The organism is Eubacterium sp. AM05-23 (assembly GCF_003477535.1).
In the GTDB taxonomy this organism is placed as follows: domain Bacteria; phylum Bacillota; class Clostridia; order Eubacteriales; family Eubacteriaceae; genus Eubacterium; species Eubacterium maltosivorans.
This window is the reverse complement of sequence record NZ_QUDF01000002.1, coordinates 230,322-287,214: the sequence shown is the minus strand read 5'-3', so window position 1 is coordinate 287,214 and position 56,893 is coordinate 230,322. Positions and strand designations below refer to the sequence as shown.

Sequence of the window (56,893 nt, the reverse complement as noted above, 5' to 3'; positions counted from 1 at the left end):
GCTACCACTTCGTCGGGCAGCCTGCGCATGAGCAGTTCCAGATCGCCACTCACAATCATTGGCACAAGGACACTGTCGTCCGCCATTTTACAAAACCGAAAAAGCAGATCTGTCAATGCGTCTGGAGTCATATCGCCCTTCAATGCTCCAGCCGCTTTTAGAACCTCTGCCTTTACAGTATCGTGAAAGTCCATTATAACCTCAAAGAAAAGCATTTCCTTAGAAGGATAAAACAAATAAAAGGTACCTTTGGGAATGTTGACCCGTTGCACTAGCTCATCGACTGATGTCTTGCGCATTCCATACTGCTTAATGCATAAAACAGCTTCTTCATGAAGCCTTTTGCGGATATAAGCCCGCTCCTGATCTGAATAAGCCCTTGGCATTTTTAACCCTCTTTTTCTATTTGACTATTTTTATTTTATTAGTCAAATAATATCACTTATACTCGCCTGTGTCAAGAGAATAAAAAAGACCTGCCGCTTTTACCTGGGGCAGATCGTATAATATTTACAGCTCTTTATGCATCATCAGCCACTCATCTACATCAGAATAGCCAAGGCTTTTATAAAACTCGTGGGTTTCTGGTGCTCTCAGGGTCATTAGAATAATTTCCTCCACACCGTTCTTTTTTACATGCTCGGTCATTTCATCCAGAAGGCGGGTACCAATGCCCTTTCCCTTATGCTTGACATCTACACAGAACTCCTTAATTTGGAAGGCCATTTTAGTATCCTCGTACTCATAGTCACCCAAAATCATTCCGACGATGTACTCATGGTCATCGAGAGCTACCATGGCACTGGCACTGTTGTTGGAAAGCATAAGCTCCAGGCGTTTTTCCGCGCGCTCAGGCGTCCAGCAGTCCTTCCAGGGTGGTGTATTAAAGGCCTGGGAAAAAAGCTTTGAGGCTTCCTTCAAGTGTTTTTCTGTCATTTCAATAAAAATCATATTTATCACTTCCATTTTTATTTGTTTTATACCCTATCATTGAAAAAAGCTTCATACTGCGCCATCTTTTTTCCCATGATATTTTCTGTGCGCTCGTTGTAGGTCTTAACGTCTTTTACAGTAAAAATACGGTCAAAACGATCGGTCTCCGGTACATAAAGCTTACCGGAAGAACCCGCTCCAATACCGATAATGGACTGCTTTTCGGCCATCATGAGGATATTGTAAATGCCTTCTTTTCCCTCCAGACAGTAGCCAATATTTTCACCATTTCCCTGTGTGTATTTCTGACGGTACAGATAATAAGGCCGATACCCTTTGCGTCCCAGTTCCTTTTGAATATCGGCACAGAAAACCTTTGAATAAGGATTTTCTACCTGTCGGCCAGTGGCTGTTTTTATGGCGGAGCCTTTTTTGACAGCCAGACAATGTATTGTGATATTTTCAGGTCGCAAAGCGATGACCTGATCCAATGAGCTCATAAAGGCCTCTTCACTTTCGCGGTTCAGGCCTAAAATCAAATCCATATTTACACTCTCAAAACCCACATGGCGGATAGTGTCATATGCCTCTAAAATAGCCTGAGGCGGATAATTTCGGTTTACCGCCGTCAATGTATCTGCATTCATGGTCTGAGGATTAAGACAGACTCGATCTACACCGTGTGCTTTGAGTATTTCCAGTTTCCGGCGGTTTGTGGTTTCGGGCCGTCCGGCTTCAAAGGTGTATTCTCTGAGACAGTGCAGATCTAACGCCTCATCAAGAGCTGTCAACAATGTTTCCAGCTGTGTCTCATCCAAAATAGAGGGCGTTCCGCCGCCGATATACAGGGTATCGGCCACAATGCCTTTTTCTTTAAGATAATGCCCGGTCAGACGCACCTCATACAGCAGATTTTCCAGGTACTCTGCCACAATAGTCCGTTTTTTATCCGCAACGGTTGAGATAAAGGAGCAGTAGGCACATTTGGCAATGCACAGAGGAATTCCTACATATACGCTCACCTTCTTACGGCTCAGAGGATAAATAATCCCCATCTCTCTCTGAGCGATGCCAGTTATCAGCTCAATTTTACCTTCTGAAGCCTGGTATTTTTCCATCAGGTTCTGTTTTACCTGTATGGGTGACAACCCTTCTTTTAACAAGTTATGGGCCATTTTGACCGGCTTGATGCCAGTCATTGTTCCCCAGTCCAGAGTATGCCCGAATAATTCACACAGAAATAGATAAAGAAACCCTTTGAAGGATTGTTTATCCAGGGGTTTCTTTTGATAGTCATATTCTTTTTGCAGAACCACTTCGCCTTTTTCCACCGCTGTGAGCACCAGTGCCTCTCCGCTAAAATCTACGTCGATACGGTTCTCGAGCACCTTGTTAAAAACAACAGGAATCTCGGGCCTGAACTGCTGGTACAGCTCAAAGCAGGGATATTCATAAAGGCGGTCTGCCAGTGTAAAACTTAGTTTCTCCAAGGGTTAACCTCTGGCGATAAAAGGATTCCGCGCTCTCTCGTAGGCGATATCTGTATTTTCTCCATGACCTGGCAGTACGGTCATATCGTCATCGTAGGTCATGAGGCGGGTTAATGACTTCATCATATCTTCATAGCTTCCGCCTGGAAAATCGGTTCTTCCAATAGAGCCTTCAAACAGAGTATCTCCTGAAAAGATCACATCCTCGCCCACAAAGCAACAGCTCCCTACAGTGTGCCCCGGTGTATGAATAGTGGTCAGCTTAATATTCGGGCCGATTTCCACTTCATCCCCGTCATGAAGCAATACATCTGCCGGCCCGGGATTCATAGGCTGCCCTACCATAGTAGACAAATTTTTACCTGCCGACGTCAACGCATCTGCATCATCCGCATAAATATAGACCTTTGCTCCAGTCTGAGCTTTGGTTTTTTCCAGGCCGCCTATATGGTCAAAATGACCGTGAGTCAACAGAATTTTATCAACCGTTAAACCATGTTTTTCCACGGTTTCCATAATGCGGTCATCCTCAAAGCCCGGATCGATAATAACCGCGTCCTTTGTGTCCTCATCCCAGGCGATATAGCAGTTGGAGGCCATTGGACCTACCACTAATTTTACTATTTTCATCATAATTAATTCTCCTAAAACTGTTTTTCGCTGTCCAGCAAAAGGGTTACCGGACCGTCGTTGACAATGGATACCTCCATTTCTGCCTGAAACTCTCCAGTCTCTATTTTGGCGACTGGTTCCTTCCTCAGCTTTTCCAGAAAGAGCTCATACTTGGCCTTTGCCGCGTCCACAGGACCGCTTTTGGAAAAGCTCGGCCTGCGCCCTTTGCGGCAGTCGCCATAAAGGGTAAACTGCGAGACAACCAGCAGCTCGCCCCCCACGTCCATAAGTGAGAGGTTCATCTTTCCCTCATCATCCTCAAATACGCGCAGGTTTACGGTCTTCTGGATAATATAGTCCATATCCTTTTCTGTGTCGTCTTCCTTTATACCCAACAAGAGGTTAAAGCCACGGCCAATGGAGCCGATCACCTGGTCACCCACCTTGACTTCAGATGCTTTTACACGTTGAATAACTGCTCTCATATTCGCTCCTATACACGGTGAATACTGATAATTTCCGGTATTTTATTTAGATTTTTAATGAGGAGATTAAGTTCTCTCCTTGTCTTTACCTCAAAGGTCGCGGAGAAATAGTCGAACTCGCCCTTCTCATTTCTGGCGGTTAAGGCTGTCAGCGGGATATTCATCTCAAGGAAAATCTTAGAGATTTCAATAAGCAGACCCTGTTTTTCGCGGGCCTTAATCTGAATTTCAGCCGTAAAGCTGCCGCCAATGCCAAACTTGTTCCATTCAACATCGACAATACGGCTGGGATCTGTCATTCCCAGCACGTTAGGGCAATCGGTCCGGTGCACTGAGATCCCTCTGCCAACTGTTATATACCCCACAATTTTGTCTCCTGGCACAGGGTTACAGCATTTGGAAAAACGCACGTCGATTTCGTTGTGTCCTGCCACGATAACGCTGCTGTTAGATTTCTTGAGCTTAGCAGTCTTTTTAATAACCACTTCTTCCTCGGGCTCTGGGAACTCCTTGGGGAAAAGCATCCGCATTTTCTGCAAAACGGTGCCTATTTTCACACCGCTGTAGCCAATGGCAGCATAAAAATCGCTGAGGGTCTTATAACCCATTTTATCGCTGACCACTTCCAGCTCACTTGTGTTCAAAAGCTTTGTGTCCTGAAGGCCTTCGCGCTTGATTTCACGCTCCAGCATGGTCTTACCCTTGGCAATATTTTCTTCTTTTTCTTCTTTTTTAAAATACTGCCGTATTTTATTGCGGGCATGGGCACTCTTGGTAAAGTTGAGCCAGTCACGGCTTGGACCGTTTGAATTTTTGGAGGTCATAATCTCCACAATGTCCCCATTGTTCAGTGTATAATTAAGGGGGACAATTTTACCGTTAACCTTGGCGCCGACGCAGGAATTCCCCACGTCGCTGTGGATGCGATAGGCGAAATCCAGCGGACAGGAGCCCATTGGCAGCTCAACCACCTTGCCCTGCGGCGTAAATACATAGACCTCCTCATTGAGCAGATCTACCTTGATGGTTTCCACCAGATCGTTGGCGTTATCCAGCTCCTTCTGCCACTCAAGAATCTGGCGGAGCCAAGACATCTTATTTTCATACCGAAGCTCCTTGTTGCTGCTGTCGGTGATACCTTCTTTGTATTTCCAGTGCGCAGCAATCCCATACTCTGCTGTTTCATGCATTTCCTTGGTCCGGATCTGGATCTCGAAAGGATCGCCGTTTGGCCCGATAACCGTTGTATGAATCGACTGGTACATATTGGGTTTTGGCATTGCAATATAGTCCTTGAAGCGTCCGGGAATAGGCTTCCACTGAGTATGGACGATACCCAAAACACCGTAGCAGTCCTTTACGCTATCCACAATTACACGCACGGCGATAAGGTCATAGATCTCGTCAAAGTTACGGTTCTGAGCCTTCATTTTCCTGTAGATGGAGTAAAAATGCTTAGAGCGGCCATAAATTTTTGCTTCGATGCCTACTTCATCAATTTTTTTCTCCAAAATCTTAATGACCTTATTGATATATTCCTCGCGCGACTGCTTTTTCATCTTGACCTTTTTTACAAGGTCGTAGTAGCCGTCAGGGTCCAGATATTTCAGGGCAAGGTCTTCAAGCTCTGCCTTGATGGTCTGTATCCCCAGACGGTTAGCAATGGGTGCATATATATCCAGCGTTTCTCTGGATTTTTCAATCTGCTTGGACTCTTTCATATACTCCAGAGTCCGCATGTTGTGCAGACGGTCCACAAGCTTGATCAGAATAACGCGTATGTCCTTGGACATTGCGAGAACCATTTTGCGGAGGTTCTCAGCCTGGCTTTCTTCCTTTGACTGATACTCAATCTTACCGATTTTTGTAACGCCCTCAACCAAGTCAGCTACCTGCTCGTTGAACATCTCCTTAATATCATCGTAAGTATACGAGGTGTCCTCGATCACATCGTGCAAAATGGCAGCAACTATGGTTTCCGTATCCATCTTATACTCTGCTAAAATATACGCAACCGAAACAGGATGGATGATATAGGCCTCACCTGACAGACGCTTCTGGTCCTTATGGGCCCCGTCCGCCAAGTGGTACGCCTTTAAAATCATTTCAGTCTCTGCATCCGGATTGTTCTTTTTCACAAGTTCGATTAAGCTATCAATTTTATGTTCTATTGCTTCGTTCGCCATAGTTCTGTCCACCTTTATTTCTATAAGTGCCTACACTGGATAAAGAATGACCGAAGCTAAAAAGCCCCGGTCATTCTCAGCGTTTTATACCGGATACTGTACTAAGCTGGATACAAAATAATCTTTGAGATTTTCCCGACCCTTCAGCTCAGTCAGTTCTATTAAAAACAATGCGCCGCAGACTTCGCCGCCGAGCTTTTCTACCAGGTCGATCGCTGCCTTCATGGTTCCGCCTGTTGCCAGCAGGTCGTCAATAATAACCACACGGTCCCCTGGCTTGATGGCGTTTTTCTGAATTTCAACAGTGTTGGTGCCGTATTCAAGGTCATATTCCTCTGCCACAACCTCGCCTGGCAGCTTTCCGGGCTTGCGCACCGGAACCAGTCCCACGTTCAGGAGATAGGCCAGCGGCGTGCCGAAAATGTAGCCTCTTGCCTCTGGAATACAAACCAGATTAACGTCCAGCGCCTTGGCAATTTTATAAAATTCGTCAATAACAAATCTAAATGCCTCCGGATCGCGGATCAGGCTGTTAATATCCTTAAAACTGATTCCTTCCTTTGGAAAACCCTCAAAAATATCGATTTTGCTTTTAATATCCATTTCGTATCCTTCTCTTTTCTTATTAATCATTCATGATCAAGATATGTTCTTAATTTTACCATTAACGGCGCCTTTTGAATATCTTTTTTTCCATTTGACGCAAGAATTTCACAAAAAACCACACCCTTTTTCAGGCGGAAGCGGATAAGCTCTGACTCCTGAAGAATATTCAGGCCTGCCAACAGCTTAAAGACATTGAGTGTCTCAAATTTCCGAACGATCTGATCAACTGCTGCTCCTTTTAATTGCACCTGGCGCATCAGGGTATAGATCAGCTTCATATCCTCCCGTGTGAGGTTCATAGCTTCACGGTCAAGGGCTGTCAATCCAAGCTCCGGCAGTTCTGCCGCCGGCGCTTTTTTAATCTGCTCAACCAGATCGTAAGCAGACTGATTGTGGTAAAAAGGCGACCGTTTAATATCTTTTAATAATAATTGTACGCTTTTTTTGTCTCGAAAGCAATTAATTTCTGGTTTACATAGGATAGAAAATTGACCATCCGTTCCATCGTCGAGAGCTGAGCCCATTCCAAAGCCCACGCAGCGGTAGGGCGGTACCGAAAACATGAGATGTGTTTTATCACTTCCCATTTTCCTGGCGTCCTGCGGCTTCAACCCCTCCATTAAAAATACCGGTCCAGGATTTCCCACGCCGTAGGGTTCAAACTGATCCAGCTCCTCGACCAGGGCCTCACTCACATCGCCTATTCCCATAACACTGTCATAATACATTGTCTTGGTCAAAAGACGGTCGATTCCTTTCTCTGCCGCATAGACATTGACCTTTTCAGCAAATGCGGAAATGTCTTCTTCCAGAATACTCAGTCCTGCCGCCTGTTCATGTCCCCCAAAAGTTGTAAAAAACTCTGAGCAGCTCTGAAGTGCCTCAAAAATATTAAAGCCCTCCACACTCCGGCAAGAGCCCTTGCCCATTCCCTTTTCATCAATACCGATAACAACAACAGGGTGGTACCAGATTTCCTGAAGCTTGCTGGCTACAATACCGATAACACCGGGATGCCAGCCGTCCCCAGCCACTACCATAATGCCCTGCTCGTCAAGACGCTGCTGTTCTACCTGCGCTTTGGCCAGCTCTAGAATTTCCTGCTCAATGTCCTGTCGTTTTCGGTTTTCCATGCTCAGGTATGCCGCGATTTCTGAAGCCTGGGCTTCCTCCTCTGTCAGATAGAGCTCGACCACCTTACCAGCCTCACCCAGACGGCCTGCTGCATTGATCTTCGGCGCTATGACAAATCCAATATTCCCGGCATTTACCCGCTTAAGCTCACTGACCTCTATCAAGGCCTGAATCCCTAAATTGGCTGGACTGGTGTTCAGATAATCAATGCCTAGAGAGGCGATGATACGGTTCTCGCTTTTCAAAGGAACAATATCGGCCACAGTGGCAATAGCGGCACATTCGATATATTCCTGCAAGTCCGTGTCCAGTTCCAATACGCAGTCCAAAGCCATCACCATCTTCAGAGCAATACCTGCGCCGCAGAGCTCTGAAAAGGGATAATCTGAGTCATCCCGCTTCGCGTCCACAACCGCCAGTGCCCTGGGGACTTCTCCCTGACACTCGTGGTGGTCCGTGACAATCACATCAATCCCCTGTTCATTACAGAAGTCCACTTGCTCATGGGCGGCAATGCCATTGTCCACACTTACGATCAGGCTGGCGCCTGCCTCGATGACTGCCTCAAGCGCAGGGATATTCATGCCATATCCCTCCTCCAGACGGTTCGGTATCCGGTAAAAGGCTTCGATTCCAATGGTTTTAAAATAGCGCATCAGAATAGCGACAGCCGTGGTACCGTCCGCATCATAATCACCGTAAATGCAGACTTTTTCCCCATGCTCTCTGGCCGCAAGCAGCCGGTGCACAGCCTTCTGCATGTCTGGCAGTCCAAAGGGATCATAAAAATCCGAGAAGTCCGGGTCCAGATAGGCCATGGCCTTATCCGCAGTGTCATATCCCCGCTTAACCAGCAGTCTGGCTGACAGAGGCGTCAGGCCACATTCCTCCATCAGCTCCCCGACTGCCTCAGGATTGGCTTCTGTTTTACTTTTTCGTTCTTTCCAAATTGTGTTTACCATTTGCTTCCTCTATATAAAGAAACCGGCTGCTCAACCGTGCAGCCGGCTTCTGGTTTCTTACGCTTATACCTGCGGCTGTTTATTTCTACCCTTATTGGTATTTGAAACCGCTCTTTTCTTATTCTTTTTATTGCTTTTGGAGTTGGGGAATCGTTTCTGAAACTGTACCCACAATGGACTGGCTACAAATATTGATGAGTAGCAGCCGCTGACGATCCCGACGATCAACGGCAGGGCAAAGCTTCTGATGGCCTCAACACCAAAGATATACAGGGCCAGAATAGCCAGAAGTGTTGTCACAACAGTGTTGATGCTTCGCTTCAGGGTCTGTGAGACACTCACGTTAACCAGCTCGTTAATGTCGCGCATGCCAATACGCGTTTCATTTTCACGGATACGGTCAAACACAACGATGGTATCATTGATGGAGTATCCCAAAATGGTCAGAATGGCCGCAATAAAGGGCGCGTTAACCTGAATCTGGAACAGAGCGTAAACCCCGATAACAATGGTAATATCGTAAAGCAGCGCAATGATGGCTGAGAGTCCGAAATAAAACTCGAACCGGAAGGTAATATAGATCAGCATAAGCAGAACCGCTACAGCCGATGCGATGACTGCATTGCGCGCTGTCTCAGAGCCAACTGTGGCTGTGACCGTATCAACTGAGATCAGGTCACTATCCTGAAGGCTGTATTTATCTTTAAACTGATTAAACAGCTCCTTGCGCTGATCAGTGTCAAGGCTTTCCTTGGTACTGATAACAATACGGTCCTGTTCGTCACCTGCGTATGTTATTTCGGCACTCTTGTCATACTGGTCTGTAATCTGACGTGCGTCATCGGTATTGAACTGTGTATGCAGATCAATGGTGACAATGGTACCGCCTACAAAATCGATCCCAAAATTCAAACCTCTTACAAGCAGGGAACCTACGCTGATAAGAACCAGAACGATTGCGATGCTGAACCAGATTTTACTTTTTTCAACTAGTTTTAATGTCTTCATCCTTCTGCTCCCTCCTAGATCCCGTAGAACTTGCCGCTACCGAACAGATGTGTACCAATGACCAGCTTGGTCAGATGCTTGGTAATAATAACGGCTGTCAGTAAGCTCACAATAATACCGAGAATCAGCGTTACAGCAAAGCCCTGAACGCTGCCGCTGCCCATAAAGAACAGTACAAATCCCGCAATCAGTGTCGTAACGTTGGAGTCGATAATCGTGCCCATGGCCCGTTTAAAGCCAGCGTCAATGGCGGCATTGATGGATTTTCCTGAGCGTGACTCGTCTTTAATACGTTCAAAAATAATGACATTGGCATCGACAGCCATCCCCACGGAAAGAATAATACCGGCAATCCCCGGCAGAGTCAGTGTAACATTGGCAAAAACCATCAAAATCAAATCAAGCATAATATAGATAATCAGAGCCAGGTCTGCAATAAAGCCAAGCCCCCTGTACATAACAAGCATAAACAGGAGAACTGCCGCAATACCGATGGCGCCGGCGATCAGACTCTGATTCAGGGAATCCTGGCCAAGGGTCGGCCCGATGGTTGTTACTTCGATTGGGCTCAGCTTAACTGGCAGCGCGCCGCCGCGGATGAGCTCAGCCAGATTTCCGGCCTCTTCCATATCTGCCATCCCCTCGATAACGGCCTCGCCATTGGTAATCGCCACGTTAACCTTTGGACTGCTGATAACTTCCTCATCAAGCTTGATAGATATCTGCTGGTTCAGGTATTTTTGTGTCGCGTCGGCAAAAAGCTGAGTGCCTTCGTCGTTAAATTTCAGGGTAACAACAGCTTCTTCCAAGCCGCTGCTCGATTTCTGCTGAACTGCTTTAGAATCCACAACGTCCTTACCGGTCAGAATGACCTCGCCGTCCGGGCCCACAAATTCCAGCTGGGCAGTTTTACCGATCATATCCAGAGCCTGCTGCTGGTCCTGTACCGACGGGATGGACACACGTATACGGTCTTCACCCTGTTTCGAAACCTGGGCTTCGCTGACGCCCATAGAGTCCACACGTTTTTTTATGGCAGCTACGGTACTGTCCATTTTTTCAGACGTAATACCGCTGTCGTCTGTCGCTTCAGCCTGAAGTACAACATTTACCCCACCGGTCAGGTCCAGCCCATAGTGCACATGGTCCCCGATTTTTCCAATATCATAAATTCCCACGCTGAGGCCATGAAACAGAGTGTAGCCACAAAACGCAAGAATCGCAATAAAAATAACCAGTGTGATGGTCTTTTTTGTATTAACCTTTTCTTTCACACACTTTCCTCCTCTACTTAACCATTAGACACTTCTAATGGATCATGCTGCGCATTCTGTCAAGACGCAGTAACAGCTCTTCCTTGCCAAGTACATCCATAATCAGTGTTAGATCCGGTCCGTGCATCTCACCGGTCAACATGATGCGGGTAGGCATGTAAAGCATTTTTCCTTTAATTTTTTCTGCTTTGTGTTCCTTCTGTATTTCTTTCAGGATCGCCTTGGCGCGTTCGGTATCCACCACGTCGCTCTCAGTAATCTTTTCGACTAATGCATTAAAGAGCACCGGAACCGTTTCTTCCTTTAGAATGTCGAGGCTTTCCGAATCTGTAATCTCAAAATTACGGTCGAAAAGCATTTTGGTTTCTTCTGGAACCTGCGCAAAGTAGTTGAGACGCTCACGCATAAGCTCACCAACCTTTTCAAGCCACGGCATGCGTTTTTCCACATCCGACTCTGTGATATAGCCCGCATTCAGCAGATATGGGATCATACGCGCTGTCAGCTCCTCGATGGGCAGCTCCTTGATGTAGTGAGCATTCATCCAATCCAGCTTTGCCCGGTCAAACACTGCGCCGGATTTATTGATTCTGGACAGGTCAAAGGCTTCAATCAGCTCGTCCATTGAAAAGATTTCCTGCTCGTTTTCAGGACTCCAGCCTAAAAGAGCCAGAAAGTTGATCAGAGCTTCCGGAAGATAACCCTTTTTCAGAAAATCACCGACGGACACATCGCCCTGGCGTTTGCTGAGTTTTTTATGGTCGTCATTCAGGATATTAGATAAGTGAACGTACTGAGGCTGTTCCCAGCCAAAGCATTCATACAGATACACATGCTTGGGTGTGGAGGGCAGCCATTCCTCGCCTCGGATAACATGGGTAATACCCATAAGGTGGTCGTCGATGACAACGGCAAAATGGTAGGTTGGAAAACCGTCGGTTTTAATTAGCACCTGATCATCCAGATCGTTGGTGTTGATCTCAATCCTGCCGCGGACTGCATCGTCAAAGGCGACGACGTGGTCTTCCGGCAGCTTCAGGCGGATAACATAGGGTTCGCCCGCTGCGACACGTGCCTCCACTTCCTCTTTTGGCAGATTGCGGCAATGTCCGTCATAGCGCGGTGTTTCACCAGCTGCCTTCTGCTTCTCACGCACCTCGTCCAGACGCTCCTTTGTACAGAAGCAGTAATAGGCCTGCCCGTTTTCCAGAAGCTGATCGATGTACTTTTTATAAATATCCAGACGCTCAGACTGGATATAAGGGCCGCAGTCGCCTCTCTGGACAATTTTACCATCTTCCTCAAAAAGGCCTTCATCCGGTACCACCCCGGTTACCATCAGGGCATTAAGCAGATTCTCCACCGCGCCTTCTTCGTAGCGGGTGCGGTCCGTATCTTCAAGGCGCAGCAAAAACTGTCCGTTATTCTTTTTGGCAAACAAATAATTGTATAAGGCGGTTCGCAAGCTGCCCACATGCACGTTGCCAGTGGGGCTTGGAGCAAAACGATCTCTAATCATTCAATTCTCCTTCTAACTGATATCGATAATCATGGTTCTATAATTATTACACGCTAACTATTATAGCATTAATTCTTGTCTTTAGCATGATTTTTTAGGTTATTTTTAATAATTCTTGCGTTTCGGGAAAGGACGTCTTTCCCGCGCCAGGCGGCAGCTGTTTTTCCAAACTTTTTTTCAAAATCCGGTTCGCTGATCGCTTCGGTTTCATCCAGCCCTGGATAAACGCTTTCCGGTTCTACACCCGGCCAGTCCACCCTGCACTCTAAGCTCCTTTTATTCCAGGGACAGGCCCGCTGGCAGTCGTCACAGCCGTATAGATAAACGTCGCCCAGGAGCCTTTCTTCCTCTGCTGTCAGCTTCTTCTTCTGGGTCAGATAGGAAACACATTTTTCCGGCTCCAGCGTATATCCCTCTCCCAGGGCCTGGTTTGGGCAGGCCATAAGACAGCGTTGGCAGGCGCCACAGCGGCTTTTAAGCGGCTTGACAGGGTCGAAATTAATGGAACGATTTATCAGTATCTGGCCGATAAAAAAGAAACTGCCATATTCTGGATGGATGAGGGTATTGTTTTTGCCGAAAAAGCCCAAACCAGCCCGCCAGGCTGTGGCCCTGTCCAGAAGGCGGCTGTTATCCACATAGGTCCGGCATGCGAGGGACGGCTCCGCTTCTTTCAACAGCGCCATAAGGCTGTCCATTTTTTCTGTAACCACCTCATGATAGTCCTGTCCCCAGGCTACCGACGCGATTTTTCCTCGGTCGGCGTCATCCTCTGGCTCTGGCAGCTCCGCAGAGTAAGGCACACCGATAACGATGATCCCCTTTACTTCTGGAAAAGCCTGAGCGTAGTCAATACGCCTGGCCGGCGGCGTGCGCTCAAAGCTCGTGACTCTGCCCTGCTTCCTGCGTTTTTCCAGTGGCTCCAGCCACTCTGTCAAAGGGTGTGGCTCTGCAAAGCCAATCATCTTTATTCCAGCCGCTCTGGCGGCTTCTCTGATGTTTTTTTCCTTGAGCATTTTTTTCCTCTGGCTGCTAAAATAAAAAGCAGGCTTATTATCTGCAAGCCTGCTTTATTTGAAAATTTACAGCCGTTCTTCAATTACTTCCCAGGCTTCGTCTTTTCCCATCTTAGTGGCTGCTGAAAACAGAATAACGTCACTCCGCTTTCTTGGCCGCAGCGTATTGAAAATGTTGTCGACCGCCTTTTTCTGCCGTACCTTTGAAATCTTATCGGCCTTTGTCGCAATGATCACCGGATCGAGGCCGTAATAGGTCAGCCAGTCGTACATAAGCCGGTCATCCTCAGTGGGTTCGTGTCGGCTGTCTACCAGCAGAAAAACCAGCACCATGTTCTCACGCTTCTGAAGATATTCCTCAATCATAACGCCCCATTTTTCACGTTCCTTTTTAGAAACTTTGGCATAGCCATAGCCTGGCATGTCCACAAAATAGAAAGCATCATTGATCTTGTAAAAGTTCATGGTCTGTGTTTTTCCAGGCTGGGAGCTGGTACGGGCCAGCCCCTTTCTCTGGATCAGTGTGTTGATAAAAGAGGATTTACCGACATTGGAGCGCCCCAGCAGGACGATTTCCGGCAGTTTATCCTCAGGATATTGGGATTGCTGGACCGCGCTGATGACGATCTCGGCTTGGGTTACCTTCATTTGAGCTCCTCAAATACAATTTTTGTAACTTCTTCCATTTTGCTGACTGGATGGATATTGAGGGCTTCCAGTACCATATCCGGTACTTCCTCGAGATCCTTCTGGTTTTCCTTTGGCAGGATAATCTCCTTAATGCCTGCACGGTGAGCGGCGGTCAGCTTTTCGCGCAGTCCACCGATAGGCAGCACGCGGCCTCTTAGCGTGATTTCACCTGTCATAGCCAGATTCTGAGGCACTGGCCTACCTGTAAGAGCGGATATGAGTGCCGTGGTCATCGTAATACCCGCTGACGGGCCGTCTTTCGGCACTGCGCCCTCAGGCACATGCAGATGGATATCGTTCTTTTCATAGAAATCCTCGGCAATACCCAGCTCAGATATCTTGGAACGGATATAGCTGATGGCGGCCTTTGCGGATTCCTGCATAACGTCGCCAAGCTGGCCGGTAATGACGATCTTGCCGGTTCCCTTGACAACAACCACTTCAATCTGAAGGGTTTCGCCGCCCACAGAGGTCCAGGCGAGTCCGTTGACCAGGCCTACCTCTTTGACATTGTTCATAGTGTCAAAGGAGTAACGTTCCATGCCCAGAAATTTATCCAGATTCTTCTGGGTAACGGAAACGCTCTGCTTGCCGTTTTCCACAATTTCTTTGGCTGCCACACGGCACACACGGGCAATCTGGCGTTCCAGCTCACGGACACCGGACTCGCGGGTATAGTAGCTGATAATATTCTGCAGCGCCTTCTGGCTGATCTTACAGCTGCTGGCCCTTAATCCATGGATTTCCAGCTGCTTTGGAATCAGATAGCGTTTGGCAATTTCCAGTTTTTCTGTTTCCACATAACCGTTGACCTCGATGATCTCCATGCGGTCAAGCAGCGGTCTCGGAATAGTGGAAAGAGAGTTGGCTGTGGTCAGGAACATAACATGGGACAGATCAAAGGGAAGCTCCAGATAATTATCTGTAAAGGTACTATTCTGTTCCGGGTCCAACACCTCCAGGAGGGCGGACGCCGGGTCCCCCCGAAAATCCTGGCTGAGCTTGTCAATTTCATCCAGCAGGAACAGTGGATTCATGGCTTCTGCCTGTTTCAGATGGTAGATAATGCGGCCTGGAATCGCGCCCACATAAGTTCTTCGGTGTCCCCGAATCTCTGCCTCGTCGCGCATCCCGCCTAAGGACATCCGCACATAAGGGCGGTTCAATGCCCGCGCAATGGACTTGGCAATGGAGGTTTTACCAACCCCCGGCGGTCCCACAAGGCATAAAATCGGTGATTTCAGAGATTTTGACAGCTGGAGTACAGAAATGTATTCCAAAATACGTTCCTTGACCTTTTCCAATGCGTAATGATCATGATCAAGGATCTTTCTCGCTTCCACAACGTTGAGGGTTTCCTCTGTCATAATGTTCCAGGGCAGGTCGAGAACCCACTCGATATAGCTTTCAATCACGCCGGCCTCTGAAGACCCTGCCGGGATTTTGTTCAGGCGGTTAATCTCATTGGTAACTTTCTCCCGGACCTCATCACTGACTTCAAGGGCTTCCAGGCGCTCACGGTAATCCTCAATCTCGTCGATGACGTCGCCCTCGCCAAGCTCTTCCTGAATAACCTTGATCTGCTCTCTGAGAACATATTCACGCTGGTTTTTATCCAGCTCTGATTTCACCTTAGCGTCAATATTCTGTTCAATGCGCAGCATTTCCAGCTCGCTGACCAGCACCTCATAGGTAATCATCAGGCGTTTTTCCACATCAGTCTCCTGAAGAATGCGCTGGGCATCCTTGCTTTCCAGCACCAGGTTGGCGCAGATCAGGTCAATAAGATTATCCGGATTGTCCACAAGGTCCAATGAGGCCAGCAGGTCTGTCGCCATTTTACGGGTCATGGTCATATAGGTCGCAAAGGCCGAACGGATCATGCGGATAAGCGCCTGATTTTCCTTGGTATCGTAATAAATACTCTGGACTGGCTCATAGAGCACTTCAAAAAAAGGCTCGTATTGAAGGTACTCGATAATTTTCGCCCGCTCCTGAACCTCTACGAGAATTCTGGTCAGGTTATCTGGCATTTTTAGCATCTGCTTAACCTTAGCTACACAGCCAACACTGTAGATGTCTTCCGGTTCCGGGTCTTCGATTTTTATATCCTTCTGTTCGGTCAGAAATACAATCTGATCCCTTGTCATGGCCGTTTCAAGAGCCTGAATGGATTTATCCCTGCCGATGTCAAAATGAACCACCATTCCCGGAAACACGCTCATACCGCGCATGGGAATCATGGGCAGGCCCTTCTGCTCATCCTTGATCTCTTCGGACATGCCTACAGGGTTCTGGATATGATTATTTAAAGTCATTTCATCATTCTCAATGTTCATTTTATTGCTCCTTTCTAAGAAATAAAAGGGGATGTCTTTCAGTTATAAAAAAAGCAATCCCATAAGATTGCTTTTTTACAGGTATTCTAAGATACACTGGTTGTCTTTTCTTCGCTGGCTTTCGGCTGTGTTTCCACAACGGGCGCTTCCAGCTGTTCGACAACATCTTTAGTGATAATAACCTTTGATACGCCTTCCTCTGAAGGAATATCAAACATAATGTCTGTCATGATATTTTCAATAATACCGCGGAGTCCTCTCGCGCCAGTACCATTCTGTAACGCCTTCTCGGCAATGGCCTTTAACGCGTCTTTTTCAAATTCCAGCGCTACACCCTCGATTTCGAACATTTTTTTATACTGTTTAACCAGGGCGTTTTTGGGCTCGGTCAGAATATTAATCAATGCTTCTTCATCTAAATTCTGAAGGGTTGCAATGACCGGAATACGACCGATAAACTCAGGAATAAGACCGTATTTCAGCAGATCCTGAGGCTCGATGTTATCGAGAAGCTCTTCCTTGGCCTTTTCGTCAGAAGTTTTGATTGTTGCGCTGAAGCCCATAGAGCCCTTTTCCATTCTCCGCTCAATTACGCCATCCATGCCGTCAAAGGCACCGCCGCAGATGAAGAGAATATTGGAGGTATCGAGCTGAATAAATTCCTGATGCGGGTGCTTTCTGCCGCCCTGCGGCGGAACATTGGCAACGGTTCCTTCGAGAATTTTCAGCAGGGCCTGCTGTACGCCCTCACCGCTGACGTCGCGGGTAATAGACGGATTGTCGCTTTTTCTGGAGATCTTATCAATTTCATCGATATAAATAATCCCCTTCTGGGCGCGCTCAACGTCCATATCCGCTGCCTGAAGCAGCTTCAGCAGGATATTTTCAACATCTTCGCCTACATAACCGGCTTCTGTCAAAGAGGTGGCGTCCGCAATGGCAAAGGGTACGTCCAGTACCCGCGCCAGCGTCTGGGCCAGAAGGGTCTTACCAGAGCCTGTAGGTCCGATTAAAATAATATTGCTTTTCTGTAATTCAACGTCATCATCGGTATCCAGCATTGCGTTAATACGCTTGTAGTGATTATATACCGCTACTGCCAGCGCTCGTTTTGCGCGGTGCTGGGAGATAACATATTCGTCAAGTTTTGCTTTAATCTCACGGGGCGTTGGCACATTTTCAAAATCAATTTCCTTTGGCACATAGTCGTTGGCAATGATTTCTTCACACAGGGCCACACATTCATCACAAATGTAGACACCTGGTCCTGCAACCATCCGCTTTACCTGAGACTGGCTCTTTCCGCAGAAAGAACAGCAAACCTGTTTGATTCCATCTTTTTCGTTTGACATATTAATTCCTCTTATCTGGAACTGACGATTTGATCAATCAGACCATATTCTAACGCTTCCTCAGCAGACATAAAATTGTCGCGGTCCGTATCCCTTGCGATAACGTCAATGGGCTGTCCTGTTTTTTCACTGAGGATTTCATTGAGCTTTTCACGCGTTTTAATCAAACGTTTGGCGTATATTTCCACATCGACACTCTGGCCCTGGGCACCGCCCAGAGGCTGGTGAATCATAATCTCACTGTTCGGAAGCGCCTTGCGCTTACCCTTGGCACCGGCTGTCAGCAAAAAGGCACCCATGGATGCCGCCATGCCGACACACATGGTGGAGACATCACATTTGATAAAATTCATGGTATCGTAAATGGCAAACCCGGAGGTAATTGAACCACCCGGACTGTTAATATACATTTCAATGTCTTTGTCTGGATTATCCGCTTCTAAAAAGATTAACTGTGCTACGATCAGACTGGATGTTGTATCATTTATTTCCCCGTCAAGGAAAATAATCCGCTCTTTCAGCAAACGTGAATAAATGTCAAAAGAACGTTCCCCCCGTCCCGTCTGTTCAATAACCATAGGGACAAGATTCATATTCATTGTTATACCCCTATTATTTAACCTGAGCGGCGTCGACTAAGAAATCGATGGCTTTTCTGCGTTTGATATCAGTCTTCATATAGCTTTCCATCGTTTCGTTCACTGTCTTTTTAAATTCTTCAAAATCCTGCTGCATGGATGCAGCATATCTTTTGATTTCTTCTTCCAGTTCTTCTTCTGTTGGTTCCAGCTTTTCAGTTTCGGCAATTTCGGTTAAAACAAAATCTGCTTTAATATTGCGCTCAACATCTGCTTTCATTCCTTCTCTGAACTGTTCGACATTTGAACCCATGTAGCCCAAATAGTCATTCAGGCTCAGGCCTTGGCTGCTTAACTGGCGGTCATAGGTATCCAGGGTACGATCCAGCTCTTCTTCTACCATCAGATAAGGAATTTCGATTTCTGCATTCTGAACCGCAAAGTCAATGACCTTGTTTTCCGCGCTTCTGCGCAGTTCAGTTGTTTTCTGTTCTTTTAATTTTTCAGCAACGCTTACTTTCAGCTCGTCAAGGGTATCAAATTCACTGACGTCTTTCGCAAATTCGTCGTCGATTTCCGGCAGTTCCTTAACCTGTACTTCTTTAATGGTTGTCTTGAAGACAGCATCCTTACCGGCAACATCTTCCTGATGGTAATCTTCCGGGAAAGTGACCTTTACATCAATTTCTTCGCCGGCTTTTGCACCTACAAGCTGGTCCTCAAAGCCCGGGACAAAGACGTTGCTGCCAAGCTCCAGTGTATAGTCTCTGCCTGCGCCGCCGTCAAAAGGCACACCGTCAATGCTTCCCACGAAATCAATGATTACTGTATCGCCTTTTTTGGCTTCAGCGTTTTCGTCAGTGATAATACGCGCGTTCATACCCGCCATACGGGTGATTTCCGCGTCGATGTCTTCATCGGTAATAACCGCTTCAAGGGACTCAATTTCTGCACCCTTGTATTCGCCGAGAGTCGCAGCTGGTTTCAGGCCAATATTTACAATAAATACCGCACCGTCTTCGCTGGCTTCTTTTACTTCCTGTAATTCCGGACGGGTTACAGGCTCAATTTTCAATTCTTCCAAAGCATCTTTGTAAGCGCCCGGGAACGCGAAATCAATGGCGTCTTCATAGAACACACCTTTACCATAATGCGCTTCAATGAGTTTTCTGGGCGCTTTGCCCTTTCTGAAGCCCTGAATTGTAAAATGTTTTTTATTTTTGTTGTAAGACTGTTTAATTGCTTTTTGAAAGTCTTCAGCTGATACTGTAATCTCAACTGATACTATATTTTTTTCATTACTTAATTCTTTTGCGCTCATATTATCCTCCACATAGCTCTAATTATAAACATTCTCAATTTCCTAAGTATAACATAGGAATTATGCCATATCAAGCGTAGAAACACTTTGTTTTAAAAATTTTCGGCTTTGCAGCTCATTTTTAAGGTAAACTTCAAAAATTTAGGGCCGAATTGCAAAAAATCAGGTCCAAGTTACCGGTTTTGCCTGTCATATAAAAACCCGGGATCAGGAAATCCCGGGGTTCTATGGTGAATTACTATTTTATTCAGGCTGTGTCAGCCTCCCAGATAAGCTGTACGCACCTCATCATTGGTAAGCAGTTCCTCTGACGTGCCGTGCAGCTTGATTTTGCCGGTTTCCAGCACGTAGCCGCGGTTTGCGATCCGCAGGGCTTTGTTGGCGTTCTGTTCGACCAGCAGAATGGTGGTTCCGGCACTGTTGATGGTCTGAATCATACTGAAAATCTCATCGACCAGAATCGGCGCAAGGCCCATGGACGGCTCATCCAGAAGCAGAAGCTTCGGCCTGGTCATCAGCGCACGTCCTATGGCCAGCATCTGCTGCTCGCCGCCGCTCAGGGTGCCAGCGATCTGCTTAGACCGCTCCTTCAGGCGCGGAAAATAATTAAAGACCATTTCCATATCCTGCGCAATTTCCCGCTTATCTTTTCTGATAAAGGCCCCCATTACAAGATTCTCGTACACGGTCATTTCAGCAAAAACCTGCCGTCCTTCTGGCACATGGGCAATGCCGAGATCCGGGATCTGGTAAGGTTTTACCTTGCTGATGTCTTCTCCCTGAAAGGAGATAATCCCCTTTTCGGCCCTCAAAAGTCCTGAAACGGTCTGGAGGGTCGTGGTTTTACCCGCGCCGTTGGCGCCGATCAGGGTAACAATTTCACCGTCATTCACCTCAAAGGTAATGCCCTTGATGGCATGGATTTTTCCATAATATACATTAAGATCTTTTACTTTTAACATCAAACCCCTCCTAATCTCCGAGATATGCCCGGATTACATCAGGATTGTTCTTAATTTCATCCGGTGTTCCCTCTGCAATGGTACGGCCGTAGTCAACAACCACAATCCGTTCGCAGATCCCCATAACCAGCTTCATATCATGCTCGATCAGTAAAACAGTGATATTAAACTTGTTCCGGATAAAATGGATCGTCTCCATCAGCTCTTCAGTCTCGTTAGGGTTCATCCCTGCAGCCGGTTCATCCAGCATCAGAACCTTGGGGTCTGACGCGAGAGCCCTTGCGATCTCAAGCTTACGCTGCTGGCCGTAGGGCAGATTTTTTGCCTTGGTCTGCTCGTATTCACCCATATCAAAAATTTCGAGAAGCTTTTTACATTCTTCGTAGGCCTTCTGCTCTTCCTTCCAGAACTTTCTGGTGCGGAAGAGACCCTGGGCCAGATTGTAATTCACAAAATTATGATAGGCGATTTCGACATTTTCAATGGCGGTTAAATCCTTAAACAGACGGATATTCTGGAAGGTACGCGCCGCACCCATTTTAACCACCTCATGGGGCGATTTGCCCACAATGCTCTTGCCTTCAATGCTTACATTCCCTTCTGTTGGGACATAGACACCTGTCAGCGTGTTAAAAATCGTGGTTTTACCAGCGCCGTTCGGACCGATCAGGCCTACCAGCTCATTGGAGCCCAGGGTGAGATTGAACTTATCGACAGCGGTCAGGCCGCCAAAACGCATGGTTACATCCTTTGCTTCAAGAATTGGCATTACGCGTCACCTCCGTCCACTGAATTCTTTGTTGTATTCTTACGGTTTTTCAGGTTTTCAAAGAAACGCGTGAGTGAGAACTCGTAACGTCCCAGCATACCCTGCGGTCTGAAAATCATCATAATTACCAGCGCCAGAGAGTAGACCAGCAGGCGGTATTCAGAGAACTGTCTTAGAAGCTCCGGCAGAACGGTCAGCACAATAGCTGAAAGAATGGAGCCAGTTACACTGCCCAGACCGCCGAGTACGACAATGACAAATATTTCAATTGAAAACATGAACTGGAATTTATTCGGGTCCAGATAGCCCTGATAATGGGCATACAGTGAGCCGCCGACACCTGCAAAGAACGAGGAGATGGTAAAGGCCATAACCTTGTATTTGGTGGTCGGAATCCCAGCTGCCTCAGAGGCGATCTCATCCTCGCGGATCGACATGATGGCCCGTCCGAACTTGGAGCGTCCCAGTGTAAAGATCAGTAAAATAACAACGATCATGATCCAGTAAACATAGCCCAGAGTCGCAATACGCGGAATCCCCTTCAGGCCCTGCGCGCCGCCGGTAGGCTGGAAGTTTACAAAGAAAATACGGATGATTTCAGCAAAACCGATGGTAACAATTCCGAGGTAATCCCCACGGAGACGTAAGCTCGGTGTCCCGATCACAATCCCGACAAGCCCTGCGGCAACCCCGCCGGCCAGAGATGCAATGATCAGCACCAGAAGCGCAGGCAGCGAATCATTTCCGTTAGTGATGGCTATGGATACGCTGGCCGCCGTATAGGCCCCAATGGCCATAAAGCCCGCGTGGCCAAGGGCCATTTCACCCAGAAAGCCCGCTACAATATTTAAGCTTGTTGCCATAATGATCATGATACAGGTCAGAATGACAATACCGCCAAAATAATTTGTAACAATCTTAAAGGTCACCAATGAGTAGATCACTGCAAAGATTACGATCATTGAGATTGCGTTGACAATATATGATTTTTTGAGTTCCTTTGTCATGTCTTACACCTTCTCTCTCGTATTCTTGCCGAGGATACCTGTCGGCTTAAACAGAAGCACAACGATCAGTACTAAAAACACAATGGCGTCTGCCCAGGTTGAGGAGATATAAGCCTTGGTCATGGTTTCAATCATCCCAATGATAAAGCCGCCCAGCATCGCGCCCGGCACACTGCCGATACCGCCGAGTACCGCGGCTACAAAGGCTTTAAGACCCGGCATTGTCCCCATGGTCGGCGCGATGTTCAGGTAGGCGGTGCTGTATAAAATCCCGCCTAACGCACCCAGAGCAGAACCGATTAAAAATGTCAGTGAAATAGTTCTATTCACATTAATTCCCATTAAAATAGCGGCATTCTGATTTTCTGAAACGGCGCGCATGGCACGGCCCTGTTTCGTCTTCTGTATAAATAATTCCAATAAGATCATAAAAAGCACAGAAAGACCAATAGTAATTAATGTAATAGAATTAATTTCCAGACCTCCCACATGGAATACCACCTGAGGGAAAATCTTCGGCATAACCTTTGGATCAGCTCCAAAGATCATAAGTGCCAGGTTCTGTAAAAACATACTCACGCCAATGGCTGTGATAAGCGCGGATAATCTCGGCGCGTTTCTCAAAGGCCGGTAGGCGATGAATTCAATCACTACACCCATCACTGCGGTTAAAATCATTGAAAATGCAATAACCGCCCAGAAGGGCCAGTTCAATGTCGTTGCGGCAATAAATGCAAAATAGGCACCAAACATCATGATCTCGCCGTGAGCGAAGTTGATAAGTTTGAGGATACCGTATACCAACGTATAACCGATAGCAATCAATGCATAAATACTGCCTGAATTCAGTCCGTTAATGAACTGCTGCAAAAAGACCACAAACAGTTACCTCCCTTTCAAATATTTTAATTCACCATATTGTATAAACAGATATAGAAGAGCCGAGGCTCTTCTATATCTGTTATTTTAATCCATTTGTGATTATGATTTAGTTGTCACCCTGTACAGTGGTCACAAATTTCAATTCGCCATTATCAACCTGAATGATTGTAATGTCTTTACCCTTTGGATTACCTTCTTCGTCAAATGTGAAATGACCGGTTACACCGTCAAAATCAATCTTCTGCAGTGCGTCGACAATCGCCTGTGAGTCTGTGCTGCCGGCATTTTTGATTGCTTCAGCCATAACGTTCATGCCATCGTAGCCTAAAGCTGCGAAAGAATTGGCTGCTTCACTGTATTTGTCTTTGTAGGATTTGATAAAGTTCTGCACAGCTTCCTTCGGGGAATCTGCAGCATAGTGGTTTGCAAAATACTGGCCCTGTGCGGCGTCAGCGTAGTCTACCTGGACACTGTCCCAGCCGTCGCCGCCGACGAATTTGGAAGTAATGCCCATTTCTTTAGCTTTCTGCATGATCGGACCAGCTACATTATAGTAATCTGGAATATAGACAACTTCTGGGTTCAGCTCTTTGATTTTGGTCAGCTGAGCGCTGAAGTCTTTGTCTTTATCTGCGTAGGATTCACTGCCGACAACCTTGCCGCCCTTAGCTTCAAAGGTAGCCTTGAAAGCGTCCGCCAGACCCTGAGAGTAAGCACTGCCTGAGTTTACCAGCATTGCGGCTGTTTTAGCGCCTAAGCCACCGTTTTCAGTGCTCACTGCAAAGTTTGCACCGGCGTTGCCCTGATATTCGTCCAGATAGCATACACGGAAGCTGTTTGGAGCGCCTTCGGTAACGTCTGCCGCGGTTGAAGTCGGGGTCAAGATTGGCATATTGTCGGATTTTGCTAAATCCTTAATCGCCATGCTTTCGCCGGTCAGTACAGAGCCGACAATTGCGACAACACCGTCCTGATCACGCAGACGATTGTATGCGTTGACTGCTTCAGTAGAGTCACCCTTGGTATCGTAAGAAACGACTTCGACCTTTTTGCCGTCGATGCCGCCGTTATCATTGATCTGTTCTGCGGCCAGCTCAATCCCGTTTTTAGCTGCCACACCGTACATTGCGGTATCGCCGGTATAAGGACCTAAAGCACCGATTTTAATGGTATCTCCACTGCTTCCGCTTCCGGATGAGCTGCAGCCAGCAAAGGCGAAAACGGATACACACATAACACCAACCATTAGAGCACTAATGATTTTTCTCTTCATTTTCTCTTCCTCCTGTGAAAAATAAATTTAAACTTTTACTCATTTTAATATATCCCAGAGAAAATATCAAGGAATATCTGGGTTTTGTATACAATTTTTTATTTTTTCTTGTTTCGCTTTTTATAATCGTCACAGTAAGGATTGATCGCGCAGCTCTCACACTTGGGGTTTCTGGCCGTACAAAGCCGCCTTCCATGCCAGATCAGCCAGTGGTGCGCCCGGGACCAGTAGTCCCTGGGAATATTCTTCATCAGCTCTTTCTCGACCTGGAGAACGTTGTTCCCTTTTGCCAGGCCAATACGCCGGGATACCCTGAACACGTGCGTATCCACCGCGATGGCCGGCACATCAAAAGCGTTGCTCATAACCACATTGGCGGTTTTCCGGCCGACACCCGGAAGCTTTGTGAGCTCCTCCATGGTTTCGGGCACGATGCCATTGTGCTCTTCGAGGAGCATATGACAGGTCAGCAAAATGTTCTTCGCCTTGGTGTTGGATAAGCCACAGGATTTGATTTTTTCCCTGAGCTCCCCTTCATTTAAGGTCAGCAGCGCCTCTGGAGTATTGTACTCCTTAAACAGCTCTCCGGTTACAATATTGACGCGCACGTCTGTACACTGGGCAGACAGCATGGTTGCAATCAGCAATTCAAAAGGGCTGGTAAAATCCAGCCCGCATTTTTCTCCGCCGTAGAGCTTTTCAAGCTCCTCCAGCACCTTTTTTCGATTTTCTTTATTCATGTTTTTCATCTCCGTAAAGGATCAGCGCCATCATCTCAAGATTCTCATCTCCGGTGTTTTCAACTGCGTGGGAGCTCTCGTGTCCTGTTACCAGAACGTCCCCAGGATTTAACATCCGCTTTACGCCGTTGTCTGTCACCTGCGCCTGACCGCTCAGGATGTAAAATATTTCTTTCTCGTTCACATGCTGGTGACTACCGATGGAGCACCCTGGCTCCACGGTAATCTGGGCATATAATCTTCCCTTGTCACAGAGAACGTCCTGGTCCACAACATGCTTGATGTGGATCGTTCCGCTGCCTCCGCGCATTTCAAACTTATCATCAATGGTATGTTCTTCATTTTTGATCAGCATTTTGTTCCCTCGATTATTCTTCCTCAGTGGAAGGTTTCTCATCATCATCCGGTACTACAGGCGTCGGTGTAGACGTTGGTTCCGGAGTCGCTTCTGGCTCTACTGTTGCTTCGGGTGTCGGAGCAACTGTCGCTTCCGGCGTCGGGGTTGGCGTGGCTGCCGGGGTTGGCGTGGTTATGGGCGTTGTATCTTGGGATTCGGCCGGCGTGGCAAACTCAGAGACCAGGTCATTGTTGATCAGCGACCGGACATAAGAGCCGTAAATACCTGCCGGGATATAACTCCCTGTTCCGACCGGCTCATGTTCAAGGTTACCGACCCACACTGAGGTCGTAATGTTCCCGGTCATACCAGTGAACCATAAATCTTCCTCGTTGTCCGTTGTCCCTGTCTTACCAGCTGTCGGATAGGCCTGGGCCGCACGTCCGCCGGTACCGCTGGTAACAACCTGCTGCAGAATACCCCACATGGAGCTGGCTGTGTCTTCAGACATAACCTTTCTGGAGGTCAGGCCAAGCTGGCTCTTGTCAAAGACCTGCTTGCCGTTGGTCTGCTCAACCTTGACAATCTTGTAAGGCTCGTTGTAAACACCGCCGTCGTTAAAGCAGTTGAAAGCTGCTGCCATTTCAAGAGGCTTGATCCCATTTGTCATACCGCCAAGCGCAGTCGCCAGATTGTAGTCATCCGCCCCGTCTTCCCGGTCGCCAGGATTGACAAAGGTGGTGATTCCCAGTGTTTTCATCCAGTCAATGGCATTTTCAATCCCAAAGGTATTAAAGACCTTAACCGCTGGAATATTCAGAGAATTGACAAGGGCCTGGGTAATGGTAACAGTACCGCTGTAGCCGCCGCCGTAGTTTTTCGGTGAGTAACCGCCAATGTTGATGGGTTCATCCTTAATGGTTGAAGACGGTGAGAACACGCCCTTTTCAATGGCGCCGCTGTAGTAAAGCGGTTTGATATTGGAGCCAGGCTGTCTCGCTGAGTCTGCCATGTCGATTTCGGTATTTCCTGCATAGTAGCCCAGTACTGCGCCGTCCTTATCTATCGTGACGATGGCGCCGGTATCGCCGTTTTCCTGGCTGAAGCCGGCGTTGTCCAGACCGTTTTCCATTGCGGAAATGGCTGCGTCCTGATAGCCGGTGTTAATGGTTGTATAGACGCGATAGCCGCCGTTAGCGATATTTTCGCGGATCTGCTTGACGGCTTCGTCCTCATCCACACCTTTTTGCTTCATGACACTCGGGGCAAGGGCCTCGGCGTATTCCTGGAGCGCCGCATTGATAAACGCACCATATCCATCTTTAATATCATCGTTGGTCTGTTCTTCAGACCAGGGCATAATGGTGATTTCAGTGGCGGAAGCCTGATCGGCCTGTTCCTGGGTGATATAGCCCTCTTTTACCATACGGGCAAGCACCTGGGCCTGACGGTTCTTAGCCGCCTCAAAGTTGGCGTTCGGGGCATAGGCAGAAGGCGCCTGGGGCAGACCTGCCAGCATAGCGGACTCGGCCAGATTCAGGTCGGAGACATTTTTACCAAAATAGGTCTGGGCGGCTGCCTGCACACCGTAAGAGGCAGAACCAAAGTAGTATTCATTCAGATACATTTCAAGGATCTGATCCTTGGTATATTTTTCCTCCAGCTGTCTTGAAATAGAGATTTCTTTCATCTTACGGTTGACAGAATCCATAAAGCCGGGTTCAGCAACGTCCAGGTCAAAGAGTACTCTGGCAAGCTGCTGGGTAATGGTACTGGCCCCCTGGCCTGTACTGTTGCCACTAAACAGATTGGAGACCAGTGAACGCATGATTCCGTAATAATCTACCCCGTGGTGCGAATAGAAACGGGAGTCCTCTGTTGCGATCAGGCCATTCTGCAGGTCTTTTGGAATCTGATCCAGAGAGACGTAGGTCCTGTTCTCAGCTGCCATCTCGGCGATAACCTGGTTATCCGAGGAGAAAATCTGTGTTTTTTCCTTTTGCTGGTAAGTAAAATCTGAAATATCCTGTCGATTGGCCGCATAGACTGAAAAGCCTGTCACGACGCCGGCAACGATTAAAACCGCCAGTACAATCAGGACGATTTTCCAGGTTGCCATTCTTTTCTTTTTCTTCTTTGGCAGCCCTTTTCTGGGCGCCTTTGGAGCAACTTTCTTTGCTTCTTCTTTACTCATAGTTCCACCTTCTTTTTATTCTTTCCTCAATGTTTCTCGAAGTGCTACTAAATCTTCAGTTAATCCTGCGAAAAGTTCCAACTCACCGCTTTTGGGTAAGGTTAAGTTCAACTTTGCAGCGTGCAGAGCCTGTCTGGCCATGCCGTAGCTCGGATTCCCATCGTGATTGTACAGGCTGTCGCCAATGATGGGGCAGCCAATATATTTTAAATGGACTCTGATCTGGTGGGTGCGTCCGGTTTCCAGCACCAGCTCCACCATCGCAGCTTTTCCGTAGCTTTCCAGTATTCTGAAGTGTGTGATGGATTCCTTGCCATCTTCCATGACAATTCTCTCCAGGCTGTCCTCAGATGGGCGGCCAATGGGTACGCGGATACAGCCCTCCTTCTCCTTTGGAACATTGTTCACAAAGGCGATATAGGTCTTTTTAACCGCATTGGTCTTCATTCTGGATTGGATATAATGATGCACATATTTATTCTTCGCGATAACGACAAGCCCGGTGGTGTCCCGGTCCAGCCTGTTAACAAAACGGATTTTCCCGGGGGTGCCTCTCTCCTCCCAGTACCAGGCCACATGATTGGCCAGGGTATCCAGCTGGTGGCTTTTGGTAGGATGCGTTACGCAATTGGCATCCTTGTTGACCACAAGCACCTCGTCGTCCTCATAAACAATATCTAAAGGTCCCTTAACGGCCTCAATGTCGAACCGCTCCTCCGGAAAGGCAATGACCACCTGGTCACCCTTGCGCACCGGATCGGTCAGCCAACAGTCCCTGCCGTTTAAAGTAATGCTGCCCTCCCGCTTGAGCTGCCTGAGCAGCCGGCTGGAATAATCATAATGATTGGTCAGCATATCCTTCAAAGAACCACTTTTTACATCTCCTACTATATAATGATATACAAACTGTCCCTCTTCGGGCATAATCATTACATCACCTCTTCCAAGCATTCACAATCTCAACTATTTATTTTATTGTAAAACAAGAAAATAATCAATCTAATTTTAACACAAATTCATAAATAATGCCAAAAAACATAAAAGAACCTTAGATATACCCGGATTCTTTAAAGCTGACATAGTCTGCCCCGCCAATCACCACATGGTCGAGAACCGGAATCCCGAGCAGCTCGCCGGATTCCAGCAGCCGTTTGGTAATGGCCCTGTCCTCAGCGCTGGGCCTGGGATCGCCTGAGGGATGGTTATGGGCCAGAATCACCGCAGCGGCATGCTGCCGGATGGCCTTTACAAACACCTCTCGCGGATGCACCAAAGACGCGTTGATGGTCCCTATGGAGATGGTTTCTGTCTTAATGACTTTGTTTTTGTTGTCCAGCAGCAGAATCATAAAGTGCTCCTGCTTCAGGTAACGCAGCTCATCTGTCAGCAGCGCAGCCACATCCCCCGGCGAACCGATTTTCGGCTGTTCGGGCGGGTGGGTATTCACTCGTCGTCCAAGCTCAATGGCCGCCTTGATCTGGCAGGCCTTTGCCGGGCCGATCCCCTTGAGCCGCTCGTTGCGCTCAAGCTCCTCGATACTCATACCAAAAAAGGCTGAGAGGTCGTTATCAAAGGCCCTCAAAACGCGCTGGCCAAGTTCCACCGCAGTTGCATCCTGGCATCCTGTCTGAATGATAATGCCGATCAGCTCTGCATTACTGAGACTGTGGACACCGTGTTTTATCAGCTTTTCACGGGGACGCTCATCTCTGGGCATCTCCCGGATTGCCATATGGTCACTCTTTTCGGCCATAGGTCACCTCCTCGCACGGTTCTCTTTATTCTAACAGATTTTAAATTCCCTTTCCTAAATAAATTCCTAACATTCTGTAATGTTTTGTAACTGAATAATGAACAAAACATTAAGAAAAGCCCCAAATGGGGCTTTTCCGCTTATTTTTCTTTCAAAACCTCCAGCTGTCCGTTAAAAAAGGAAGTGAGCTGTTTTAAAGCAATTATTAAGTTTTCCAGCCCCTCCTCTGTCAGGACCTCGCCGACATTTGAGACCATATTCTCGTGGAATATCCGGTGGTGCATCTCGGCGCGCATGCCTTTTTCAGTTAAATAGATCCGTACCACTCTGCGGTCCTTTTCGGAACGCCTGCGGGACAGATACTCTTTTTTGACCAACACATTCACCGCTGTGGTCAGGGCGCCGACTGTAATCCCAACCTGTGCGGCTATTTCCGTCATCGTGTTTTTTTTGTCTCTCTGTAAAATACTGACTGCTTCTATAATATGTAATTCCTTGACAGAAAGATTTTCAATGCTGCTTTTTAAAAGGGTCTGTTCTTCCAACGATAGGATTTTATTGAAGGTATCGACAAAAAAGGTGTTCAAAGTATCTCTTTGTTCATCATTCATGATTTACCTCTTAAATATTGTATCTTTATCAGTTCATTTTATGTTAAAAGTATATAAATGTCAATGAAAATACAAAAGCCACAGCAAATTTCAGCTGTGGCCTTAATTTTATGGCTGATGGGTTATCTCTGCGGCTCTGCGCGCCTGTCCCTTATTCTGAAGCCAGGTAAACAAAACTGTAAGCGCCATGGTCACGACCAGGATGCCTATAAGCACCAGACTGTTCCTGTCAAGCCCCATGGCCCCTGTTCCGCTGATCGTGTCTTTAAACAGCCCAACCGAATAGGTCATGGGCATAAACGGATACAGAATATTGAAGAACTTCGGCACCGTCTCCATGGGGAATGTCCCTCCGCAGGAGGTCAGCTGAAGAATCAGCAGCGCAATGGCCAGAAATTTCCCCACGTCCTTTAAAAAGACGATCAGAAGCTGAACAATGGCGATAAAGACCATGGATACCAGGCAGCACGCCAGATAGAAGGCCAGCGGATGGTTGATCTGAAGCCCCAGGCCAAACTGAAGCACAAGGGCCAGGAGCAGCGCCTGCAGAAGTCCGATCACAAGGTAGGAGAAACTCCGGATAACGCGCCTGTCCGAGCGTCTGGACAGGAGCCGGAATTTTTCGTCCGCGTCCAGATAAATACCGAAGAAAATGATCAGCGCCCCGACCCATAAGGATAAGGAGAGGAAGTAAGGCGCAAAGGCTGTTCCGTAGTTGGGTACCGGATCGATGGCGTTGGTATTGACATTGACCGGATCTGCCGCGTAACTGTCCAGGCCACTCAGGGGCTTCAGCTGATCACGGACATCGGTCAGATTATCGTCCACGCCTGTTTTGGCGGTTTGCAGGCCGTCCTTGAGCTGAACCGAGCCATCCCGCAGCTTGATAACGCCGGACCCGAATTCCTGGGCACCGCCCAGAAGGGTGGTTGTGCCATCACTCAGCGCAGATGCGCCTGAATCCAGTGCCTGGGCTCCTGCATTCACCTGACTGACACCGTCGCTGGCCTGGGCTGTGCCGTCTGCCAGCGCTCCAGCGCCGTCACTGACCTGTCCGGCCGCCGCATTGACCTTTCCTGCGCCGGCGTCAAGGCTCTGGGCCCCGCTGTCAGCCTGGCTGGCCCCGACGGCCACTTTGTTCGCCCCGCTGTTTAATGTGTCCGCGCCGCCAACCAGCTGTCCGGTCGCGGCGTCAAGACCGTCCATTCCCTGCTTCAGGCTGCTGCTGCCTGCTGCCAGATCCTGTGAACCTGTCTGGGCTGTCTGAGCCCCGGCAATAAGAGCAGGAATTCCCTGCTGTGGATCGTTAAGGGCTGCCTGTCCCTCTTTAATCTCGGCAGAAAGGGTATCGAGGCCGTCGCCCACTGCCTTGCCGCCTGCCTGTAAGGCAGCGATCTGATCCGGGTCTGCCGCTGCTGCCTGATCATAAAGCGCCTTAAAATAAGGATTATTTAACAGTTCCGGGTCATTTTGAGCTGCTGCCACAATGCCGCCGACCAGCTGGCTGGAGCCTGAAATCAGCTGATCCACACCGTCCTGATAGCCCTCAAAGCCAGTTTGAAGCTGCCCCACACCGCTGTCAAGAGCGGTCATGCTGCTGTTCACCTTCTGGCTCAGTAGGTTCAGGCCGCCGGAAAGCTGGGTGATCCCATCGCTCAGTGAAGCCGCGCCCGCTGCGACCTGGTCGGCGCCGGATTTGGCTTTCTGCTCGCCCTGCTGGTATTCTCTGACCTTTGTGCTGAACGCACCGGTTCCAGCTGCCAGGTCTCCTGCGCCCTGATTCAGGGTGCCTGTACCACTTGCCAGCGCGGAAGCGCCGTCCGCCAGGTCAGAGGTACCGTTTTTCAGGGCTGCCGTGCCATTCGCAAGCGTTGCTGCGCCGTCCTGCAGGGTCTGGGCGCCCTGGGCCAGGCTGCGGGTGCCGTCCGCCAGCGCAGAAGCGCCGCCAGCCAGGGCATCCGCGCCGTCGTTCAGGGAGGACGCGCCGCTTAGAAGGGTGCCAGTGCCATCGGACAAGGTTCCTGTACCGTCTGCCAGGGCGTTCGCGCCGTCCCCCAGCTGTCCAAGCCCATCCTGCAGGGTTTCCAGCTGTCCGGGGACCTCATAGAGCTTGCCGCTGAGTTGTGCCACCAGCTCCTTGTCCACACTGGCCCTTGTTGACTTTTCAACCTCCAGCACTGCCTTGCTGAGAATCTGGCTGGCCAGATAGTTCCGTTTTTCATTGGGTGAATAATAGATTTCCGCTTCACGCTTGTTCTGAGTACTGGCAGAGGCAATATCGGCGGAGAAGTCTTCCGGGATACGGATCAGGGCGTAATACTGGCTGCCCTCAGTTCCCTTAATGGCGTCATCCTCATCAGTCAACACGAATTTGAGGGTGCCGTCCTTTTCCAGCTCATCCCACATTTCCCTTCCAAGATTCCGGGACTTGCCGTCAATGGTCGCGCCCTTGTCCTGGTTGACCACAGCCACTGGCAGGGTATCCAGCCTCGAATACGGGTCCCAGAAGGCGTCCAGATAGAAGAAACTGTACATAAGAGGAATAATGATTACGCCGAGGACCACGATCCAGGGCAGCCACTTTTTAAAAAACGATTTTTCTGACCTTAGTTTGTCCATTTTTTATTGCTTCCTTTCTACTGCGTTATTGGTTAATGGAGAGGGGTTCTTTACATAATGTGAAAGTATACCAAAAGTTATACCCACTGTAACCCGACAAACCTCAGACATTGTCCTGTTTTCATACAAAACAAAAAATCTGTCAGGTAGTCTGACAGATTCGGTCTTTTGTCTATATTCAACCAGCCTTGCGGCTGATATGCTTAAATTAAATATAAAATTAGTAGAAAAATGAAAGGAGCAGGCCATGAAATCCCTGGAAATCCGATTAAAAACCGCTGTGCTGGACGTAAAGCTCGACCATATCCTGAGAGGTATTGCCAAATCACCGGAGCGCTGCGCCCGCAGCCTGGTCGACCTCGGAAAAAGCATTTCCCCAAAAGAACTGACCCGCATCGAATACAGACTGCTCTACAACGAGTTTTTAAAGCTGTGCGCCTCCTCGGATATCGAAGGAACCAAAAAGAATTTTTTCAGGCATTTTAACCCTGACTAAAGCGTGTTTAAAAACCGCTTAACCGCCAGATTTTTACTGTCCAACACCAGATTTTCAAAACGCTCCTTCAAAAATTCCGGGCTTTCACGCATTCCCTCCTGCGCCCATGCGACAATGATCCCCACTGTCCCGTAAGAAAAAAACGAAGCGATAAACTCCATATCCTCAGGTTTGATTTCTTTCTCGCCGCTGAGATTCCCGATAATCTCCTTAAACAGCTCTTTGGCCACAGAAAAGAGGTAAGCCTCAAATTCTTTCTGCCCTGAGGCTTTAAAGGCATTGATATAAAAATAATCCTCCTTCTTCATCTGCGTCAGCATCCTGTAAATACGGGCGCTCCAGTTCTCAAAGGTCAGTCCCTCTGTCATGACAGAAATCGCCTCATTGTAATAAATCCAGTCCAGCAGCTCGTACTTGTCCTGGAAGTGGTAGTAGAAGGTCTGTCTGTTCAGCCCGCAGCTTTTGGCAATATCTGAAATGGTGATCTTATCAAAGCTTTTAACGCGCATTAATCCCTTAAAACCGTCCGCGATGGCCTGCTTCGTTATCAATGATTCCGACATGATTTTCTCCTCCGTTATGCTGAAATAACCGGTGCTGCAAAAGCATGCACCGGTTATTTAAAAATCCTATTGAAAGGCATTTTTTACCTTAGACCAGAATTTTTTACCTTCCTGGTGATTGTCATTGCCTGTTTCTTTGTCAAAAGCTCTCAATAATTCTTTTTGCTTCTTATTCAGCTTGCGCGGTACCTCGACTCTGACAGTAATGTACTGGTCGCCGCGTCCGCGTCCGTTGACGTTCGGCACACCCTTTCCCTTAAGTCTGAAGACCTTGCCGGTTTGGGTGCCTTCTGGAACCTTCAGCTTAACCTTGCCGTCCACAGTCGGTACAACCAGCTCTGCGCCCAGGGCTGCCTGCGCAAAGGTCACAGGGATTTCCAGGTAAACGTCATCTTCCTCACGCTTGAAGATCGGGTCTTCCTTCACGCTGATATAAACGAAGAGGTCGCCCTTTCCACCGCCGCGCGCGCCGGTGTTGCCCTCGCCGCGAAGCGGCAGGATAGAGCCGTTGTCCACACCAGCCGGGATCTTGATATTGATGGTCCGTTCCTTTTCCTGGATGCCGGAGCCATGGCAGGTATGACACGGGTCGTCGATGATTTCGCCCTCGCCGTGGCACTTATCACAGACCGTAGTCTGCTGGATGGTGCCAAAAGGGGTCTGTTGACGGATATAAATCTGCCCGGAGCCGCCGCACTTGTCACAGGTGTGGGCTTCACTGCCCGGTTCCGCTCCGGAGCCGTGGCAGGTCGGACATTCTTCCTGACGTTTAATCTTAATCTTCTTTTCGGTTCCAAAAACAGCTTCTTTAAATGAAAGATTGATATTAATCTTCATATCCGAGCCACGGCTTGGCCCACGGCGTCCACCGCCGCCTCCGCCAAAACCGCCGAAGCCGCCAAAACCGCCGCCTCCACCGAAGGAGCTGAAAATATCGCTGAAAATATCTTCAAAGCCGCCTCCGCCAAAACCGCCGTAGGAGCTTCCGCCTCCGCCAAAGCCGCCTTCCATGCCCGCATGACCGTACTGGTCATAGGTCGCACGCTTGGTTTCGTCACTTAAGACCTCGTAGGCTTCGTTGGCTTCCTTGAATTTTTCTTCAGCCTCTTTATCGCCCGGGTTTTTGTCCGGATGATATTTCATGGCCATCTTGCGATAGGCCTTTTTTATTTCATCTGCACTGGCGCTTTTTTCAACGCCCAGCACCTCGTAGTAATCTCTTTTTTCACTCATGCTTCTATTCACCTCGCCTCATATTGTAACCTAAAAGGCCCAGCCTGTAAAGAATCATTATTAAAGATGGCAGCCATTACAGCTGCCATCTCCTAAAGTCTATCTTATTGTCGGGCTCACAGTGGACGGCTTATTTATCGTCGTCGCTGACTTCTTCGTATTCAGCTTCTACGACGTCATCGTCGCCCTTCTGGTCAGCAGACTGCTGTTCTGCGGTCTGTTCCTGAGCGGTCTGTTCATACATTTTCTGAGCGATCGGATATAAAGCTTCGTTTAATTCTTCGATGGCTTTATTGATTGCCTCAACGTCTTCGCCTTCACCGGCGGCTTTTACCTTATCGATAGCAGCGGTTACCTTGCTCTTTTCATCGTCGGTAATCTTGCCTTCCATGTCCTTCAGAGACTGTTCTGCCTGATAAGCAGTGGAGTCTGCATTGTTCTTGGCTTCGATGAGGTCTTTTGCTTTCTTATCTTCGGCTGCGTGCTGTTCAGCTTCTTTTACAGCCTTGTCGATATCTTCTTCGCTCATGTTGGTGGTCGATTTGATCACAACATTCTGAGATTTGCCAGTGCCTAAGTCCTTGGCTGATACGTTAACGATACCGTTGGCGTCAATATCAAAGGTTACTTCGATCTGTGGAATACCACGTCTTGCAGCCGGGATACCGGTTAACTGGAAACGGCCCAGAGTCTTATTGCCAGAGGCCATTTCACGTTCACCCTGTAATACATGGATGTCTACAGCAGTCTGGTTATCCGCAGCGGTAGAGAATACCTGGCTCTTTTTGGTCGGGATGGTGGTGTTGCGTTCGATCAGTTTTGTGAATACACCGCCAAGGGTTTCGATCCCTAAGGAAAGCGGGGTAACGTCGAGTAACAGCACGTCATTGACTTCGCCAGCTAATACGCCACCCTGGATAGCGGCACCGATGGCAACACATTCGTCAGGGTTAATGCCCTTATAGGCTTCTTCACCGGTTAAGTTCTTAACAGCATCCTGTACTGCCGGGATTCTTGTGGAACCACCAACCAGGATAACCTTGTTCAATTCGTTTTTGCCCAGGCCTGCGTCACTCATGGCTTTGGAAACAGGTCCTTCGGTTTCTCTTACAAGACCAGAAGTCAATTCGTCGAATTTCGCTCTTGTCAGGGAGAGTTCGAGATGCTGCGGTCCTTCTGCGGTCGCAGTGATGAACGGCAGGTTAATGTCCGATTTCATAACGCTTGAGAGTTCGATTTTAGCTTTTTCAGCAGCTTCTTTCAAACGCTGTAACGCCATTTTATCAGATTTCAGGTCGATGCCGTGGGATTTTTTGAATTCATCTGCCATCCAGTCGATCACCTTGTTGTCAAAGTCATCGCCGCCCAGGTTGTTGTTCCCGTTGGTCGCCTTAACTTCGAAAACGCCGTCGCCTAATTCCAGGATGGATACGTCGAAGGTACCGCCGCCAAGGTCATAAACCATGATTTTCTGGTTGTCTGCCTTGTCAAGACCATAGGCCAGTGAAGCTGCGGTTGGTTCGTTGATGATACGCAGTACATCTAAACCGGCGATCTTACCAGCGTCCTTGGTTGCCTGTCTCTGAGCGTCGCTGAAGTAAGCCGGTACAGTGATAACAGCCTTGGTAACTGTTTCGCCAAGATAGGCTTCTGCGTCTGATTTTAATTTCTGCAGGATCATCGCAGAGATTTCCTGCGGTGTGTAGCTCTTATCATCGATGGTTACTTTATAGTCGGTACCCATGTGTCTCTTGATGGACGCGACTGTACGGTCTGGATTGGTGACAGCCTGGCGTTTTGCCACCTGGCCGACCAGTCTTTCACCGTCTTTAGTAAACGCAACAACAGACGGGGTTGTGCGGTTCCCTTCTGCATTTGGGATAACAACCGGTTCGCCGCCTTCCAAAACAGCAACGCAAGAGTTTGTAGTACCTAAGTCAATACCAATAATTTTTTCTTTACCCATAATATATGTCCTCCTAAGTTTTTAGTATAAATTTCTAATTTTTATCATTCTTCAAAAAAGCAGCTTGTTGTTTAATGGAGAATTGAGAATGGAAAATGGAAAATTCCGGTACAAAACGCTACGCATTTTGATCTTTATGCGGCCGTTGACCGCTTTCTCAAATTTGCTTTAGCAAATTTGTTCTTTTAATTCTCCATTCTCAATTCCCCATTGTCAATTGCTTTTTTACTTCTGGTTAACCTTAACCATCGCTGGCCGTATGACCTTATCCTTAAAAGTGTAACCCTTCTGGAAAACCTCCAGAACAACCTGGTCGTCTTTTTCAGGATCTGCTCCAACGGCAACGCCGTGGTGGAAGTTCGGATCAAAGGCTGTACCCACACAGTCAATTTCCTGCAGGCCCTCCTCGTTCAGAACACCGATCAGCTGCTTGAAAACCATCTGGACGCCTTCGCGGTATTTGTCCGCATTGTCATCATCCGCCGCCGCTTCGGCGCGGTCCAGGTTGTCAAGCACTGGTAAAAGCTTTGTGACAAAGCCCTCAAGAGCAAACTGGTAAATGTCAGTCTTTTCCTTCTGCGTTCTTTTTTTATAGTTTTCAAAATCCGCCTGAAGGCGCATAAGACGCTCCATAGCCGCTTCCTCTGCCTTGGCCGCTTCATTTACCGATTTTTCAACATCCTCTACAGTTTCCTGTTCTTCTGTTTTCTGTTCCTCTGCTGCCTGTTCCTCCGTAGCTTCTTCCTTAATGGTTTCGTCTACGTTTTGTTCCATCTTTTCTTCCTTAGCCATTTAACCACCTATTTCATTAATAATTTTGTTAAGTTTGTGTTCAGTTCATTTCTTATATAATCAAGAACCGAGGAGACATTGTCATAATTCATCCTCGTCGGTCCTATGACCCCAAAAGCGCCTACGGTCTTTCCTTCCAGCTCGTAGGTTGTCGTAATAATACTGAATTCCTTCAGATTCTCATTATCATTTTCATCCCCGATGCTGATGTTAATCACCTGACTGGCGTCATCATTTGACAGGATCCCCGCCAGCAGCGGTTTTTCCTCGATCACATTGACCAGGTGACGGATTTTTTCCACATCACTGAATTCGGGATAGTTGAAAAGATTCGTCAGACCCATGGAGTGGATGTCTGAAGCCTCTTCCATCAAAGTATCCCTTAATACCGGAAGAATTTCCCGGAGTAAACTGCTTTCATCCGGGGACAATTCCTGAATCTGATCCACCAGCTCCATATTAATTTCCTGGAAGGAAATATTTTTAAGGAAGCTGTTTAAGACATTACTCAGTTTCAGGGCCAAAGTGGTGTCAATTTCCTGTGAAAGGGTCATTTCAATGTTCTTTGCCATCCCTTCATAGGTGACCACAATGAGTAAAACCCGTTCCTTGATCAAAGGAACAATCTGTACGTGCTTGCAGTTAAAGCAGGAAACCCGCGGCGACAGCACCACAGAGGTGTAATTGGTCAGCTGTGACAGCACCTTCGCCGTGTGGTTCATGGTGTTATCCAACTCCCTTGTTATTTTAAGATACCCATTATGGATGTCATTTCTCACAACCTTAGCTAATTTTTGAATTTGCATGATCTCATCGACATAATAGCGATATGCCAGCTGAGTCGGAATTCTTCCAGATGAGGTGTGCGGCTGCATTAAAAAGCCCAGGTCTTCGAGATCAGCCATTTCGTTCCGGATGGTCGCAGGGCTGATGCCAAGATTATAACGCTTTGACAAAGTCCGGGACCCTACCGGTTCGGCGGTATTGATGTAATCCTTAATGATTACCTCCAATATCTTCTTCTTTCTCTCTTTCAAGTCCATTTTGTTCACCTCTTTATTAGCACTCGTTACTTGTGAGTGCTAATATCTTGACTATAATATACCACCGGGTTCTTACTTTGTCAATAGATTTCTATAAGATAAATGTCAAGTTTTTAAGATTTAAACATTATTTAAGCAAGGAAACCTTTTGGTATATTATCCAAGTGAAAAGCTGAAAAAGAGAGGGCGTGCAGCGAAAACCGTTAAAGGATTTTTCCATTTTGCCGCGCGCCAAGATGCTTTATTTCGCAGAACCATCGAAGTCATGAGGTAACAGTGCCTTGCTCGCGGCGATCCCGCAAAATCCAACGGCGGTCCTCCGCTACACTCATCTCACTTATACAAACGCCACAAACACCTGATTCGCCAGATCCTGGCCCTTTGGGGTAAGGCGGATCACCGGCCCCTCACGCGTGAGAAGCCCCGCCGCCACAAGGTTTCCAATTTCCTCAAAATCTTCAAAAAAGCTGCTGCCAAACAGCCTTCGGTAATCCGCGTCGTTTACGCCGCACATGCGCCGCAGACCCAGAAACATAAAATCACCCTTTTTCTCCTGCACATCCAGTGTGTGCGCCTCGAGCACTGGGGCTTTCCCCTGTTCAGCCAGAGTACAGTAGTCCCCCATTGCCATCACGTTGGTGCGGCGCTCTTCCTTATAATAGGAGGCTGCCCCCAGTCCAAAGCCCACATAGGGCTTCATCACCCAGTACAGGCTGTTGTGGCGGCTTTCCCAGCCTTTCCTTGCAAAGTTCGATATCTCATACTGCTCAAAGCCCTTCTCTGCCAGGCCGTCGATGACAGCGTGCTGCATCTGGCGTTCCAGCGCCTCGTCTGGCAGCGCCAGTTTTCCCTGGCGGAGCAGGGTGGCAAAGGCAGTTCCCTCCTCGATTTTCAGGCTGTAGCAAGAGATATGCTTAACGGGCTCAAGGGCCGTCAGTCTCGCAAGGTCCCGGCGCACATCCTCCAGGGTCTGTCCCGGCAGGCCAAACATTAAATCCGCCGAGATATTCTCAAACCCCGCGCTTCCCAGCAGCTCCAGCGACGACTCAAAATCCGCGTAGGTGTGGATACGCCCCAGGGCTTTAAGCTCTTCATCGCTCGTGGTCTGGAGACCCAGGCTCACGCGGTTGAGGCCCATGCTGCGGTAAGCCCGGCATTTTTCGCCGGTCAGGGTTCCGGGATTGGCCTCAATGGTGGCTTCCACACCCTCCCCTGGCAGCTCAAAGCACTCCTGGATACAGTCCATAACCTGGCCGATATGATCAGCCGACACGTAAGAGGGCGTGCCTCCCCCAAAATAAACCGTGCGCGCGGACAGCCTGCCCTGCTCATCCGCGAAGGCCCTTATCTCAAGGCAGACCGCCTCAAAATAACGCCGGGCATCCGCCTCGCTAAGCCCCGCCCATGAGGGAAAATCACAGTAGCGGCACTTCTGCTGGCAGAAGGGAACATGCACATAAATTCCAACATTTTCCATTAAAACGCTCCTTTTTATAAAATATGATGAAAAAACAAATTGTCACCGGGACAAATTTAAGTCTTTATGTTACAATATATTCTATATAATAAAGTATAAAGAGTCAAAGGAGTGAACATATGAAAAAATTTGTAGGCATTGGGGCGCTTATTGCCGCGGCTGCCGCAGTCCCATATCTGATTCATAAAAAACGCCAGAAAAAGCTTCAGGCAGAAGATTTCAACCAGAGCGACAGCCTTCCGCTTCCAGAGAAAAATCCTTTGGAAACTGATTTCAAGGACGAAGACCACCTGATTTTCTGCGACGAGTCCAACCTGGGCAAACGGCTGATCCAGCTGGAAAATTCCATCAATATCCGCGACATCGGCGGCTATACCGGTCTGGACGGACGCAAGACAAAATGGCGCAAGGTGATCCGCAGCGAGGAGCTGGCCCACCTTTCCGATAAGGATGTGGAATACTTCGAAGAGCTTGGCCTCAAGCATGTCTTTGACTTCAGGGACGCCCCCAAGGCCAAAGCCATGCCGGACAAGCTGCCCTCCACCGCAGATTATAAAAACATTCCGGTACTCAAAAACATCCCCTTCAGCCACAACGAGATCAATTTTACAGCGCCTGACGGCATCGATCAGTTCATGCGCAAAATCTACCGCTACCAGGTCGAAAACGCCGCGCCGCTCTACGCAGAGATCCTCAAGGTCATGACCGACCCCGGCGAATACCCCATCCTGTACCACTGCACCAACGGCAAGGACCGCACCGGCTTCATGACAGCCCTCATCCTGCTGATCTGCGGCGTGCCGGAGGAAACCATTATCTCGGATTACTCCCTGACCAACCTCACCTTCGACGAAGCCTTCGAGGTTCTGGGCACCATTATGGCCGATGAACTAAACGAGGCCAAGGGTGTTTCCAAGGATCAGCTCAAGGATTTCTTTGGTGTCAAGCCCGAATGGCTGAAAATCCAGCTGAACTACATCAAGGAAAACTACGAGAATGTCGACGCTTACCTGCTTGATAAAACCGATCTGACAAAAGAAGATCTGGACAAAATCCGCGAAAACATGCTGGAAGCGCCAAGCGTATAAAAAACAAAACGGACGGCAGATCTGCCGTCCATTTTAATTGGAGAAACATCATGCAGACCCATCGCCTGTTCGAAATCATCTACCTGCTTCTGGACAAGGGCCAAATGACCGCCAGCGAGCTGGCAAACCATTTTGAAGTCTCTGTCCGTACCATTTACCGGGACATTGACCGCCTGAGCATCAGCGGCGTTCCCATTTACACCAACGTGGGAAAAAACGGCGGCATCGCCCTTATGGACGGCTACACCCTGGATAAATCCATCCTGAGCGACGCCGAGCAGAACGAAATCCTCATGGCCCTTCAAAGCCTTAAAGCCGTCGAGTATCCAGACCCTGACGGCCTGCTCACCAAGCTGGGGACCTTTTTCAAAAAGAACCAGCAGAGCTGGATCGAGGTGGACTTTACGGGCTGGGGCGGCTCCATACAGGACCGGGAGCGCTCAGATGAGCTCAAAAATGCCATTCTCACCCGGCACACCATCCATTTTTCCTACTGGGGCGGAGACGGTAAGAAAAGCGAGCGCAGCGCCGATCCCATTAAGCTGCTGTTTAAGGGGCACAACTGGTACCTCCAGGCCTACTGCCATACGCGGCAGGATTACCGCGTGTTCAAGCTGTTCCGCATCCAGGACCTGCAGGTGCTGGAGGACACCTTTGATCCTTATCCCGCTGTCCCCTTTAGAGAAAACGCCAAAGTCGTCATGACCCCGCTTCACTTCACCATTCTTAAAAGCCGGGCCTACCGGGTCTACGACGAGTTCGCCGGAGCGCAGGTCACCCCGCTGCCCGGCGGCAATTTTGATGTGCGCACCTGCCTGCCGGTGGACAACTGGCTTGTGGGTTACCTCCTTTCCTTTGGCGGCGACCTGATCCTCCATTCGCCGGAGCCGCTGCGCGCCTCCCTCAGGGAGGAGCTTGAAAAAGCCCTGGCCCATTACGCCTGATTTTGACGCCGTCTAAAAATCCCCTTCCAATACCTGCCTCAGATAAGCCTCCTCCCCGAGCAGCTCCCGCTTCACCAGTTCCAGCCCGCGCCTGCACTGGTACTGGACAGTGGAGCGGTTCTGCCCTCTTTCCAAAGCGATCTCGGCGTAGCTGATCCCCTCCATAAAATGCCGGCAGACCGCCTCATAGGTTTCCTGAACCATCCGTTTTCGCATCACCTCCAGCACCTTTTGGGCCATACAGCCCCTGATGGCCTGCTCCTCTGTATTGCAGGCGGCCGGGAACCAGTCGATTTTCCAGCAGTCCTCCTCTCCGTCTTCCCCGGCCACCTTTTCATCCAGCGAACAGGCAAACCGCTTTTTCTCAAGCCCAATCCGCCCGATCCGGTTTAAAATCATAAAACGCAGACGGTTCTTAAGGTAATACCTGAAATAGACGTGCCGGTACTTTTCTGTATCAAAGTCCTCAATGGCCTCCAGAATCTGCAGGCAGGCCTCCTGGTACATTTCCTCCCGCTCCTCCTTATGATAGAAGGACCGATAAACCATGCTGTAAGCCATGGGCTTAAAAAGATTGACCACTGCAAGCTTCATAGCCTTGTCGCCCTGTTTGGCCATTTCGATAAAGCGGAGGATTTCGGCCTGGTTATCCCGGTCATTCACTGCCCGCATCGCTGTCCCTCCCTCTGTCGGGCGGCAGGGCTTTCTGCCCCGCCAGCTCCCCAATCAGGCCGCGCACATTTTCCGGCAACTCCTCAAGGGCACGTTTCCGGCCCCGGCAGGCCCGGTAGCTGCGCATGAAATTGGACTGGATAACCGAATGGAAGGTGCCAGCCTCCATCAGAGCCCATTCCCGAAGGCTGGCTGGCGAGCCCACAATGCCGCGGATATCCTCCGGCAGCTTGGCGAACTCCTCCTCGGCGTACCATGCCGAGTTTTTAACTGCCTTTGACAGCTGGCTCCAGGCTTCCATCTCCGAGAGCTCCTGCGGCTCACTCAGAAGCCTCAGCTTGTCAAACACCATGCCCACAGAGGGCGGGAAGCCCTTTTTATCGCTGGCGATAAAGGCCCGCACCGCGCCGGATACCAGGGGATATTCATATTCCTCAAACATCCCCTGCCAGAGACTGACCACGGTTTTCAGATCCTCCTCGGACTGGTTATTGTAATAGTAGGGGTAGGCAGCCTTAATGACTGCCAAAATTTTTAAGGTCTCATTTCGGTTCACGTTTCCTCCTCATCGTTTAACATTTTTAAAAAAGGATTGGAAGTTTCCTTTTGTCTCTTTTTGTCTGGTTTGTTTTGTTTATAGAATGCGGTACTGCCGCCTGTACTACTGCCTGTACTGCCGCCTGTACCGCTGCCTGTACTGCTGCCCTTACTGCCGCGCGCCTCCCGGACGCGCAGCGATACCGGGTAAATGTGGTATTTTGCCGGTATCACGCCTGACGAACCGGGCAGGTAGTCGATGAGCTCCCTCTCCTTAAGCACTTTCCGGGCCTTATAAATTCCACTGTCCGACAGCCCCGAAAAAGCCTGCAGCGTCATATTCGGCGCTGTAAACCAGCTTTTCCAGCCACAGAGGTTATTGATCATCATGAGCCCGTGCCACAAGGATATCTGCCCGGAGGCCAGAGGCCTCAGCAGCAGATAATCCCGCATGGCGTTAAGCTCTGCCATGTAGTTAAGCCCCATTCTCCACCTGCTCCAGCATCTCCTCAAGCTTTTTGCAGCGGCGGTGCAGGCCAATATACGCGCGGGCCAGCGTCCCGGCCTCACAGCCGTATTCCTCGGCAGGAACCGGCGCGCTTCCCATGTCATAGTGGTAAAGGACAGAGGTCTTTGCGTCCCCTTTATAAAGCATTTCCAGAGCGCAAACCTTGCGCTTAAACAGCCCCGAGGCCCATTCCATTTTTTTCTTGTCCTTCATGAGCGGCAGCAGCGCCTGCAGGCTACTCAGGTTCACCATCCACATGTGGCGGTGCCTTCCTCTGTAGTACACCCGGCGCTTGCATTTGTCCCCCGGAGCCACCAGCATGGCCAGCTTGCTGGCCGAGGTCTGGCCCAGCAGGGGCAGGATCGGTCTCAGCGCCAGCCATACCTCCGGCTCTCCGCCGTAATACATGGGCGGCTCAATGACCGCGGGTATTGCCCCAAGATCTGGCAGCCAGATATCATCATAGCAGATGGTGTCTGTAATGGTGAATTTATGCATAGCACTGTCTCCCCCAGGCCACAGCCTTTTCCTCCAGCTGCTCAAACATGGTGCGCACGCCCTCCGGATCTGCCTCTTTGTCCAGCAGCTCTGCCAGGCGATGAACCCCCGCAATATCCGTCGTGGGCAGAAATTCGATCAGCTCCAGCTTGTCGGGCGCTGCCGCGATGCGCATGGTCACGCCCAGCGCATCGTAGTGCTCTGCGATAAAAGCGTCGATATCTTCCCGTTTTCCCATAAGTGCCGCCACCTCCCGGATATTAAAATAAGGAGCAGCGCCCGTGCCATACACCACCGTCATGGGCTCCTCCGGAGACTTGCCCAGAAACAGCGTGCGGTTATAATATGACCTTAATAATTCCTCCCGGTTCATCTGTAAATCGATGAGCTCCATACAGAACAGCTGGTCCAGCGTGGTAATAACCGGCTGATCTTTCAGCTCCTCGGGTCGGACAAAAATTCTGTTTATTTGATCGTTTATTTGATCGTTCATTTGATTGTTCCTTTCGGAACACCGGTGTTCTTTGTTTTTCAAGCTTGTAGGTGTATTATACCGGGCGCTGGTCAATGCCGCAAACCGCGGGTTTGCCGGATAATTCGTCCAAAAAGAGTAAAATATGGCTTTTGAGCGGCGCTTTTCGGGTATTATTTTGCACTTATCCCATAAAAACGCACCAACCCCTTAAAAACAAAAAATAAACAACTTGCTTTTTCATCTTTTCTCAAGCGCAGCCGCCAGCCTCTTTCCCTCCTCTATCTTGCGCCTTATGGTGGCATCCCGGTGCAGATGGCGCACAATCATGCCGTTTTTAAGCTCCAGGCATTTTGCCTCTTTTGCAGGCCCCTGGCCGTTAATTAATTAAATCCAAATTTACCCAGCTGTAAGCATACTTCTCCCCGGCTTTGGTCGATTTGGTCTTAATCTGGATAAAGGTGCATCCCGGGCCGCGGTATATGGGCAGAAGCTGGCTGCCCGGCAGAAGCGCCCGGGCTGCCTTTTCCGCCGCCGCTGTGCTCATGATGTCCCACTCCTCCAGCCATTTTATAAAGGCTGCCTTACTCCGGTAGAATTCCAGCCCCCGCCAGTCCTCAAACCATACCCGCAGGCCGTTGCCTGCTTCCGGGTCTGTAAAAACCTCCACCCAGGCAATCCGGGTCTTTTCCTGAAGCACTGCGTACAAATCTTTTTTATTCATAATAACTCCTTCTCTCTTTTTTTGAGCAAAAAAATAACAGAAAGCAGAAGCTCTCTGTTGGCGGGTGTCAAGCATTATCCCAGTTTCAATATTTCGTTAGGGCGGGCTTAAGCCCGCTTTCTCTTTTGATACAGCGCCGCCAGCGACGACAGCGCAACTGTCAGAAGCCCCAAAGCCGCTCCGGCAGGTGCCGCGCTCCCGGGCGCCAGGTACCAGCCCGTCATGATCAGGGCCGTTAAAACCACCACGGTCAGCTTTGCCAGACGGCTCAGGCGCACGCGCTCCGCCCCGGTCAGCGGCTTGTTCACATGGGCCACCGGCGCTGTGAGCACAATAACCGGCACGCCTAAAACGAGCGCCCCCAGAATAACCGGCAGGTAGTAAAGCGGCGGCAGAAAGGTGATCACTGCCAGAAACACCGAAAAAATGACCGCAAAGCTCAGGATACAGAAAAAATGCGAGGACGCGTGGTACCCTCCCGCGGACTGCCGGAGCACCAAAAAGGTGAGGACAAAGCCCACGCCCCCGGCCACCTGCCCGGTGAGGCCAATCAAAAGCACCACCACCGCCAGATTGATGACCGCGGACAGCAGGAGCTCAAAGCTGTAAATATAGACCTCTCGGTCCTCAGCGTCAATGATGCGGTGGTGGATGAAGGTGGTGGTTAGTTTTTGGGATAGGTTGTGGATCATGGGGGGGCCTCCTGTTTTATAATATTTAATGCCAGAAATTCTGCTTAAGCTTTTCCATATCCATGTCAAAGCAATCCGATAATTCCTGATATTCTTCCTCATCCAACAAGGGTTTCCAGTCTGTGAGCCGGGTTTCGCCTTTTTTGATGGATTGGATGATTTGCCAGGGGGTATGGTTATTGCAAATTTTACTCATCTAATTTAAAAGTTCTTTCTGTTTTTTATTTCATCGTGTAAACAAGAGCAGATAGCATAGTATAATGCTATCTGCTATAAACAAAACACTTATTTATTTTGTCTTACAAAAATTCCTTAATTCAAGCGCTTCCTACAAGATTTCCACCATACAACACGGCAATATTATTGCCAGTAGTTACAGTTCTGATTAATTTAAGCCATCCTGAAACATAAGCTCCACCATACCATCCTTGTCTATAAATATCAGAAGGAATACTGTCTCCTACAGAATAGTTTACCCATTCTTCATGATATACAGTAACAGCGATTCTTGGTTGTATCTCTCCAGTTTGTATTGTTGTTGTTTCTTCATTGGTTACTTTTTCATTTGCAAATGCCGGCATCATTAGTGTCGTCATAATCAACAAAACAGCTACCAAAGAAACTGACAGTTTCTTACTTAGTTTCATTGTTTTTTCCTTTCTTATCATATTTTTTATATTTCTTCTGTATATTATTTACTTCCCATTGGAATCACCCCTCTATCAAGTTATACATTTGGAACTTATTTTTTATATTTCGCCATTCCTTCCGGTTCTTTTGGCTGATAGAATCCAAAACAAGCTGCGGCATTAGATGTGAAAATTCCCATTTCTAAAGCCAAAAATACAAACAAAGGACCAATCTGCATCAACGCCTTTTTTACTTTACTTTTCATTTTTATTACCTCTTTTCAAATTTCTATAAAAAAGCTATCTCTAAATTAGGATAATTTAAAGATAGCATGATTTCGTTTTCTTATAAAGGGGGTTCGCATAATTGACGGTTTATCTCGCAGAATTAACAGGGTCTTTAAGGTTTAAATTGATCATCAGATAAAACCAGCCATTCTTAATCTCATAATCCATCGTCCCATCATATTGTTTTGTTAACTGATATATTGTTTTAAGACCAAAGCCATGGTTCACCTGATCTTTTTTCGTTGTAATCAACCCATCTGAATCTTTAACTGGTTCTTTATCAATAGTATTTTTAATGTCGAGCAAAAGCATCTCCCCTATTTTACGTAAGCTTAATATGATTTCTCCCTGTCCACAGGGCATTTTCTCACATGCCTCTAATGCATTATCCAATGCGTTTCCTAAAATAACACACAAATCCATCTCATCAACAAGCAACTCTTTTGGTAAAGAAATTTTCATATCAAACTGTATATTTTTTTCAAGGGCTTTAGTCTTTTTATCATTAACAACAGCATCAATTGCAGGATAGCCAGTACTGTAAGTAAGTTGTTTTATTGTGTGTATTTGCCTATCAACATATTGTTTAGCGGCATTTACATCTCCTATATCCAAATATCCTGAAAGCGCAATAAAAGCATTTTTCAAATCATGACGTATTTTTCTCGTCTCTTCATTTGAGGATTCTAAACTCTGATAATAAGTACGTTGATTTTCGATTTGCTGCTTCAAAAAAAGCTCCTTCAGGCTCTGTTCTTCAAGCTCTTCCTCCTTTTTAAAAAAGATAAATGAATAGATATTCCCAATAAAAAGGCCCGCAATCCCAATTAAACACATCATTATACTAAAAGGATTTTCCATATCACTAAAACTGAGTAATTGATACAATAAAACAATACTGGCCAAAGGAAGTACTAAAAGATAAATAGTTTTTTTGATAAATAGTTTACTAAAGTCTGTTTTGTTACGAACGTACACAAAACTCACAAAACATAAAATTAAAAACTTTGTTAAAAGATTGCCCATCAACATTAAATCAGCAGTAAAGCGAATCGTTTCGATATTTTCGCCACTTAAGAACATCAGTATGTATATAGCCAGTACATCGCACAAAGCCATGACCACACAAAAAACCAGCGTCGCAACTAGACTGATCTTTACGGGAACACGATAGATAAAAAACATCAAAAGGCAGGCCGCTGCAGTGAATGAAATCAACAGCAGTGGATTTTTCACAAAGACAAGGGAAATTAAAATCCAAAGGCTTACCAGCGTGACTTCAAGCACAATCCAGCGCCGTTTAATCTTTTTCTCCCGTGAAAAGGCACGTACCCAATAATAAATCAAAACCGCCTCAAACACGGCCGCAAAGATTTGTACCCATATCTCCTTCATATCAAATGCCTACTTTGCTTTGATAGTCTAAATGGGCTTTTTTTGCTTCATTTTTATATTTTCTGCTGACCGGCAGCGGTTCTTCCCGATCTTTTAAAAACACCTTATCACTGAGGAACTTATTAATATACTGCATATTAATGAGATAGCTCTGATGGATACGGATAAATCCATGAACGGCGAGCCGCTCTTCTTCTTCATTCAGCTTTCCGACAATTTTATAATCTTTATCCTTTGTATGGATAATCACACTCCAGCTTTGGGATTCTAAATAAATGAGCGCTGTTATTGGAACACTCATTCTGACACTGTTATACTCAAAATTATATTTTTGTTTTTTTAGAACATACTGCGCCAGCGCCCTGTCTATTTCCTCCTGAAAAAGAGAATCATCTAAAGGCTTTTTCAGATATTGAAAAGCATCTAACCGAAACGCATGGGAAACATAGGCATCATAAGAGGTCACATAGATTAACAGGGTTGCTTCAAACATTGTTTTTAAACGGGCTCCGAGGGTAATTCCGTCCATATCCGGCATCTCAATATCCAGAAAGACCAGATCAAAAGGTTTTTTCTCTGCCTCCTCCAGAAGCGCCTGGCCTTTTTCAAAAATATGTATTTCCGGCTCAAATGGCTTCCCATTAAAATAAGCTTCCAGCCTCTTTTCTATATCCTGTCTGAAATAGGCTTCATCATCACACACACCAATACGAAACATTTTTAAAACCTCCTCTCACCATCTATTGATTTACGCTTTATTCTATTATAACATTTCCAACTTATAAAAGATATCGATATATTTTTTAAACATATAGAAAAAGACAGAAAGCCTGTGCTTCCTGCCTTTTCTGTAATTTACTCATTATTTATAAAAGCGTTTATGTCACTTTCTCAAAATAAGCCCGGACTCTGTTTTCATCGGGCACCAGCTCCGCGCGGTCTATACGATATTCGATTCCCTGGTCCTTAACCGATTCATTGAGGGCTGACAAATCGTTTTTTACCTGTTCATTATACACATCCCAGGATTCATAGTATTTTAGAACGTAGGTTTCCTTATTAATTCGCCTGTAGGTGGCGTCGACCCTTGAATCGGAGCTGGGCACGCCTGCTGTATAGCTGATATCGCTCAGAACAAATTCCGCTTTATTCGGGTCCACAAGCGCATTCATTGTCTCCAGATCCTTTTGGTATTCTGACCGGAACGCCTTGATGTTTTCGTACTGTTTAAAAATCGCACTCTGATTGTTCTCTACCTGTTCTTCCATGGTTTTTTCCGCTTTGTCTTCTTTCTGTACGTCTTTTTTATCCGGCGTGCATCCTGACAACGGCAAAGACAAAATAAGCAATGCCAGCATTGCTGCGAACAATTTCTTTTTCATTTTTTCTCCCTTCCTTCGGGTTTTATCCCTAAAAATCTCGGGCACTCCAAAGCTTACTTTTTTAGATGAGACCTCTCGCTTTATTTTAATCAAATATAACATCTTTGTACCTACTGTAAAACCCCCTTCGCAAAATTAACCGTCTATCTTGCAATATTGACCGGAATTATTTTTTTAAACGGCTTTGTCTTTGCTCATCCACCTCCTAAGAATGATACTTTTTCATTATATAAACAACTTGTATACACACCGAAATTAAAATAACCGAAAAGAAAACAGCTCCTTTCCCTTACCGCTTTTCCTCAATCCTCCTACAAAGAAAATGCCCGGCCATCACAATGACAAAAAACAGGATAACGGGAATAAAAAACTGGAAAAACACCACAAAACCGGGCTGGCCTTTAAGTCCCGTCTCGGCAGGGCCAAAAAGCATCTCGTTAATTTGATAAAGAGGCTTCCTGAGCCAGTGAAACAGCCGGTAGTTTATTATAATATCCGCTACGATGATAACGCTGTAAACGATCCAGCTGATCCTCTTTTTTGCTTTATCGTGCATCGTATAACACCCCCTGGGCTCAACCCTTTAAATTTCTCCGTCCACTTTTTCATAGTAAGCCCGGATATTTTCCTGCTCTGGGACAAGCTCTGCGATGGTTGGCTTATAGGTGGCACCCTGATCTCTGACGCTCTCGTTCAGGGCTGCCAGATCGCTTTCTTTTAACGCGCCGTATGCTTCAAAAGAGTCGTAATACTTCAGCACATATTTGTCTTTATCGATTTTTTTGTAGGTTGCTTTTACCTTTGACGTATTTTTTGTTGCAGTTTGCAGATTCTCGTACTCAAGGTTTTTAAGCACAATGTCATACTTCTTTGGGTCCACAAGGCCATTCATGGTTCTCAGGTCATTCTGATACACGGCTCTGAAGGCTTTGATATTATCGTATTCTTTAAATATGACGCTTCTGTTATTCTGAACCTGCTCCTCAATACTCCTCTCGGACAGGGGAATTTCCTCGCCCTTATCCTCCTCTGCCGAGCAGCCCAAAAGGGATAAACAGCAGACAGACAACAATACAAGCGCTGCTAATAATTTCTTTTTCATTTTTTACCTCTCATCGCTTTAACCTCTACAGGGCTTTGGCTTTCTTTCGAAAGCTTTCTGCTAGAAAAAACAGGTAATAGCCCATCACCAAAAGGGATATGATCGTAAATGACGGCACCCGGACAAAAAACAGCAGCTTCACACCCAGTCCGCCCAAGCCAGTGTAATAGACTGTCCAAAATACATTGGGAACCACGAAATTGACCGCCAATATTCCTTTTGCCCACTTTGTGCCATATATATCTCGGGGAATGGTATGCAAGCCTGCCAGCAGGATTCCAATAACTGGGTACAGCAACAGAGTAAAAATAAAAAGAAAATTTCCATAGGCCAGCGTGGTGGCGCTTGGCCTGTAATACTCATACCAGTGCACAGTTACCAGTGTTAAAATGATATACGGCACTGCCGCCAGGTAGACGAAGCATATTTTATTTTTCATAACGCTCTCCTCCAGTCTAAAGCACGGTTCCCACTTCCCTACCACTTATAAAAGCACGTCATCTGGTCCACAAAAAAGTGGTTGATAATGAGCTGATTTTGACCTACCTTAAAATGAAAGAATTTTTGCAGCTCATAAATATAAGGGAGGGTATTTACATCGGGGTTAAAATAAATGACGGCAGCCACTTCATCAGGGATATTTTCTCTCAGCCGTTCCCGGTATTCTGAAAAAAATTCTTCCGCGTAAGCTTTTGCCGGTTTGGATAATTTCTGGTACTGCATAGGAGCATCTCCTTTCATATTTAAAAACACTTTTTAAGGGGGCGGTATTTTACCCATGGCTCATGGTTCTTCGGACCGCTCCTTTTTGAGGTCCCACCGGTAAAACAGATAGATGAGTACCGTCACATTGATGGCAAGGGTCCAGGCTGGCACCATTTCCAAACCTCCGTTGTATCCCAGATACGCAATCGTGGGGTTATTTAAGATGTAGGACAAGGATGTAAAAACAAAACTGATGACTGTGCCAACCATAAAATGTAAATAATAGGCGATCAGCGGCGACAGCGCGCAGATCACCACCCGTTTCGCACATGCTTTTTCACAGCGTCTCACCCTTTCTCAGGCTTATAACAAGCAAATACAGATAGTAACCAAAGAGCAAAAAAGAAATCTGATAAAAATATCGGACGTCAAAGAAAACAAAAATCTGGAGGATGCCCAGCAGAAAGAGCCCCAGCAGAACAACCAGATTGACAATAATGATGATTCGCGCGCTTTTCTGAGCATAGGTGCCCGGGGAAATATCCATCAGGCGGGCGGTCGCCAGACCGCAGAAAATAAAAAGAATGTATTCCAGAAAGTAAAAGCTGTTCAGTGTTACGGCTGCGTACAGCTTCACATTCCAGTTGCAGATAACAAGGAGCAGGACAAAATACGGAATCAGCGCAATGCGCACAAGATCGGCTTTCATTTCGGCTTCCTTTCTGCCTTTTCAGGCTTTATAAAAATTCTTTTTTCAGTTTCTATGTCTGTTTTTTGAGGGCAACTGAAAACAGAATAAAGGCAACATTGAATGAACACGTTTAAAATCAACAATAGCGCAACCGTTATTTAATTTAACTCCATTATATCACCTTTATCTTTGAAAAGATATAAGTAAAAAATGCAAATTTTTGTATTAAAAAACCGCCGCCGGTTTTAAAGATAACCGGACGGCGGTTTTGGACCTGTCCTCTATTCATAAATCTGCAGCAGCATGGGCACAAACAGGATGCCCACATCCTCGGGCTCACGGGCGATCCAGTCCAGCAGTATGCTTGACAGCAGCTGCTTCTGCGGCTTGGTCATGGACGGATCGTGGACAATGCTTTCCAAACTGTTTAAGGCCATCTTACATTCGACCTGTTTTTCCTCAGGCAGCTCCAGCAACATATTGTCAAAACCGTCCCAGGCTGTGCCGTAGTCGGTCTCCCGGGCGATCTCTGGATCGGCGCCCTGGGTCTCGAAGGCTGCAGGATACAGAATATTTTCTTCCCGGGCATCGCCCTCCGCCCTGCATCCCAGGCCAGTATAGCGTCTGGTTCTCTGCTTCAGAAGCCTAAGAACCGTCTCATAGGAGGCTTCCCTGACTTCGCCGGTTTCGATGACTGAGAGACCCGTGTATTTTTTTAATAATTCTGAATACGTGTTTTCCGAGTAATCTTCCAGATATCTGGCAAAAATGCATTGCAGCATGTCCTGATAAACTGCTTTTTCCTGTGGCTGCATATCGGCTCCTCCTTGATTAGAACTATTTCTATTATACAATGGTTTTACCCATTTCTCAAGCCACTCAACGCTCCTTACTAAAGGTTGTACAAAACCAGTGAAAAGTAGGTCACAATGTTCTGTCCGCAGTCGTAATCCATTCCCTGCTGGGCTGCCATCTGCATAATCATGATGCCGTGACTTTCTATGGTTTTAAAGGCCCGCTCAGGGTGGCGGCAGGGCGCGTCTGGATAGGTGCAGCGCTCACAGGGGATACAGCCGGTCGACAAAATGAGCGGATTTTCGGTTTCCTGCCGGAATATCTGGGCGATCTCGTAGGTAATGGCCTCATGGTCGCCTCTGGCCTCAACGCAGGCCTTGAGGTCGAAGGAATCCGCAACCTCGGTAACGGTTGAGAAGAGAAAGCCGTGCTCATAAGCCTGGCACTGGGCAATGCACGTCTCAATGCTGCCGATCACTGGCGGGCATACCCAGCGCCTTCCGTACATACCGCAGTCGTTCATTTCGCAGATGGTGCGCACATCCTGAGTAAAAATAATGTCCTTTACCGGAAAAAAGGCATAGTCGTAAAGGGGCATTTCCAACAGCCGCGCCTCGATTTTTTCTTGTCTGGTCACTTTCCGCCTCCTCTATACATGTAGTTTTTTCTTCAGGTATGCCTTGGTGCGGTCGGGCACCCCGTGGTAAATGCCCATGAGCAGGGCGATAATACAGATACCAGACACAGCGACGATCAGAGACCAGGTAAAGCGCAGATGCCCCAGCAGGTTATAGGCAATCACGCCGTCTATCCCCAGGCACAGCATAACGCTGAAAGCAATCAAAAACACTGGAACATAAATGAACTGATTCCGGTGGCGGTTCTTTTTATAGATGATGCCAAAAACCAAAAGGTCGATAAAAAGAATCGTCACGATCGGCATGGCGTAATTTACAAACCAGTCTCCCGAGCCGCCCACAATCGTATAAATAATGGAACCCAGAAGCAGCGTGGTAAAATAGCAGCCCAGAAGATTCACCAGCGCCGGCAGATAATTAAAGCAAAACATCAGGTACAGCGCCAGCGAAACGGACGAAATCATAATAATCTGAGTAATGGTCGGGTTAAAAGGGATAAACCAGTATAACACCATATTAATTAAAAATACTGCCGCCACAATAATTTCCAACGCGTAAAAAATCTGGTTTTTCTTTTCCAGATGGTCCTCAGGATAGGTGTTGACCGCCAGGGGATAACGCTTTTCACCTTTTGGCTCCTCGCCGATATCGGGGATTGGAAAATCGCACAGCGGGCAGTTTTTGACGTTGTTATCGACCTCAACGCCGCATTTTGGACAATAGGCCATTAGGCATCCTCCCTTTCGACTTCGTAATAATTAATCTGGTTCCCCTCAATTCTGACCGGGATTCCCAGCTTTCGCAGCTTTCTGAAAAAAATCCGCTCGATGTCCTTTTCTCCGGTGGTCTTTCCAAAGGAGATATACAGCTTATCGCCATAGCTTGCCATGACGATTTTCAGCTGGTTTCCGGCGCTGGGCGGCGGGAATATCTCGAACCCGGTAATCCGGTCCCGGACTTCTTCGGGCATCCAGATGCTTCCCAGATTGCTGACGGAGCTGGTATAGCTCCTTTCGCCGTAGCGCTTATACACAATGGGCATAATCACGCGTTTTACCCACAGGGGAATCACGCGCAATACCATAAGCTCCTCGTTGCGCACGTTTCTGGAAACATAGCGGTTGATATTTTTCCGGTTAATATACAGGCCCATATAACCCTTGATCTGGTCGATAATCTCTTCCAGGCTGTAAACCCCCAGCTGCATATCAATGGCCGGGTTCAGGCTGATGAAGAAATTCCGCAGGGTTTTGGACGGAAAAAAGGCTCGCAGGTCCACCGGCACATTGATGGCGATATTGGCCTTGGTATGGCCGGACCGGGCGCGTTTCTTTTTCTCAAGGCCCAGGATATATTCCTGGATGCTCTCAAAGTAAAGGGCTGTGATAAACTGTGTGAGGGTACATTTATGGGCCCTTGACTGCGCCAGCACCTCTTTTACTGGTACGATGCCGGTCAGCAGCAGGTACTGCCCCTTGTCCAGCAGGCCAAAAGGGAAATGGTAGGCCTTCTCTCCCTTTTGCGGCGGCGGAACCTTTCGCTCATAATATTTTTTAAAGGCATCCTCATATTCCTCGGGGTCTACCGGACTGTTAATGTCAATGATGTCGCCCAGATTCTTACAGACAATGCCGTCCTTTACTTTAAAATATTCTAATACAAGCGGCTTTAAAAAAGCTAAACCGCCATAGCCGTCGCAGATGGAGTGGCTCATTTCCAAATGGATATAACGGCCATAGTACAGAATCCGGAAGGGAAATACGCCCTTTCGCTGACGAATGGTTTTGCAGGGATAGTGGGACTCTTTTTCAACCAGGGGGCGATTTTCGGAATGATCGTAGTAATACCAGAAAAAGCCCCGGCGCAGCGTGACGTTAAAGTACGGAAAGCGCACCATCACGTTGTCCAGAGCTTTTTGCAGGGCCTCGGGGTCCACCTCCTCGGTGAGCCCCAGTGTCATCCGAAACACGGTCGATACCCTGGAGGACGCAATGGAGGAATACAGCGTTCCCGCATTGTCCAGCTTGTACCATCCCTTTCTGGGTTGTCTGTCTGCCATTGTCAACTGCCGACGATCAGGCCGTAGGCGCTGCGGCTGGGCTTTGGAACGCCCGCCTCTGATATGCTGAGCCCTGCCCCTTCGGTTTCCTTTGAGAATATTTTAAAGATCTGGATGCCCTGCTGCAGATCCCAGCCCTTTTCGCCTGGAAACAGCTCGGTGCTCTCTTCCATTTTAAATTCTTCTCTGATGGCGTTAAACATGGCTTCTCTGGCGGCGGCACAGCTAAAGTTGCAGAGCTCCATGGTAATGTACTGGTCCAGTACCTTTTTGCGGTCAACGCAGAAAGCTTCGATCTCTGGCCCGCAGGATACAATGTTGGGGAAAACAAAGTTTTCCCGCTTCAGAAGCTCCACAATCTCCCCGCTCTTAAAGGCCAGTCCGTCAATGGTAAATACCTCGCTGTCCACCATCTGGATCTCAGCCCGTTTATACATGGCCACAGGGCGGATGTAGGGGCTTGCGGTTTCGATGATCTCGAATATCCGCTTTGAACGCTTCGACTCCTTCTCCATGCGGATATGCGTGAAAAAGGCGTCGACGTCGAGTTCAAAGGGGATATCTTTTAATACTCTTGCTTTATTCATTTTAGTAAGCGCGGGCGAAATAAGCCATTTTCTTGGCGGGCTTGCCGCAGCAGACGCATTTGCCCTCGCCGATTACTTCCTGCTCATCGTCGAATGGAACGCAGCGGACACTGGCGCCGGTTTCGTCCTTGATTTTGTCTTCGCAGGCGCGGTCCTCACACCACATGGCTTTGATAAAGCCTGGGTTTTCCTTAAGATTTTTCTTAAACTCGTCCATATCCACTGCGGTCGATGTTTTTTCCTCGCGCATCTTGAGGGCGCGGTC

63 protein-coding genes (2 of these 63 only partly in view) are annotated in these 56,893 nt (G+C 47.8%); 3 read left to right on the top strand and 60 right to left on the bottom strand.

What is annotated here, in order from left to right; all coding sequences use genetic code 11:
* The 29 genes from DW091_RS03620 to DW091_RS03480 form a co-directional block, all read right to left on the bottom strand.
* Window positions 1–386, bottom strand: the 5' portion of a protein-coding gene (locus DW091_RS03620) for a TetR/AcrR family transcriptional regulator (protein ID WP_118517410.1). It extends 214 nt beyond the left edge of the window; 386 of the gene's 600 nt are visible here — the first part of the coding sequence; the start codon lies at window positions 384–386; its stop codon lies beyond the left edge, outside the window.
* A 124-nt stretch (window positions 387–510) separates the two neighbouring features.
* On the bottom strand, window positions 511–951 hold the full coding sequence (locus DW091_RS03615) for a GNAT family N-acetyltransferase (protein ID WP_058695373.1): 441 nt from the start codon (window positions 949–951) through the stop codon (window positions 511–513).
* Window positions 952–977: 26 nt separating this feature from the next.
* Window positions 978–2,423: a coproporphyrinogen dehydrogenase HemZ gene (gene hemZ, locus DW091_RS03610; RefSeq protein ID WP_058695374.1), complete on the bottom strand. Its 1,446-nt coding sequence runs from the start codon at window positions 2,421–2,423 to the stop codon at window positions 978–980.
* A gap of 3 nt (window positions 2,424–2,426) precedes the next feature.
* A complete protein-coding gene (locus DW091_RS03605; protein WP_083337039.1) occupies window positions 2,427–3,056 on the bottom strand; it encodes an MBL fold metallo-hydrolase in 630 nt (209 codons plus the stop codon).
* An 11-nt stretch (window positions 3,057–3,067) separates the two neighbouring features.
* A complete protein-coding gene (gene dtd, locus DW091_RS03600) occupies window positions 3,068–3,520 on the bottom strand; it encodes a D-aminoacyl-tRNA deacylase (protein WP_074616688.1) in 453 nt (150 codons plus the stop codon).
* A gap of 8 nt (window positions 3,521–3,528) precedes the next feature.
* The gene (locus DW091_RS03595; protein ID WP_074616687.1) at window positions 3,529–5,706 is read right to left on the bottom strand and encodes a bifunctional (p)ppGpp synthetase/guanosine-3',5'-bis(diphosphate) 3'-pyrophosphohydrolase; all 2,178 of its coding nucleotides are present in this window, start codon (window positions 5,704–5,706) and stop codon (window positions 3,529–3,531) included.
* 84 nt (window positions 5,707–5,790) lie between these two features.
* Window positions 5,791–6,309: an adenine phosphoribosyltransferase gene (locus DW091_RS03590; protein ID WP_058695377.1), complete on the bottom strand. Its 519-nt coding sequence runs from the start codon at window positions 6,307–6,309 to the stop codon at window positions 5,791–5,793.
* A gap of 26 nt (window positions 6,310–6,335) precedes the next feature.
* Window positions 6,336–8,408: a single-stranded-DNA-specific exonuclease RecJ gene (gene recJ, locus DW091_RS03585; RefSeq protein WP_118517409.1), complete on the bottom strand. Its 2,073-nt coding sequence runs from the start codon at window positions 8,406–8,408 to the stop codon at window positions 6,336–6,338.
* 63 nt (window positions 8,409–8,471) lie between these two features.
* Window positions 8,472–9,416: a protein translocase subunit SecF gene (gene secF / locus DW091_RS03580; RefSeq protein ID WP_058695379.1), complete on the bottom strand. Its 945-nt coding sequence runs from the start codon at window positions 9,414–9,416 to the stop codon at window positions 8,472–8,474.
* A gap of 14 nt (window positions 9,417–9,430) precedes the next feature.
* The gene (secD, locus tag DW091_RS03575; protein WP_058695380.1) at window positions 9,431–10,690 is read right to left on the bottom strand and encodes a protein translocase subunit SecD; all 1,260 of its coding nucleotides are present in this window, start codon (window positions 10,688–10,690) and stop codon (window positions 9,431–9,433) included.
* Between the two features lie 34 nt (window positions 10,691–10,724).
* Window positions 10,725–12,209: a glutamate--tRNA ligase gene (gene gltX / locus DW091_RS03570; RefSeq protein WP_058695381.1), complete on the bottom strand. Its 1,485-nt coding sequence runs from the start codon at window positions 12,207–12,209 to the stop codon at window positions 10,725–10,727.
* Window positions 12,210–12,277: 68 nt separating this feature from the next.
* Window positions 12,278–13,225 (bottom strand): tRNA epoxyqueuosine(34) reductase QueG, encoded by a 948-nt coding sequence (queG, locus tag DW091_RS03565; protein WP_074616683.1) that lies wholly within the window; start codon window positions 13,223–13,225, stop codon window positions 12,278–12,280.
* 66 nt (window positions 13,226–13,291) lie between these two features.
* Entirely contained in the window at window positions 13,292–13,873 is a 582-nt protein-coding gene (yihA, locus tag DW091_RS03560) for a ribosome biogenesis GTP-binding protein YihA/YsxC (RefSeq protein WP_074616682.1), read from the bottom strand.
* Window positions 13,870–16,254, bottom strand: coding sequence for an endopeptidase La (gene lon, locus DW091_RS03555; RefSeq protein WP_199678129.1), 2,385 nt, complete (start codon window positions 16,252–16,254; stop codon window positions 13,870–13,872). Before lon ends, yihA begins: the two co-directional genes overlap by 4 nt.
* Before the next feature lie 86 nt (window positions 16,255–16,340).
* A complete protein-coding gene (gene clpX, locus DW091_RS03550; protein WP_058695384.1) occupies window positions 16,341–17,606 on the bottom strand; it encodes an ATP-dependent Clp protease ATP-binding subunit ClpX in 1,266 nt (421 codons plus the stop codon).
* Between the two features lie 11 nt (window positions 17,607–17,617).
* The gene (gene clpP / locus DW091_RS03545) at window positions 17,618–18,199 is read right to left on the bottom strand and encodes an ATP-dependent Clp endopeptidase proteolytic subunit ClpP (protein WP_058696418.1); all 582 of its coding nucleotides are present in this window, start codon (window positions 18,197–18,199) and stop codon (window positions 17,618–17,620) included.
* 19 nt (window positions 18,200–18,218) lie between these two features.
* Window positions 18,219–19,505, bottom strand: a complete 1,287-nt coding sequence (tig, locus tag DW091_RS03540) for a trigger factor (RefSeq protein ID WP_096918919.1) — start codon at window positions 19,503–19,505, stop codon at window positions 18,219–18,221.
* Window positions 19,506–19,762: 257 nt separating this feature from the next.
* A complete protein-coding gene (locus DW091_RS03535) occupies window positions 19,763–20,467 on the bottom strand; it encodes an ABC transporter ATP-binding protein (RefSeq protein WP_013381794.1) in 705 nt (234 codons plus the stop codon).
* Window positions 20,468–20,477: 10 nt separating this feature from the next.
* Window positions 20,478–21,236, bottom strand: coding sequence for an ABC transporter ATP-binding protein (locus DW091_RS03530; RefSeq protein WP_058695386.1), 759 nt, complete (start codon window positions 21,234–21,236; stop codon window positions 20,478–20,480).
* Entirely contained in the window at window positions 21,236–22,243 is a 1,008-nt protein-coding gene (locus DW091_RS03525) for a branched-chain amino acid ABC transporter permease (RefSeq protein ID WP_058695387.1), read from the bottom strand. The genes DW091_RS03530 and DW091_RS03525 overlap by 1 nt, the downstream gene beginning before the upstream one ends.
* A gap of 3 nt (window positions 22,244–22,246) precedes the next feature.
* Window positions 22,247–23,122: a branched-chain amino acid ABC transporter permease gene (locus tag DW091_RS03520; RefSeq protein ID WP_038352836.1), complete on the bottom strand. Its 876-nt coding sequence runs from the start codon at window positions 23,120–23,122 to the stop codon at window positions 22,247–22,249.
* Window positions 23,123–23,231: 109 nt separating this feature from the next.
* Window positions 23,232–24,398 carry an ABC transporter substrate-binding protein gene (locus DW091_RS03515; protein WP_118517408.1) on the bottom strand — a complete coding sequence of 389 codons (1,167 nt, stop codon included), beginning with the start codon at window positions 24,396–24,398 and terminating at the stop codon, window positions 23,232–23,234.
* Between the two features lie 98 nt (window positions 24,399–24,496).
* Entirely contained in the window at window positions 24,497–25,138 is a 642-nt protein-coding gene (gene nth, locus DW091_RS03510; protein WP_058695389.1) for an endonuclease III, read from the bottom strand.
* A complete protein-coding gene (locus DW091_RS03505) occupies window positions 25,131–25,493 on the bottom strand; it encodes a cupin domain-containing protein (RefSeq protein WP_224168731.1) in 363 nt (120 codons plus the stop codon). Before DW091_RS03505 ends, nth begins: the two co-directional genes overlap by 8 nt.
* A 13-nt stretch (window positions 25,494–25,506) precedes the next feature.
* Window positions 25,507–27,669, bottom strand: coding sequence for a PBP1A family penicillin-binding protein (locus tag DW091_RS03500; protein WP_118517407.1), 2,163 nt, complete (start codon window positions 27,667–27,669; stop codon window positions 25,507–25,509).
* 15 nt (window positions 27,670–27,684) lie between these two features.
* Complete coding sequence (locus DW091_RS03495) at window positions 27,685–28,599, bottom strand: RluA family pseudouridine synthase (protein WP_118517406.1); 915 nt, start codon at window positions 28,597–28,599, stop codon at window positions 27,685–27,687.
* 118 nt (window positions 28,600–28,717) lie between these two features.
* Window positions 28,718–29,422 (bottom strand): DNA repair protein RadC, encoded by a 705-nt coding sequence (gene radC / locus DW091_RS03490; protein WP_096918922.1) that lies wholly within the window; start codon window positions 29,420–29,422, stop codon window positions 28,718–28,720.
* 140 nt (window positions 29,423–29,562) lie between these two features.
* Window positions 29,563–30,033, bottom strand: coding sequence for a MarR family transcriptional regulator (locus DW091_RS03485; RefSeq protein WP_118517405.1), 471 nt, complete (start codon window positions 30,031–30,033; stop codon window positions 29,563–29,565).
* Window positions 30,034–30,141: 108 nt separating this feature from the next.
* Window positions 30,142–32,652, bottom strand: a complete 2,511-nt coding sequence (locus DW091_RS03480; RefSeq protein WP_118517404.1) for a YhgE/Pip domain-containing protein — start codon at window positions 32,650–32,652, stop codon at window positions 30,142–30,144.
* Window positions 32,653–32,899: 247 nt separating this feature from the next.
* Between DW091_RS03480 and DW091_RS03475 the strand changes: the two genes are divergently transcribed.
* On the top strand, window positions 32,900–33,148 hold the full coding sequence (locus tag DW091_RS03475) for a hypothetical protein (protein ID WP_058695396.1): 249 nt from the start codon (window positions 32,900–32,902) through the stop codon (window positions 33,146–33,148).
* Here DW091_RS03475 and dhaS read toward each other — a convergent pair.
* The 6 genes from dhaS to hemW form a co-directional block, all read right to left on the bottom strand.
* Window positions 33,145–33,711: a dihydroxyacetone kinase transcriptional activator DhaS gene (dhaS, locus tag DW091_RS03470; protein ID WP_058695397.1), complete on the bottom strand. Its 567-nt coding sequence runs from the start codon at window positions 33,709–33,711 to the stop codon at window positions 33,145–33,147. The genes DW091_RS03475 and dhaS overlap by 4 nt on opposite strands.
* A 66-nt stretch (window positions 33,712–33,777) precedes the next feature.
* Window positions 33,778–34,944 carry a molecular chaperone DnaJ gene (gene dnaJ, locus DW091_RS03465; RefSeq protein WP_058695398.1) on the bottom strand — a complete coding sequence of 389 codons (1,167 nt, stop codon included), beginning with the start codon at window positions 34,942–34,944 and terminating at the stop codon, window positions 33,778–33,780.
* Window positions 34,945–35,074: 130 nt separating this feature from the next.
* Complete coding sequence (gene dnaK / locus DW091_RS03460) at window positions 35,075–36,910, bottom strand: molecular chaperone DnaK (protein WP_058695399.1); 1,836 nt, start codon at window positions 36,908–36,910, stop codon at window positions 35,075–35,077.
* A 225-nt stretch (window positions 36,911–37,135) separates the two neighbouring features.
* Window positions 37,136–37,702, bottom strand: a complete 567-nt coding sequence (gene grpE, locus DW091_RS03455) for a nucleotide exchange factor GrpE (RefSeq protein ID WP_058695400.1) — start codon at window positions 37,700–37,702, stop codon at window positions 37,136–37,138.
* Window positions 37,703–37,710: 8 nt separating this feature from the next.
* The gene (hrcA, locus tag DW091_RS03450; RefSeq protein ID WP_058695401.1) at window positions 37,711–38,745 is read right to left on the bottom strand and encodes a heat-inducible transcriptional repressor HrcA; all 1,035 of its coding nucleotides are present in this window, start codon (window positions 38,743–38,745) and stop codon (window positions 37,711–37,713) included.
* Window positions 38,746–39,082: 337 nt separating this feature from the next.
* A complete protein-coding gene (gene hemW, locus DW091_RS03445; RefSeq protein WP_118517403.1) occupies window positions 39,083–40,222 on the bottom strand; it encodes a radical SAM family heme chaperone HemW in 1,140 nt (379 codons plus the stop codon).
* Window positions 40,223–40,341: 119 nt separating this feature from the next.
* On the opposite strand from hemW, the gene DW091_RS03440 reads away from it, so the two are divergent.
* On the top strand, window positions 40,342–41,310 hold the full coding sequence (locus DW091_RS03440) for a tyrosine-protein phosphatase (RefSeq protein ID WP_058695403.1): 969 nt from the start codon (window positions 40,342–40,344) through the stop codon (window positions 41,308–41,310).
* A 50-nt stretch (window positions 41,311–41,360) separates the two neighbouring features.
* Window positions 41,361–42,254, top strand: a complete 894-nt coding sequence (locus DW091_RS03435; RefSeq protein ID WP_096918926.1) for a YafY family protein — start codon at window positions 41,361–41,363, stop codon at window positions 42,252–42,254.
* Between the two features lie 12 nt (window positions 42,255–42,266).
* Here the strand turns inward: DW091_RS03435 and DW091_RS03430 are convergent, their stop codons facing one another.
* The 25 genes from DW091_RS03430 to proS form a co-directional block, all read right to left on the bottom strand.
* Window positions 42,267–42,926: a sigma-70 family RNA polymerase sigma factor gene (locus DW091_RS03430; RefSeq protein ID WP_118517402.1), complete on the bottom strand. Its 660-nt coding sequence runs from the start codon at window positions 42,924–42,926 to the stop codon at window positions 42,267–42,269.
* The gene (locus DW091_RS03425) at window positions 42,910–43,482 is read right to left on the bottom strand and encodes a replicative helicase loader/inhibitor (protein WP_058695406.1); all 573 of its coding nucleotides are present in this window, start codon (window positions 43,480–43,482) and stop codon (window positions 42,910–42,912) included. Before DW091_RS03425 ends, DW091_RS03430 begins: the two co-directional genes overlap by 17 nt.
* A complete protein-coding gene (locus DW091_RS03420; RefSeq protein ID WP_074616670.1) occupies window positions 43,479–43,949 on the bottom strand; it encodes a hypothetical protein in 471 nt (156 codons plus the stop codon). Before DW091_RS03420 ends, DW091_RS03425 begins: the two co-directional genes overlap by 4 nt.
* The gene (locus tag DW091_RS03415) at window positions 43,939–44,469 is read right to left on the bottom strand and encodes a hypothetical protein (RefSeq protein WP_118517401.1); all 531 of its coding nucleotides are present in this window, start codon (window positions 44,467–44,469) and stop codon (window positions 43,939–43,941) included. Before DW091_RS03415 ends, DW091_RS03420 begins: the two co-directional genes overlap by 11 nt.
* Window positions 44,462–44,962 carry a hypothetical protein gene (locus tag DW091_RS03410; RefSeq protein ID WP_118517400.1) on the bottom strand — a complete coding sequence of 167 codons (501 nt, stop codon included), beginning with the start codon at window positions 44,960–44,962 and terminating at the stop codon, window positions 44,462–44,464. Before DW091_RS03410 ends, DW091_RS03415 begins: the two co-directional genes overlap by 8 nt.
* A gap of 358 nt (window positions 44,963–45,320) precedes the next feature.
* Entirely contained in the window at window positions 45,321–45,665 is a 345-nt protein-coding gene (locus DW091_RS03405; RefSeq protein ID WP_118517399.1) for a hypothetical protein, read from the bottom strand.
* Between the two features lie 107 nt (window positions 45,666–45,772).
* On the bottom strand, window positions 45,773–46,357 hold the full coding sequence (locus tag DW091_RS03400; protein WP_158577815.1) for an accessory gene regulator B family protein: 585 nt from the start codon (window positions 46,355–46,357) through the stop codon (window positions 45,773–45,775).
* A gap of 25 nt (window positions 46,358–46,382) precedes the next feature.
* Window positions 46,383–46,553 carry a hypothetical protein gene (locus tag DW091_RS20005; protein WP_158577814.1) on the bottom strand — a complete coding sequence of 57 codons (171 nt, stop codon included), beginning with the start codon at window positions 46,551–46,553 and terminating at the stop codon, window positions 46,383–46,385.
* A 121-nt stretch (window positions 46,554–46,674) separates the two neighbouring features.
* Window positions 46,675–47,004, bottom strand: a complete 330-nt coding sequence (locus DW091_RS03395; RefSeq protein ID WP_118517397.1) for a hypothetical protein — start codon at window positions 47,002–47,004, stop codon at window positions 46,675–46,677.
* A 95-nt stretch (window positions 47,005–47,099) separates the two neighbouring features.
* Window positions 47,100–47,252, bottom strand: coding sequence for a cyclic lactone autoinducer peptide (locus tag DW091_RS03390; RefSeq protein ID WP_082669355.1), 153 nt, complete (start codon window positions 47,250–47,252; stop codon window positions 47,100–47,102).
* A 109-nt stretch (window positions 47,253–47,361) separates the two neighbouring features.
* A complete protein-coding gene (locus DW091_RS03385) occupies window positions 47,362–48,669 on the bottom strand; it encodes a sensor histidine kinase (protein ID WP_118517396.1) in 1,308 nt (435 codons plus the stop codon).
* A 1-nt stretch (window position 48,670) separates the two neighbouring features.
* On the bottom strand, window positions 48,671–49,387 hold the full coding sequence (locus tag DW091_RS03380; RefSeq protein ID WP_096918934.1) for a LytTR family DNA-binding domain-containing protein: 717 nt from the start codon (window positions 49,385–49,387) through the stop codon (window positions 48,671–48,673).
* A 160-nt stretch (window positions 49,388–49,547) separates the two neighbouring features.
* Complete coding sequence (locus DW091_RS03375; protein ID WP_058695418.1) at window positions 49,548–50,051, bottom strand: hypothetical protein; 504 nt, start codon at window positions 50,049–50,051, stop codon at window positions 49,548–49,550.
* 289 nt (window positions 50,052–50,340) lie between these two features.
* Window positions 50,341–50,607: a hypothetical protein gene (locus DW091_RS03370; protein ID WP_118517395.1), complete on the bottom strand. Its 267-nt coding sequence runs from the start codon at window positions 50,605–50,607 to the stop codon at window positions 50,341–50,343.
* Window positions 50,608–50,634: 27 nt separating this feature from the next.
* Window positions 50,635–51,153: a hypothetical protein gene (locus DW091_RS03365; protein WP_118517394.1), complete on the bottom strand. Its 519-nt coding sequence runs from the start codon at window positions 51,151–51,153 to the stop codon at window positions 50,635–50,637.
* Between the two features lie 25 nt (window positions 51,154–51,178).
* Entirely contained in the window at window positions 51,179–51,592 is a 414-nt protein-coding gene (locus DW091_RS03360) for a hypothetical protein (RefSeq protein WP_118517393.1), read from the bottom strand.
* A 38-nt stretch (window positions 51,593–51,630) separates the two neighbouring features.
* Window positions 51,631–51,876, bottom strand: a complete 246-nt coding sequence (locus tag DW091_RS03355; RefSeq protein WP_058695422.1) for a hypothetical protein — start codon at window positions 51,874–51,876, stop codon at window positions 51,631–51,633.
* A gap of 60 nt (window positions 51,877–51,936) precedes the next feature.
* Window positions 51,937–52,209 (bottom strand): hypothetical protein, encoded by a 273-nt coding sequence (locus DW091_RS03350; protein WP_118517392.1) that lies wholly within the window; start codon window positions 52,207–52,209, stop codon window positions 51,937–51,939.
* Entirely contained in the window at window positions 52,196–52,567 is a 372-nt protein-coding gene (locus DW091_RS03345) for a hypothetical protein (RefSeq protein WP_118517391.1), read from the bottom strand. Before DW091_RS03345 ends, DW091_RS03350 begins: the two co-directional genes overlap by 14 nt.
* 263 nt (window positions 52,568–52,830) lie before the next feature.
* Window positions 52,831–53,364, bottom strand: coding sequence for a hypothetical protein (locus DW091_RS03340; RefSeq protein ID WP_118517390.1), 534 nt, complete (start codon window positions 53,362–53,364; stop codon window positions 52,831–52,833).
* Between the two features lie 77 nt (window positions 53,365–53,441).
* Window positions 53,442–53,981, bottom strand: coding sequence for a DUF2284 domain-containing protein (locus DW091_RS03335; protein WP_118517389.1), 540 nt, complete (start codon window positions 53,979–53,981; stop codon window positions 53,442–53,444).
* A gap of 12 nt (window positions 53,982–53,993) precedes the next feature.
* On the bottom strand, window positions 53,994–54,710 hold the full coding sequence (locus DW091_RS03330) for a zinc ribbon domain-containing protein (RefSeq protein WP_058695427.1): 717 nt from the start codon (window positions 54,708–54,710) through the stop codon (window positions 53,994–53,996).
* Window positions 54,710–56,041: a hypothetical protein gene (locus tag DW091_RS03325; protein WP_118517388.1), complete on the bottom strand. Its 1,332-nt coding sequence runs from the start codon at window positions 56,039–56,041 to the stop codon at window positions 54,710–54,712. The genes DW091_RS03330 and DW091_RS03325 overlap by 1 nt, the downstream gene beginning before the upstream one ends.
* Window positions 56,042–56,043: 2 nt before the next feature.
* Entirely contained in the window at window positions 56,044–56,628 is a 585-nt protein-coding gene (locus tag DW091_RS03320) for a hypothetical protein (protein ID WP_058695429.1), read from the bottom strand.
* Window position 56,629: 1 nt separating this feature from the next.
* On the bottom strand, window positions 56,630–56,893 hold the 3' end of the coding sequence (proS, locus tag DW091_RS03315; protein ID WP_118517387.1) for a proline--tRNA ligase. It continues 1,188 nt past the right edge of the window; 264 of the gene's 1,452 nt are visible here — the last part of the coding sequence; its start codon lies beyond the right edge, outside the window; its stop codon occupies window positions 56,630–56,632.

Bases quoted from the DNA above. Each gene is read 5' to 3' on its own strand.
- DW091_RS03365 (WP_118517394.1), bottom strand. From the start codon at position 51,153: ATGAAAAAGAAATTATTAGCAGCGCTTGTATTGTTGTCTGTCTGCTGT.
- nth (WP_058695389.1), bottom strand. From the start codon at position 25,138: ATGAATAAAGAAAATCGAAAAAAGGTGCTGGAGGAGCTTGAAAAGCTC.
- DW091_RS03505 (WP_224168731.1), bottom strand. From the start codon at position 25,493: ATGCTGATCAAAAATGAAGAACATACCATTGATGATAAGTTTGAAATG.
- grpE (WP_058695400.1), bottom strand. From the start codon at position 37,702: ATGGCTAAGGAAGAAAAGATGGAACAAAACGTAGACGAAACCATTAAG.
- DW091_RS03515 (WP_118517408.1), bottom strand. From the start codon at position 24,398: ATGAAGAGAAAAATCATTAGTGCTCTAATGGTTGGTGTTATGTGTGTA.
- DW091_RS03355 (WP_058695422.1), bottom strand. From the start codon at position 51,876: ATGCAGTACCAGAAATTATCCAAACCGGCAAAAGCTTACGCGGAAGAA.
- DW091_RS03380 (WP_096918934.1), bottom strand. From the start codon at position 49,387: ATGTTTCGTATTGGTGTGTGTGATGATGAAGCCTATTTCAGACAGGAT.
- secF (WP_058695379.1), bottom strand. From the start codon at position 9,416: ATGAAGACATTAAAACTAGTTGAAAAAAGTAAAATCTGGTTCAGCATC.
- DW091_RS03420 (WP_074616670.1), bottom strand. From the start codon at position 43,949: ATGGGGCTTAACTACATGGCAGAGCTTAACGCCATGCGGGATTATCTG.
- dhaS (WP_058695397.1), bottom strand. From the start codon at position 33,711: ATGTCGGAATCATTGATAACGAAGCAGGCCATCGCGGACGGTTTTAAG.
- DW091_RS03330 (WP_058695427.1), bottom strand. From the start codon at position 54,710: ATGGCCTATTGTCCAAAATGCGGCGTTGAGGTCGATAACAACGTCAAA.
- DW091_RS03480 (WP_118517404.1), bottom strand. From the start codon at position 32,652: ATGGACAAACTAAGGTCAGAAAAATCGTTTTTTAAAAAGTGGCTGCCC.
- DW091_RS03615 (WP_058695373.1), bottom strand. From the start codon at position 951: ATGATTTTTATTGAAATGACAGAAAAACACTTGAAGGAAGCCTCAAAG.
- hemW (WP_118517403.1), bottom strand. From the start codon at position 40,222: ATGGAAAATGTTGGAATTTATGTGCATGTTCCCTTCTGCCAGCAGAAG.
- dtd (WP_074616688.1), bottom strand. From the start codon at position 3,520: ATGAGAGCAGTTATTCAACGTGTAAAAGCATCTGAAGTCAAGGTGGGT.
- DW091_RS03475 (WP_058695396.1), top strand. From the start codon at position 32,900: ATGAAATCCCTGGAAATCCGATTAAAAACCGCTGTGCTGGACGTAAAG.
- DW091_RS03320 (WP_058695429.1), bottom strand. From the start codon at position 56,628: ATGAATAAAGCAAGAGTATTAAAAGATATCCCCTTTGAACTCGACGTC.
- queG (WP_074616683.1), bottom strand. From the start codon at position 13,225: ATGCTCAAGGAAAAAAACATCAGAGAAGCCGCCAGAGCGGCTGGAATA.
- DW091_RS03440 (WP_058695403.1), top strand. From the start codon at position 40,342: ATGAAAAAATTTGTAGGCATTGGGGCGCTTATTGCCGCGGCTGCCGCA.
- DW091_RS03345 (WP_118517391.1), bottom strand. From the start codon at position 52,567: ATGAAAGCCGATCTTGTGCGCATTGCGCTGATTCCGTATTTTGTCCTG.
- clpP (WP_058696418.1), bottom strand. From the start codon at position 18,199: ATGAATCTTGTCCCTATGGTTATTGAACAGACGGGACGGGGGGAACGT.
- DW091_RS03405 (WP_118517399.1), bottom strand. From the start codon at position 45,665: ATGAATAAAAAAGATTTGTACGCAGTGCTTCAGGAAAAGACCCGGATT.
- dnaK (WP_058695399.1), bottom strand. From the start codon at position 36,910: ATGGGTAAAGAAAAAATTATTGGTATTGACTTAGGTACTACAAACTCT.
- DW091_RS03485 (WP_118517405.1), bottom strand. From the start codon at position 30,033: ATGAATGATGAACAAAGAGATACTTTGAACACCTTTTTTGTCGATACC.
- DW091_RS03385 (WP_118517396.1), bottom strand. From the start codon at position 48,669: ATGAAGGAGATATGGGTACAAATCTTTGCGGCCGTGTTTGAGGCGGTT.
- recJ (WP_118517409.1), bottom strand. From the start codon at position 8,408: ATGGTAAACACAATTTGGAAAGAACGAAAAAGTAAAACAGAAGCCAAT.
- lon (WP_199678129.1), bottom strand. From the start codon at position 16,254: ATGAACATTGAGAATGATGAAATGACTTTAAATAATCATATCCAGAAC.
- DW091_RS03605 (WP_083337039.1), bottom strand. From the start codon at position 3,056: ATGATGAAAATAGTAAAATTAGTGGTAGGTCCAATGGCCTCCAACTGC.
- DW091_RS03325 (WP_118517388.1), bottom strand. From the start codon at position 56,041: ATGGCAGACAGACAACCCAGAAAGGGATGGTACAAGCTGGACAATGCG.
- DW091_RS03430 (WP_118517402.1), bottom strand. From the start codon at position 42,926: ATGCGGGCAGTGAATGACCGGGATAACCAGGCCGAAATCCTCCGCTTT.
- DW091_RS03395 (WP_118517397.1), bottom strand. From the start codon at position 47,004: ATGAAACTAAGTAAGAAACTGTCAGTTTCTTTGGTAGCTGTTTTGTTG.
- DW091_RS03525 (WP_058695387.1), bottom strand. From the start codon at position 22,243: ATGACAAAGGAACTCAAAAAATCATATATTGTCAACGCAATCTCAATG.
- yihA (WP_074616682.1), bottom strand. From the start codon at position 13,873: ATGAAGGTAACCCAAGCCGAGATCGTCATCAGCGCGGTCCAGCAATCC.
- gltX (WP_058695381.1), bottom strand. From the start codon at position 12,209: ATGATTAGAGATCGTTTTGCTCCAAGCCCCACTGGCAACGTGCATGTG.
- DW091_RS03590 (WP_058695377.1), bottom strand. From the start codon at position 6,309: ATGGATATTAAAAGCAAAATCGATATTTTTGAGGGTTTTCCAAAGGAA.
- DW091_RS03530 (WP_058695386.1), bottom strand. From the start codon at position 21,236: ATGCCAATTCTTGAAGCAAAGGATGTAACCATGCGTTTTGGCGGCCTG.
- DW091_RS03375 (WP_058695418.1), bottom strand. From the start codon at position 50,051: ATGAAAAAGAAATTGTTCGCAGCAATGCTGGCATTGCTTATTTTGTCT.
- radC (WP_096918922.1), bottom strand. From the start codon at position 29,422: ATGGCCGAAAAGAGTGACCATATGGCAATCCGGGAGATGCCCAGAGAT.
- DW091_RS03400 (WP_158577815.1), bottom strand. From the start codon at position 46,357: ATGATCCACAACCTATCCCAAAAACTAACCACCACCTTCATCCACCAC.
- DW091_RS20005 (WP_158577814.1), bottom strand. From the start codon at position 46,553: ATGAGTAAAATTTGCAATAACCATACCCCCTGGCAAATCATCCAATCC.
- hrcA (WP_058695401.1), bottom strand. From the start codon at position 38,745: ATGGACTTGAAAGAGAGAAAGAAGAAGATATTGGAGGTAATCATTAAG.
- DW091_RS03500 (WP_118517407.1), bottom strand. From the start codon at position 27,669: ATGAGTAAAGAAGAAGCAAAGAAAGTTGCTCCAAAGGCGCCCAGAAAA.
- DW091_RS03370 (WP_118517395.1), bottom strand. From the start codon at position 50,607: ATGCACGATAAAGCAAAAAAGAGGATCAGCTGGATCGTTTACAGCGTT.
- DW091_RS03415 (WP_118517401.1), bottom strand. From the start codon at position 44,469: ATGCATAAATTCACCATTACAGACACCATCTGCTATGATGATATCTGG.
- DW091_RS03595 (WP_074616687.1), bottom strand. From the start codon at position 5,706: ATGGCGAACGAAGCAATAGAACATAAAATTGATAGCTTAATCGAACTT.
- DW091_RS03535 (WP_013381794.1), bottom strand. From the start codon at position 20,467: ATGTTAAAAGTAAAAGATCTTAATGTATATTATGGAAAAATCCATGCC.
- DW091_RS03390 (WP_082669355.1), bottom strand. From the start codon at position 47,252: ATGAAAAGTAAAGTAAAAAAGGCGTTGATGCAGATTGGTCCTTTGTTT.
- DW091_RS03410 (WP_118517400.1), bottom strand. From the start codon at position 44,962: ATGAACGATCAAATAAACGATCAAATAAACAGAATTTTTGTCCGACCC.
- tig (WP_096918919.1), bottom strand. From the start codon at position 19,505: ATGAGCGCAAAAGAATTAAGTAATGAAAAAAATATAGTATCAGTTGAG.
- DW091_RS03495 (WP_118517406.1), bottom strand. From the start codon at position 28,599: ATGATTATGCCCGAAGAGGGACAGTTTGTATATCATTATATAGTAGGA.
- dnaJ (WP_058695398.1), bottom strand. From the start codon at position 34,944: ATGAGTGAAAAAAGAGATTACTACGAGGTGCTGGGCGTTGAAAAAAGC.
- DW091_RS03360 (WP_118517393.1), bottom strand. From the start codon at position 51,592: ATGAAAAATAAAATATGCTTCGTCTACCTGGCGGCAGTGCCGTATATC.
- DW091_RS03435 (WP_096918926.1), top strand. From the start codon at position 41,361: ATGCAGACCCATCGCCTGTTCGAAATCATCTACCTGCTTCTGGACAAG.
- clpX (WP_058695384.1), bottom strand. From the start codon at position 17,606: ATGTCAAACGAAAAAGATGGAATCAAACAGGTTTGCTGTTCTTTCTGC.
- DW091_RS03340 (WP_118517390.1), bottom strand. From the start codon at position 53,364: ATGCAGCCACAGGAAAAAGCAGTTTATCAGGACATGCTGCAATGCATT.